The following is a 55,350-nucleotide window of genomic DNA, read 5'->3' as shown; positions in this document are numbered from 1 at the left end:
ACACGGCCCGCTGAACGACCTGATGGAGGTCAAGGCGGCGATGAGCCGGCCGACCATGCCGGCCCTGATGGACGTGCCCTGGCTGCCGCTCTACGTCATCGGCATCTATCTGATCCACCCGCTGCTGGCCGCCATTCTCGCCGGCTCCATGCTGCTGATCACCCTGCTCGGCTATCTCGGCCACGCCCTGGTCAACCATTTCGTCGAGGACGCCAAGCAGCCGGCCGGCCGCGCCCAGCGCCTGCTGGACGGGCTGATGTCCAAGTCGGAGACCGTGCGCGGCCTGCGCATGGGTTCCAACGCGCTGGACACCGTGACGGTGGACGCCCTGACCTCGACCGCCCTGCAGGGCCGCGCCTACGAGCGCCAGGCAGCCGTCGGTTCCTTCACCAAGTGGGTGCGCATGCTCCTCCAGGTGGCCGTGACCGGTGTCAGCGCCTGGCTGGTGATCGAGCAGCACCTGTCCTTCGGCGGCATGATCGCCACCTCGATGCTGGTCGGCCGCGCCATGGCGCCGATCGACCAGGCCGCCGGCTCCTGGGGTCCGCTGGTCAAGTCCTGGCAGGCCTGGCGCCGCCTCTCGCCGCTGCTGAAGCGCCTGTCGCGTGAGCCGGCCCGCCCCGTCGTACCGGTCGAGGCCGAGCGCCTGACGGTCGAGAACCTTCTCTTCGTGTCGCCGCGTGACCAGAAGCCGGTCCTGCGGGCCGTCACCCTGACCATCGAGCCGGGCGAGACGGTCTGCATCGCCGGTCCCAACCGGTCGGGCAAGTCGATCCTGGCCCGCCTGCTGGCCGGTGTGGCCCATCCCTCGGCCGGCACGGTGCGTCTGGGCGGTCTCGCCGCCGCCGCGCTGAACCCGGACGCGCCGCAGAACGGCATCGGCTTCCTGCCGCAGACCCCCGACCTGCTGCCGGGCACCATCGCCGAGAACATCGCCCGCTTCACCCCGACCAGCCTCGCCGAGGTCGAAGAGGCCGCCAAGCGCGCCGGCATCCACGAGTGGATCGAGTCGCTGCCGAACGGCTATGAGACCGAGGCCGCCGACCCGATGATGCCGATCACCGGCGCCTCGGCCCGCCTGATCGCCCTGGCCCGCGCCGGCTTCGGCAACCCCCGCCTGATGGTCCTGGACGAGCCGGCCGCCGGACTGGACGAGCTGGGCTACAAGGCGGTCCGCGACTTCATCGGCGAAGCCAAGAGCCGCAACGTCACCGTGGTCGTGCTGACCCATTCCCCCGCCTTCGTCGATCTGTCCGACAAGACCTTCCTGCTGAAGAACGGGATGGCCGTGGAGCTGCCGCGCAAGGAGCAGGCGCAGGCTCCGAACTGGGGCCGCATCCGCAACATCGGCCCGGCGCCGGCTCAGACGGCCGCCGGCTGACCGGAGCCCCGGGGCTCCGACCGACCTGCGCGGTCCCCGGCCACAGGGCTGGGGCGCCGCGAACCGGATGCGATAAGGCAAAAAGGATTTTACCGATGATGACGACCACCGCTTCTCTCAAGACCAAGACCATGACGTCGCTGGCCGCGCTGCGCGCGCTGGCTCCGGACACGCGGGTGAGCGGCCTGCTGACGGGGGGCTTCCTGGTCCTGGCGGTGGGGTTCGGCGGGATGACCGCCTGGGCCGGCCTGGCTCCGCTGCACAGCGCCGTCTCGGCGTCGGGCATGCTGGCGCCGGAAACCGGCCGCAAGATCGTCAAGCATTCCGACGGCGGCCAGATCCAGCAGATCCTGGCCCGCGAGGGCGACCGGGTGAAGGCCGGCCAGATCCTGATGCGTCTGGACGCCACCGAGGCCGCCACGCGGCTGGAGGTGCTGACCGCCTCCTGGCTCGACGCCATGGCCCTTGAGGCCCGCCTGTCGGCCGAGCTGTTCGAGCGCCCGGCCATCGAATGGCCGGAAGAACTGGTGAAGCGCCGCAGCGCCAGCCTCGCCGTGCGCAAGCTGATGGACAACCAGGAGACCCTCTTCCAGGTGCGCCGCGCGCAGCTGAAGACCGAGGCGACCCTGATCGAGGAGCGCATCGCGACGCTGGGCGAGCAGACCAAGAGCCTGCAGGGCCAGCGCGAGTTCCTCGCCCGCGAGATCGCGCTGATCGAGGACGACCTGCGCATCACCAAGCAACTCCTCGAGCGCGGCAACGCCACCCGCACCAAGCTGGTCGAGCAGCAGAAGGAAGAGGCCAGCCAGAAGGGCCGCGACCGCGAGCTGGAGGCCAAGATCGGCCAGACCAAGCAGGCCCTGGTCGATGCCAAGGGCGAGCTGGTGCAGCGTCAGGCCGATTTCCGCGAGAAGGTGCTGATCGACCTGGAGAAGGCCCGCGGCGAGGTGCCGAAGCTGGCCGAGCAGATCCGCGACGCCGCCAACCGACTCGCAAACCGCGACATCAAGGCGCCGGACGACGGCACCGTCGTGATGCACGGCCACCCGGCCGTCGGCGGCACCATCACCCCGAACGAGCCGGTCCTCGACATCGTCCCGGACGAGCGTGCCCTGCTGGCCGAGGTCCGCGTGCAGCCGAAGGACATCAAGTCGCTGACGCTCGACCTGCCGGTGAAGGTGGAACTGACCGCCTACGACACCCGCGTCGTCGGCTCGCTGGACGGCAAGGTCGTCTATGTCTCCGCCGACCGCGTCCAGGACCCGAACACCCGCCAGGACTATTACCTGGCCCGCATCCGCCTGGAGGGCGCCGATCCGCACCAGGTCCACAACCTGAAGATCAAGCCCGGCATGCCGGTCGAGGCGCGCATCCTGCTGTCGGCGCGCACCCCGCTCGACTATCTGGTCCAGCCGCTGAAGACCTCCTACGTGAAGGCCTTCATCCAGGAGTAAGGGGCCGGTGGATGCCTCTGCGGCATCCTGGCGCCGCGAATACGAAAAGGGCCGCTTCCCGGTGGGGAAGCGGCCCTTTCGCCGTTCGGGCTTGGCTTCGTCCGAGGCGTTCGGAGTTTCAGCCGCGCGTCGCGCGCAGGCGCCGCGCCGCAAGCTCGACGGCGACCTTCAGCTGCGCGGTCGAGAAGGGCTTGTGGACCACGCCCAGCGGGTAGGTCTCGGTAATGCGGGCCATGACGCCGTGGTTGGCGTAGCCGGACAGGAAGATCGACCGGATTCCGTAATTCGCGTTGAGCCGCCGCGCCGCTTCGATGCCATCGCCGCCGGCGAGCCGGACATCCATCAGCACCGCGTCGGGGCGCTCGCGTCCGGCCAGCTCGACCGCCTCGGCCTCGGTGCGGGCGGTGCCGCAGACGACATGGCCAAGATCGGTCAGGGCGAGCCCGACCGCCTGCGCGGTCAGCGCTTCGTCCTCCACGATCATCAGGCGGAGCGAGGGCGGAACGCCCGCGGCCGTCGGCCTGCGGCTGTCCGCCGGGCGGGATTTCAGGTCGGCGTCGTCCTGCAACACGGCTACCCCTGCGCCTCTGTGTCATTTTGGTAAAAAATCATTTACCAATTCAGAAAGGGGTAGTGCCGCACGCGCGAAAGATCAACCGGAAACGCAACGCAGCCCAGGAGGGCACCCGGATTCGCGGCGCCGTGGCATTCCCGTCACGTGCCCTGGAGCATCAGCTCCGCGCCGGGCCGAGCCAGTCCACGCCCTTGCCGGGGGCCGAGGGAGAGGCGCCGCGCGGCGCCGGGCCACGCTCCGGCGGCGCCTTGGCCGAGTTCAGCCAGGACATGGACGGCGCGGGTGCCGCGGCGGGCGGTGCTGCCGGCCGGGGGGCGGTCGGCAAGGAAGCCGGCGCGGAGGGTGTCCAGGCCGCCGGCGGCGCGAGGGAGGCGGGCGCCGGAGGCGGCGTCAGGGACGGGTTCGGCGCGGGCGGCTTGAGGAAGGAGGGTGCCGCCGGGACGGGCGCCGTGCGTGCGGGCGCGCTCCAGGAAGGGCGCTCGTCGTCCGGCACCGCGCCGTTGCTGGTGTTCAGGGCGCGTGCCTGTTCCCGGATCTCCAGCAGCGAGGCGACGGCGAATTCGAGAAGGGGCGCCATCTTTGTCGAGTCGGCCAGCTCCTCGGCCGTGAGCGCGGCAAAGCGGTTGCGGACCTCGTCCACCGCTTCCTCGATCCCGTCGCGCAGCGACTCCGTGCCGCGGACGATGCGTTCCAGGTCCTCGCGCAGGGCAGAAATCTCGCAGGCCTGCCGCAGCTCGTGGAACCCGATGGAGCGCGGGGCCGCGTCGGGCCGAGCGCCCGGCCATGCGTCGGTGGACTGGTTCGCGGATCGGTAATCGTGGGTCATCTTCCCCAAACCCCGGGCCTTGCCTCTGGCCACAACCACTGGCACCTGATCGACTTGCTCACGGACACGCCGCCGCGTGTCACAAGTTTGTTTCGTGTCACATGTTTAATGCAGTTGAGCACGGTTGGAAACCGTTTGCGCCACAAGGCTGCTTGTACTATTTTTCGGCGGTCAGGGGTATGTTTCCTTTGGCCTACGAAGGTTCCGTTAACCTTTTTCAACGCCTTTATTGCCGGAATGTCACGGTGTCGATTGATCGCGTGGAACTCGAGCGTCTCCTAGCCGATCGCCCTGCCGGCAACCGCAGCGCCATGCAGGCGGTGCGCGACAGCTACGCCGACATCAGCCTGATGCGGGAACGCGGCCTGTCCTGGGCCGAGATCTCCGACCTGCTGGCGAAGCTCGGCGTGACGGCGCGCGACAACCAGCCCATCTCCCCGGTCACGCTTCGCTCGGCCTTCTTCCTGGTCGGAAACGAAGGCGGGCCTACCGAGGGGAATGGCGGGCAGGGCGCCGCCTCCGATGGGGAGACGACCGGCACGGCATCGGACGAGACGCTCGACGCGATCCACCGCGCGGCACTCCAGGCCGGGCTTCCCCGGACCGAGGGCGAGAAGACGACGGCGGAGGCCAATGCCGCGCCTGTGGCGGAGACCGGCACCGCCTCCGCACCCGATGCCGCGGCAGCAGCCGTTTCCGATCCGGAAGTGACTGCCGCGGAGGTTCCGGCCACCGGCATCGAGGCTCGTCAGGCTCAAGCTGACGAGAACCAGGCCGAGGCCGTCACGGAAAGCGATGCCGGAACCCTGCCGGAGGTGGCTCCGCATGCCGCCTCCGAAGGTGGCGAGCCGGCATCCGAACCCGTGGCCGTCGCGGTGCCGTCCCCCATGGCCGAAGCCGCTCCGGAACCCGCTGTGGCACCGGCCGCGGCGGAGCCCGCGGGGAAGGCCGTTACGATTGCGTCCGAACCAAGACCCGTTCCGTCACCCACCATCTCGTCGATCAGCGACGACACAACGAACAGAACTTTGAAAGGCGATCGCATGCTGGGCACGATCTTCGTCCTCAATGACCGCGGCGGTGTCGGCAAGACGCTGCTGTCCCATCACCTGATGGCGACCGCCATGATCGAGGGCCTTCAGCTCAAGGTCGTCGAATATGAGGTGAACGAGCGCCTGGCCCGCCTGTTCGGCACGGAGATGGTGGAGCACCGCCGCATCACCCAGGACTTCATGAACATGATGGGGTCGGGCGACGGCTTCTACGAGTTCTGGGACATGATCGGCCCGGAACTTCAGCGCGGCGGCCGTCTGTTCGACTTCGGCGGCAACATCTCCCAGTGGTTCTTCAACTGGGCCGAGGTGTCGGGCTTCGACTATTACGTCGGCGAAGGCGAGCGGCTGACCTTCATGGTGCCGGTCACCGTGGACCTCGCTTCGCTCTCCACCGGCATGACGACGCTGGAGCGCATCGCGACCATCGCTCCGAAGGCCAAGCGCGTCCTGGTCGAGAACGGCAACGCCGGCCCCTTCAGCCAGCTCGAGGACAGCCAGTACGCCAAGCGCAAGGCCGAGATGATGGAGAAGGAAGGCCTTCAGGTCATCTCCATGCCGCCCTGCTCGGCCCCGGCCTGGGCGCGCCTGACCGGCCACCGGCTGGACCAGGTGGCCGCCATGACCCGCGAGGATCTGGTGAAGCTCGGCATGACGCCGCCGGTCGCCTCGCGTTCGCTGATCGTCATCCACGAGTGGCTGCGCGGCATGCGCCAGTCGCTGTCGCCCTACCTGCACGACGCGCTGCGCCAGACGCCGGGTACGTCCGGCGCCAAGTCGGGTGCCCGCCAGGGTGCGATCTGACGCGTCGGCTCCCGTCCGGAGCCGTCCCGCACAGGAGAACGGGGGCCTTTCGGCCCCCGTTTTTCTTTTGGATCAGATGAAGTCTTCCACGAGCCGCGCGAACTCCTCGGGCTTTTCGGCGTGCAGCCAGTGGCCCGCACCCTCCACCATCCGCACAGCCGCCTTCGGGAAATGGCGCAGGATCGCCGGCTCGGCGTCCGGCGTGATGTAGTCGGACCGGCTGCCGCCGACGAAGAGCGACGGCCCCTCGTAGCGGGCCTCGCCGAACTCCGGGAAACCGATCAGCCAGTCCATGTTGCCGGCCAGCGCGTCGAGGTTCAGGCGCCATTGGAAGCGCCCATCCTCCATCACGAGATTCTGCAGGAGGAAGGCGCGCAGGCCGGCGTCGGGCACGCTCCCGGTGAGCTGCGACTCCACCTCCGCCCGGCGGGTGCGGCCCTCCAGGTCGGCGCGCTTCATCGCCGCGACGTAGGGCGCGTGGGTGTGGGTGTAATGGACCGGCGCGATGTCCAGCACGAAGAGCCGTTCCACCCGGTCCGGATGGTTGAGAGCGAAGGTCATCGCCGCCTTGCCGCCCATGGAATGGCCGAGGATCGCCGCCCGCGCGTAGCCACGGTCGTCCAGGAAGCGCAGCAGGTCCTCCGCCATGGACGGGTAGTCCATCTCGTCCGACCAGGGCGAGCCGCCATGGTTGCGCAGGTCGAGCGCGTAGACGTGGCGCCGCTCGCCGAAGCGCTTGGCGAGCGTCTGCCAGTTGCGCGCCGAGCCGAACAGGCCGTGCAGCACCAGGAGCGGCGTGCCGCCGACGGCCTCGCCGGCTTCCAGATAGGTGAGGGGAAGGCCCTGGGGCATGACGTTGATCCAATGGTTGCGGTGAGGGGGGCAGTGAGGGAGGTGCGGTACGGGGGTAGCGGAAAGGGACGGCCGCGATCCTAGCAAAGGGCGGATGAGCCGGGCAAACGGCGCTCCGGCATTGGTGTCAGCAATTTTCAACAGCCCCGGCTCCGTGTAGCGCGTGACGCGGGGGCGGAAATCGCTAGGATGGCGCCGCTTTTCCATCCGCCTTTCCGCTCCTTCTGGCCCCTTTTTCCGGACGCGCCCCTTGCTTCGCAAAATCCTGTCGGTCGGCGGGCTGACGCTCGTCAGCCGGGTTCTCGGCTTCCTGCGCGACATCCTGACAGCCGCCCTGCTGGGCGCGGGGCCAGTCGCCGACGCCTTCTTCGTCGCCTTCCGGCTGCCGAACCACTTCCGCTCGCTCTTCGCCGAGGGGGCCTTCAACGCCGCCTTCGTGCCGCTCTTCTCGGGCAAGCTGGTGCAGGAGGGGAAGGAGGCAGCGAAGGGCTTCGCCGAGCGGGTCATGGGGCTGCTGCTGGGAACGCAGACGCTGCTGCTGGTGGCGGTGCTGGCCTTCATGCCCGCCTTCATGACGGTGTTCGCCCCGGGCTTCGCCGATGAGCCGGCGAAGTTCGAGCTGGCCGTGCTGTTCACCAGCATCACCTTTCCCTACCTGCTCTTCATCTCGCTGGTGTCGCTGCTGGGCGGGGTGCTGAACAGCATGGACCGCTTCGCGGCGGCGGCCGCCGCACCCATCCTGCTGAATCTCTGTCTCATCGGGGCGCTGGTGGTCGCCGCGCCACTGATGCCCACGGCGGGCCACGCCCTGTCCTGGGGCGTGCTGGCGGCGGGCATCGCGCAGTACCTGTATCTCGCCCGCGACGCGCGACGCGCCGGCATGGGGCTTCTGCCGCGCCTGCCGCGGCTGGACGCGGACATGAAGCGCTTCCTGGTGGTGCTCGGCCCGGCGATCCTCGGCTCCGGCCTCACCCAGATCAGCCTGTTCGCCGACACGCTCATCGCGTCGGCCCTGCCGACCGGGGCGGTTTCATACCTCTACTACGCCGACCGGCTGAACCAGCTTCCGCTGGGGGTGATCGGCATCGCGGTGGGGACGGTGCTGCTGCCGGAGATGGCGCGGCGCATCAAGGGCGGCGACGAGACCGGGGCGGTCGAGAGCCAGAACCGGGCCGTCGAGCTGTCGCTGGTCCTGACCCTGCCGGCGGCGGTGGCCTTCCTGGTGTCGGGCCTGCCGATCCTGTCGGTGCTGTTCCAGCACGGCGCCTTCGGGCGGAGCGACGCGCTGGCCTCGGCTGCCACGCTCCAGGCCTACGCGCTGGGGCTGCCCGCCTTCGTGGTGATCCGCAGCCTCGTGAACGGCTTCTACGCCCGGCACGACACCCGCACGCCGGTGCGGATCGCCGTCGTCGCCGTGGCGGTGAACGTCGCGCTGAAATTCGCGCTGATGGGGCCGCTGGCCCAGGTGGGGCTGGCGGTCGCGACGTCGGTCTCGGCCTGGGTGAACGCCGGGCTGCTGGCCTTCCTGCTGACGAGGCGCGGCCTCTTCACGCCCGACGCCCGCCTGTTCCGCAACCTGCCGCGCATGGCTGTGGCCGCCGCCGGCATGGGGGCGGTGCTGTGGCTCGCCCAGACGCAACTGGCGCCCTGGCTGACCGCCAACGGCCTGTTCGAGCGCGTCGTGGCGCTGGCGCTCCTGGTCGCGGCCGGGGGCCTCGCCTACGGCCTCCTCGCCATTGGGCTGGGCCTGCTCCGCCGCGCCGACCTCGCCCGGCTGCGCCGGCGGCCGACCCGCTCTTAGGCCCCCTCGCCGTTCTTCAGCGGGCGCGACGGGTCGGCGGTCCATTCGGTCATGGAGCCGTCGTAGAGCCGCACGCCGGGGATGCCGGCCAGTTCGCTCATGGCGAACCAGGCGACGGAGGCGAGGTGGCCGGTGTTGCAGAAGGCGATGGGGGCGTCCTGCGTCGCGCCCGCCTGGCTGGCCAGGGTACGGACAGTCTCAGGCGTGACGAAGCGCTTGTCCGCGGCGGAATAGAAGCTCGCGTTGTCGATGTGGACGGCGCCGGGCAGGGTGCCGGCGGCGCGGGCGGTGGGGCTCTTCGCCTTGCCGGCGAACTGCTCGGCGGAGCGGGAGTCGACGAGCGGCACCGTGCCGGCGGCGACCGCCTTCTCCACCTCCGCCAGCGTGGCGCGCAGCTCCGGGCGGGGTGAAGCCTTGAAGAGCTTGGGCGGGAGGGTCGCCGGCTCCAGCCCCACGGGGTTGGACGGATCGGCCGTCCAGGCGGCCATGCCGCCGTCCAGCACCGACACGGCGTCATGGCCCAGTGCCTTGAAGGTCCAGTAGACCCGTGTGGCGTTGCCCATGTCCGCCGCGTTGGCACCGGAGGACACGACCACCACATGGTCAGGGTTGCCGATGCCGAGCCCGCCGATCAGCGCCTCCAGAACCGGCACCTCCGGCAGGAAGCCGGGCATCCCGTTGACCGTCGCGCGCCAGCCGGCCTTGGCATAATCGGCGTGGACCGCCTCCGGAATGGTCGGACCGTCCGCCGGGGACCGCACGTCCAGCACCACGAGGCCGGTCCGGCCGAGCGCCGTCCGCAGCCAAGCGGCATCGACCAGGGGAGGGGCGAGCGGCGGGGTGGTCATGGCGGATTTCCTGTCGCATGTGTCGGTTCGCCGGGCAGACTAACAGCAGTGGACAAGGCCGTCACACCCGTCAAAGGGGGCTGCCGCCCAACCTTGTCGCAGGGCCGGCACGCGGCTCCGTTTGCCGGAGTACTCCTGCGGGGGTATAAAGGGCGGAAACTCTGCGGAAGCCCGCCGAGCCCCAGCCCGCGTCCGAAGGAAGCCGCCATGACGAACATCGACGATCTGCTCGGCAGCGCCTCCTCCAAGGATGGGGACACCGACGCCTTCGCCATCGGTGACGCGCCGGTGGAGATCAAGGTGGTGATCGGCACGGCGATGCTGCGCGTGCGCGACCTGCTGAAGCTCGGCCGCGGCGCCGTGGTGGAACTGGACCGGCACCTGAAGGACCCGACCGACGTCTATGTCGAGGGCGTGCTGGTCGCGCGCGGCGAGGTCGCCATCATCGACGACAAGATCGGCGTCACCCTGACCGATTTCGTGAAGTCCAACCGCGAGTGGCGGCGCTGAGCGCCCGCGGCTAGGGCGTCGCGTTTTCCGTCTCGGAATGGGAGGTCTCGGCGACTTCCTCCTCGAAAGCGAGTTCCCCGGCCGGCATCTCGACGCGGACCTCGGCGACGCCCTGTTCGATGATCCCCAGCTCGCGGGCCGCACCCCGCGACAGGTCGATGACCCGGCCGTCGATGAAGGGTCCCCGGTCGTTGATCAGCACCTCGACCGACTTTCCGGTCTCCACGTCCGTCACCGTGACACGGCTGCCGAGCGGCAGCTCCTTGTGCGCCGCCGTCATGGCGTTCTGGTTGAAGACCTCGCCGCTCGCCGTCTTGCGGCCGTGAAAACCCGGCCCGTACCAAGAGGCGATGCCATCCTCCGCGAAGGCCGGTTCATCCTCCTGCGCCAGGGCGGGCGCGGAGATGGCGGTCAGGGCGGCGAGGCTCAGTCCCATCCATAAGGAGCGTCGGTGCGGCGTTTCGGGCATGCGGCACTCTCCTTCGAGGCAAATCCTTTTTGCCAACAAGGACCGCACGGATCGGTTCCGGCCTCCGGCGGGCGGGAGCGGCAGTGGAAATCCGGCGGCCGAGCGTGTATCCAGACCGCCTCCCTTTCGCTTCGCGCATCCTGCTGGGGCCGCCATGACCGACCGTATCAACCCGCTCCTGCTCTCCGTCGAGGCTCCGCCCATCGCCGAGGCTTGGCGCTGGGTGCAGGGGCGCGAGTTCCCGGCGGACAAGCCGCTGATCGACCTGTGCCAGGCGGTCCCCGGCTACCCGCCGGCGGAAGAGCTGTCGGCCCATCTGGCGGAGCAGGTGCACCGGCCGGACACCGCCCGCTACACCGGCATCAATGGCATCCCGCCCCTGCGGGAAGCGCTGGCCGCGAAGATGAGCGCGCTTTACGGCGCGCCCGTTCCGGCGGAGCGGACGCTGGTGACATCGGGCTGCAACCAGGCCTTCGTCGTCGCCGTCATGACCTTGGCGCGGGCGGGCGAGAACGTGATCCTGCCGGCACCCTGGTACTTCAACCACAAGATGACGCTGGACATGCTGGGGATCGAGGCGCGCCCGCTGCCCTGCCGGGAGGAGGACGGGATGCTCCCCGACCCCACGGCGGCGGAAGCGCTGATCGACGCGAACACGCGGGCGGTCGTCCTCATCACCCCCAACAACCCGACCGGGGCCATCGCCCCGCCGGCCCTGATCGACCGCTTCTACGAGCTGTGCGAGCGGCGCGGCATCCGGCTGCTGCTCGACGAGACCTACCGCGACTTCCCCGACTGGCAGGGTGCCGCGCCGCACGGCCTGTTCGCCCGGCCGGACTGGGGCCGGACACTGATCCATCTCTACAGCTTCTCGAAGGTCTACAGCCTCGCCGGCTACCGGGCCGGCGCCGTGGTCGGCGATCCGGCCCTGCTGGAGCAGGCCGGCAAGGTCATGGATTGCCTGTCCATCTGCGCGCCGCACGTCGCCCAGAAGGCGGCCCTGTTCGGGCTGGAGAATCTGGACGGCTGGGTGGCGGAGAAGCGGGCGGACATCGCCGGGCGCGTCGCCGCCTTCCGGAACGCGATGGAGGCGTCCGGCACCCGTTACCGCATCGCCAGCATCGGCGCCTATTTCGCCTATGTCCGCCACCCCTTCGAGGGGCGGCCGGCAATGGAGGTGGGGCAGGAATTGGCCACCCGTCATAACATCCTCTGCCTGCCCGGCCCGATGTTCGGACCAGGGCAGGACGCCTTCCTGCGCTTCGCCTTCGCCAACCTCGACGCGTCGGTCATGCCGGAGGTCGCGCGCCGGCTGGTGGAGAGCGAGCGGGGGTGAGGGGCGCCGGTAAGGGCCTCAGAGCCCTTCCGTGTTGATGTGGACGACGGTGCCGCAGTGTTTGCAGTGGACGGCGTCGGGGTCGTGGCGGGACAGGCCGCAGACCTGGCATTCCACATGGACCTTGTTCGGCCGGAAGATGGCCTGGGCGAGTTTCACGAACAGCGAGATTCCGATCACCATGATGACGACGGACAGCAGCCGCCCGCTGTTGCCGACCAGCGTGATGTCGCCGAAGCCGGTCGTCGTCAGGGTCGTGACGGTGAAGTAGACAGCGTCGACGATGTTGGTGATGTCGGGATTGCGGCCGACCTGGAGTTCGTAGACCACGGCGCTGGTCACGAAGATGAACAGGATCAGGTTGAAGGCGCTGGCGATCAGCTCCCCATGGCGGAGGAAGAAGCCGCCCCGCGCGCGCATCTCCCTCAGCACCCGCAGGCCGCGCACGATGCGCACCGCGCGCAGCAGCCGCAGGAAGACGAAATTGCCGGTCAGGGTCGGGATCAGCAGCGTGACGACGATCAGGACGTCCATGACCGTGCCGAGCCGCAGCACATAGGCCCGCTTGCTCCGCGCGATGTAGAAGCGCAGCACCAGCTCCATCAGGAGGAGCACGCCGAGGATGGCGTCGATGGTGATGGTCCAGGGCGAGGTCGGGAAGAAGGTCAGCGCCATGAAGATGAAGACCGTCGCCGCGTCGAAGATCAGCAGCCCGAGCCGGAACCGTTCGGAGTTGTTGAAGAGGCGGCGCAGGGCCTCCTGAAGGCTCTCGCCCTCGCGGCCTTCCCCGCGTGGTTCCGGCTTGCGCTGTTCGGCATCGACGGGTTTGTCGGTCATGGAACGGAAACACTCCGGAAGGCCCGTGGTTCACGGCCCGCTTGCGGCGCGGGACGCGTCGCGGGGCCGCCGGGCGGTCCTTCGGCATTCCATGTCCGGATGGCCGGGTCAAGCCTGCTTGGTTCAGGCTCGGTTCGGCGATGCTCCGGCCGGAGAGTTCAGCGGATCAGGTCGGTGACGATGTTGGCCCGGGTCGCGGCGAGGCTGTCGGCGCGCTCGCGGTAATCGATGTTGCCGGAAAAGCCGCCGGCGGCCTTGACCTTCTCGATCCAGCCGCGCGCGGCGCCGAGATCCACCAGCCGCTTCACCATCGTGCGGGTCGAGCGCAAGGTCATGGTGCCGGACTGGGCGCCGCGCGGGGCATGCACCATGAACTCGGCCGAGGGGGCGGCGTAGCGCGGATAGCCGGACAGGTAGAGGCCCACGCACATGCTCTCGCAGGCCTCGCCCGCCTTCACGCGGGTCGCCACCGGCCGGCCGGCCTGGCGCTCCGCCAGGATCGCGTCGATCATCCGGTAGCCCGCCGCCGTGTAGCCGCCGGGGCTTGCGAGTTCGAGCACCATGGGCTGGTCCGGCGGGAGGGCGCGCAGCGCGTCGATGAAGCGTTTCTCCACGGCGGGCGTGACGATGCCGTCGAGCCGCATGGTGACGCCATCGCGCTGGCGCGTCAGTGTCAGGCTGGCGTCCGGGAATGAGGCTGCCGGCGCCACGACCACGCGTCCGGCCGGGCCGGCCTGGACGGCGACCGAATCGGCCTGTGCCGCGCCGCCGCCGGCGACCGCCAACAGGGTGCCGAGGACCGCCGCCTTCAGAACATTCTTCCGCGCCGCCGCACCGACCAGCATGCCACCCTCCACTAAGCCGCCGTGAAGGTTGGCGCTAAAATCTTTAACGCAGGTTAACAAGCCGCCTACCCAGAAGTGTAACACACGCCTCTGGCTGCTGTTTCCCAGAGGAGGATCGGAAGGAACGATAGCGCAGTATGGAAAAACTGTTCGTTTTCTTGCTTTGCCTTGTCGCATTCTTGCCCAGCGCGGCGGCTAAGGCGAGTGGAATCGTTAACGACGGAGGGCGGCTCTCCGCCGGCTGCGCAGGCCCGGAAGGCCCGGCTCCGCCATCCTCCGTCACTGTCGGCGGGCGCGTCCGGGAGATGATCGTGGCGCTACCCGAGGGCTACGACCCGCGCCGGCCGCACCCGCTGGTCATCGCCTTCCACGGGCGGACCAACGGCAATGTGGAGGTCCGCCGCTATTTCCGGCTGGAGGAGGGGGCGGAAGAGCCGACCGTCTTCGTCTATCCGGCCGGGCTGCGCGACGCGTCGGGCCGCTACACCTGGTCCGACCCCGGCGACCCCGCCGAATCCCCGCGCGACGCTATGCTGTTCGACGCGCTGCTGGCGAGCGTGGAGCGGAGCCTCTGCATCGACCGTGGCCGCGTGTTCCTGGTTGGCCATTCGCTCGGCGCCTCCTTCGCCAACACCCTCGCCTGCCTGCGTGGGAACAAGGTCCGGGGCGTCTTCACGGTCGGAGGCGGGATCACGCGCCCGAAGGACTGCGCGGCGCCCGTCGCCGCGATGCTGCTGCACAACCCCCGCGACGAGCAGGTTGCCATGCGGGAGGCCCTGCGCGTCCGCAACGCGCTGCTGGCCCAAAACGGGCTCGAGCCGGGCAGCGCGCCGGACGAGCCCCGCCGCTTCAACTGCCGCCGTTACGGGCCGGACGATGCCGAGAATCCGCTGCTCTGGTGCCCGCACGCGCAGGACCGGACGGCGCGCGGGCGCTTCTACCCGCACCAGTGGCCTGACGGGGCCGGGGATGCCGCGATGGAGTTCTTGGCCGGTTTGGAGTGACCGTCAGGCGGCCTGCGCCAGGAGCCGGGCCGCCAGCCAACCGTCGATGTGCCGGGCCACTTCCTCCCAGCCGGTTTCCAGCATCATGGCGTGGCCCAAGGCGGGGAAAAAGACCGGCTCCGTCCCGAGCATCCGCGCCGTGGCCGCCACCTCGGCGGCGGGGAAGAGCAGGTCCTTCTCCGCGCCCAGCACCAGGACCGGGGTGCCGCGCGGGGGCAGGACGGGGAAGGGAATCCAGCCGCCGATCTCCATCAGGATGCGGCGCGATTCCTCCTGCAGGCGACGGTCGTAGCGCGCGGCCTCCTCCTCCGGCATGGCGCCGGAGAACATGGCGCGCCGCAGCGTGCGCGGGTCCGTGCAGCGGGAGCCGAAGGCCATCAGCATCGACATCTGCTGGAACACCGCCGGGTCTCGCCAAGCCAGCCCCATCGTGGACTGCCAGAGCCCGTAGGGTGGGGCCGAGGCCATCAGCACCCCCGCCGGCCCCGCGCGCCGCGCCAGCGCCCGCTGCACCACGATCCCGCCCATGGAATGGCCGATCAGGACCGGCGGGGCGGGCAGCCGCCCCATCGTCTCCAGCACGTCCTCCACGAAATCCGAAAGGCCGAAACCGTCCAGCCGATCGCGCCCCTCGCTGCCGCCATGGCCGCGCAGGCTGACGGCATGGGCCTCCCAGCCCCGCTCCGCGAACCAGGGCAGGAACTTCTCCTCCCAGATCCAGGCGCCGGAAAAGGCGCCATGAACGAACAGCAGCGGCACCGGCCGCGCCGGGCCGGACGGGTGGCGGCTCAGGATTTCCAGATTGGGCATGCGGTCCGTTCGCAAGAGATCATTAGGAAATGAAAGGACGCCACGACGTGGCCGTGGAGATTATCCGACGCTTGACCGCACGGGCGGCCATGCAATTCTCCGTCATCCCCGCGAAAGCGGGGATCCAGGACTGACCGTAACTGCAATCTACTGCAAAGGCTGGACCCCCGCTTGCGCGGGGGTGACGGATAGGTTGATTTCGCTCGAAAGGATAGTGGCACGTTCAGGCAAGCGAGGCCGCCAATCATGATGTACCGATCCTCTCCCCTCAGGCGTCCACCTTCAACAGGTGGGTGGCGAACCAGGAGCGGGCCGAGTCGGTGACGGTGTCGAGCTTGCCCGGCTCCTCGAAGAGGCGGCCGGCGCCGGGGATCACCTCCAGCGCCTTGGCGCAGTGGAGCTGCTCGAAGGCGCGGGTGTTGATGGCGATCGCCGGGCCATCGCGCCCGCCGGCGATCAGCAGGGTCGGGGCGGCGACGCCCTCCAGCCATTCCTCGGCGAGGTCGGGGCGCCCGCCGCGGCAGACCACCGCCTCCACCCCGTCATGCTCGGCCGCGCGCGCCGCCGCCATCAGTGCGGTCGCGGCGCCGGAAGAGGCGCCGTACAGCCCGACGGGCATCCGCTCGACCGGCGTCTCCGCGCGCAGGTAGCGGATCGCCTGAAGCAGCCGGTCGGACTGGCGGTGAACGTCGAAGACGTTGGCGGGGTCCTGCATCTCCTCCTCGGTCAGGAGGTCGATCAGCAGTGTTGCGAAGCCTGCGCGCCGCAGGCCGGCGGCGACATGCCGGTTGCGCGGGCTGAGGCGGCTGCTGCCGCATCCGTGCGCGAACAGGACGGCCGCGCGGAAGCCTTCCGGAAGGGTCAGCGTTCCCGGCAGACCCAGGGGCGGAATGTGGACCTCTGTCTCCATCGGCACCGGTTCCCTCTGGCTTTGCGTACGGAATGCTTCAACAGCCGGCGGCGGCATCCGTGCCGGACGCCGCGCGGCGGACGGTGCGGTTGACGGGTTCCGGCGGCTCGACCAGACTCGGGCGGCACGATCCGCGCCAAGGGAGAAGCCGATGCCGTCCGATGAGATTCCGTCCAACCCAGCCGAAGCTGGACCCGTCGCGCTGGACGCTCATGCCCTGGAAGCGGAGAAGGGCGCCACCGGCTATCCGGAGCCCTTCCGGCACCGGGTGTCCGGGCGGGCGCGGGTCCGGCTGGGCGACCGGTTCGGGCTGACCAATTTCGGGGTGAACATCACGCGCCTGGATCCCGGCGCGGCCTCGGCACTGCGCCACTGGCACACGCGCCAGGACGAGTTCGTCTACGTCGTCGAGGGTGAATTGACGCTGGTCACCGACGCGGGCGAGCAGGTCCTGACGCCGGGCATGTGCGCGGGGTTCCTCGCCGGGCGGCCGGACGGGCACCAGCTCGTCAACCGGAGCGGCGCGCCCGCCGCCTATCTGGAGATCGGAGACCGCACCTCCGGCGACGAGTGCTTCTATCCCGACGACGACCTCGTCTGCCGGAACGAGGACGAGTTCTTCCATCGCGACGGCACGCCCTGGTAAGGCCGCAGACAGGGCCGCGCCGCCGCGGTGACGGATCATTCCGCTGCGGGCCGCAGCGCCTCCTGGCCGAGCAGCGCGTCGAAGTAGGCGATGGTCTTGCCGAGCCCCTCCTCCAGCCGGATCGACGGCTCCCAGCCGAGCAGGCTCTTGGCGCGGGTGATGTCCGGCTTGCGCTGCTTGGGATCGTCGGTCGGCAGGGGGCGGCGTTCGATCCGCGACTTGGAGCCGGTGAGGCGGATGACCGTCTCGGCGAGCTGAAGGATCGTGAACTCGCCGGGGTTGCCGATGTTGATCGGGCCGGTGATGTCGTCGGGGCTGTCCATCAGCCGGACGAACCCTTCGATCAGGTCGTCCACGTAGCAGAAGGAACGGGTCTGGCTGCCGTCGCCGTAGATGGTGATCGGTTCGCCCTTCAGCGCCTGGACGATGAAGTTGGACACCACGCGCCCGTCGTTGGGGTGCATGCGCGGCCCGTAGGTGTTGAAGATGCGCGCGACCTTGATCGACAGCCCGTGCTGCCGGTGATAGTCGAAAAACAGCGTCTCGGCGCAGCGCTTGCCCTCGTCGTAGCAGGCACGCGGGCCGATCGGGTTGACGTTGCCCCGGTATTCCTCAGGCTGCGGGTGCACCTCCGGATCGCCGTAGACCTCCGAGGTGGAAGCCTGGAAGATGCGTGCGCCGAGCCGCTTGGCGAGGCCAAGCATGTTGATGGCGCCGTGCACGCTGGTCTTAGTGGTCTGCACCGGGTCGTGCTGGTAGTGCACCGGCGAGGCCGGGCAGGCCAGGTTGAAGATCCGGTCCACCTCCACATAGAGCGGGATGGTGATGTCGTGGCGCATCAGCTCGAAGCGCGGATGCTTCAGCAGATGGACGACGTTGTCGCGCGAACCGGTGAAGTAATTGTCCACGCACAGGACGTCGCAGCCCTCGGCCAGCAACCGCTCGCACAGGTGCGATCCCAGAAAGCCGGCGCCGCCAGTCACCAGCACGCGTTTTGAGGCATAACTCTTCACGGTGTTCCCTCGTTCGTCGCGGCGTCCGTTTCGATGCGTCCTGCCTGAGGCATGACGATCCGGTCGCTCCGTGTTGGATCTATGTCGGATTCCCTCCGGCTTCTACATTGAACCCGCAACCACAGCCTTTGTTGGTCAAGCATTTGGGAATACCCCGCTTGAGTGGATCAAAAGGGTGCCGGCCTCTGCCTCTTCCGGTGCGATGGCGCTTTGCAGGCGGGCCGCTTTTCGGCTAACCATCCCCGCTCCACCGATCCGAGAGCGCATTTGCGAGGGGGAGCAGCCATGGCGGCCGAGGTCACATTCGTCCTGGGCGGCGCCCGGTCGGGCAAGAGCCGTTTCGCCGAGGGGCTGGTGACGGCGACTCCGGACCGCCGGGTCTACATCGCCACCGGCCAAGCCTGGGATTCGGAGATGGCCGAGCGCATCGCCCGCCACCGGGAGGAGCGCGGCCAGGGCTGGACCACGGTGGAGGAGCCGCTGGACCTCTCCGGAGCGCTGCGGCGGCACGCCGTCGCGGGAACCTCCGTGCTGGTCGATTGCCTGACGCTGTGGCTGTCGAACCTGATGTCGGAGGAGCGCGAGGCCGCGGCGGAGGCTCGCGGCCTGCTCGCCGCGCTGGCCGACGGCGAAGGGCGGGTGGTGATCGTCTCCAACGAGGTCGGGCTCGGCATCGTGCCCGACAACGCGCTCGCCCGCCGCTTCCGCGACGAGGCGGGGCGGCTGCACCAGGCGGTGGCGGCGGCGGCGGACCGGGTGGTCTTCGTCGCGGCCGGACTGCCGCTGTACATGAAGGGAGAGCCGGCATGAGCCCGGATGACGCGACCGAGTCCCAGGCGGAAGCCAACCTCCGCCACGCGGAGAAGATGAAGAAGCGCCAGGCGCTCCAGGAGCGCCGGCTGGCTTCCCGGACGGAGGAGAAGGGTCTCCTCATGGTCCACACCGGCAACGGCAAGGGCAAGTCCACCGCCGCCTTCGGGCTGGCGATGCGCGCCGTCGGCCACGGCATGCGGGTGGGCATCGTGCAGTTCGTGAAGGGCAACTGGTCCACAGGCGAGCAGGTCGCCCTGGAGCGGTTCGAGGATCTGGTGGACCTGCACACGATGGGCGAGGGCTTCACCTGGACCACCCAGGACCGCGAGCGGGACATCGCCGCAGCGAAGGCGGCCTGGGCCAAGTCGCTGGAGCTGATGGCCGACCCGCGCTACGGGATGGTCATCCTGGACGAGCTGAACATCGTGCTGCGCACGGGCTACCTGCCGCTGGAGGAGGTCGTCGCCGCGCTGGCGGGGCGACGGCCGGAGCTGCATGTCTGCGTCACCGGCCGCAACGCCAAGCCGGAGCTGATCGCCGCCGCCGACCTCGTCACCGAGATGACGCTGGTCAAGCACCCCTTCGAGGCCGGCATCAAGGCCCAGGCCGGGGTGGAGTTCTGACCGTGGCCCGCGCCCTCATGCTCCAGGGCACCGGCTCCGACGTCGGCAAGTCGCTGCTGGTCGCCGGGCTGTGCCGGGCCTTCGCGCGGCGCGGCCTGGCGGTGCGGCCCTTCAAGCCGCAGAACATGTCCAACAACGCCGCCGTCACGGCCGACGGCGGGGAGATCGGCCGCGCCCAGGCGCTCCAGGCGCGGGCCTGCGGCGTAGCGCCCACCGTCCACATGAACCCGGTCCTGCTGAAGCCGCAGTCCGACCTGGGGTCCCAGGTGGTGGTGCGGGGGAAGGTCGAGGGCACGTTAAAGGCCGCCGACTTCCAGGCGCGCAAGGGCCGGCTGCTCGGGGTCGTGCTCGACAGCTTCGAGCGGTTGAAGGCCGAAGCCGACCTTGTCCTGGTGGAGGGGGCCGGCAGCCCGGCGGAGGTCAACCTGCGGGCCGGCGACATCGCCAACATGGGCTTCGCTACGGCGGCGGGCGTGCCGGTGGTGCTGGTCGGCGACATCGATCGGGGCGGCGTGATCGCCAGTCTCGTCGGCACCCACGCGCTGCTCCCGCCCGACGAGCGGGCCCTGGTGAAGGGGTTCCTCATCAACAAGTTCCGGGGCGACGTGCGGCTGTTCGACGGCGGCCTGTCCGTCATCGAGCAACGCACGGGCTGGCGCGGCTTCGGGGTGGCGCCCTGGCTGCGCGAGGCGGCCATGCTGCCGGCGGAGGACGCGGTGGCGCTCGATAACTGGACGGCGCGGGCGGGCGGCCGGATCCGGATCGCCGTGCCGATGCTGTCGCGCATCGCCAATTTCGACGATTTCGACCCGCTGGCCCAGGAGCCGGACGTGGCCCTGACCATGGTCCCGCCGGGCCGCCCGCTGCCCGGCGACGCCGATCTGATCGTGCTGCCCGGTAGCAAAACGACGTTGGCCGACCTCGCCTTCCTGCGCGCCCAGGGCTGGGACATCGACCTGATGGCCCATTGGCGGCGTGGCGGCCGGGTGCTGGGCATCTGCGGCGGCTACCAGATGCTGGGCCGCCGGATCGCCGACCCCGAGGGCATCGAGGGGCCGCCGGGCGAGGCGGCCGGCCTGGGTCTGCTCGACGTGGAGACGGTGCTGCTGGGGCCGAAGGTGCTGACCGAGGCGGCGGGCAGCGAACGCACGACCGGTGCCGCCGTCGCCGGCTACGAGATGCACATGGGCCGCACGGATGGCCCCGACCGCGCCCGCCCGATGCTGGCGCTGGAGGATGGTCGTCGGGACGGCGCGGTGTCGGAGGACGGGCGCGTGCTGGGTTGCTACCTGCACGGCCTGTTCGGCGCCGACGGCTTCCGGGCGGCCTTCCTCCACGCGCTGGGTGGAGAAGCCTCGGGCCGCTCCTACGCCGCCACGGTCGAACGCGCGCTCGATGCCCTGGCCGAGCGGCTGGAGGAGCATCTGGACGTGGACGGGCTGCTGGCGGCGGCGGGCTGAAAGCCCGGCTACCAAACCACGGCCAGCAGCGCGGCCCCGGCGAGCAGGGCCATGCAGGCACGGCGGTAGACCGACAGGGCGTCGCGGATGTCGTCGGGCGTGGCGGCGGTGCGGCCGGGGCCGAGCCAGGCGTCCTCGATGCGGGTGGCGCCGTAGGTGCGGGGGCCGCCGAGACGCAGGTTCAGGGCGCCGGCCATCGCCGCTTCCGGCCAGCCGGCGTTGGGCGAGCGGTGGCGGCGCGCGTCGCGGCGCGTCGAGCGCCAGGCCTCCCCGGCCGAGGCGCCAGGGGTGAAGCGCGCGCCGGCGGCGATGGCCAGCGCCGCGAGACGGGAGCCCGGCAGGTTCACGAGGTCATCGAACCGCGCCGCCGCCCAGCCGAAGGCCTCGTGCCGTGGGGTGCGGTGGCCGATCATGCTGTCGGCCGTGTTGACGGCCTTGTAGAGCGCGATGCCCGGCAGCCCGCCGACCAGAAGCCAGAAGGCCGGCGCCACGATGCCGTCGGAGAAGTTTTCCGCCAGGCTCTCGATGGCGGCGCGGCAGACCGCCGGCTCGTCCAGGGTCGCCGGGTTGCGGCCGACGATCCGCGACACGGCGTCGCGCCCGCCCTCGAGCCCACCCCGGCGGAAGCCGTCGGCCACGGCGGCCACATGATCATGCAGGCTGCGCTGGGCGAGCAGGGTGGAGGCGAGCAGCGCTTCCCACAATCCGCCCAGCGGCAGCATGCGGCACAGCTCCGCGATGGCCGAGGCGGCACCGCCGGTGACCAGCAGCAGGACCAGCAGCGCCAAGACGCCCGCGGCCTTGCGCGTTCCGAAGGAATCGCCGTCACGGTTGAGCGCGCGGTCAAGCTGCGCGATAAGCGCACCGATCCACACCACCGGGTGGCGGATACGGGCATAGAGAGCGTCCGGATAGCCGGCCAGGGCCTCGATCACGAGGGCGGCGGCCAGGACGGACGGGTGAAACTCCAAGGGGCGGCTTCCTGATGACGACGGGAAAGGGCGGGATCATGGCGAAATCGGCGCCGCTAACCAAGACCCCGCTGCACGGGATCCTGCATGGCGGCGATCTGGACGGCGCGCGGGCGGCCTTCGCGGGCGCGCCGGAGCCCTGGATCGACCTGTCCACCGGGATCAATCCCTGGCCCTATCCGGTGCCCACCTTGTCCGCCGACGCCTGGACCCGCCTGCCGTCGAGCGCCGCGGAGGAAGGGTTGCGCGCCGCGGCGGCGGCCCGTTACGGGGCGCCCTCGGCTGGGCATGTGGCGGCGGCGTCCGGATCGCAGGCGCTGATCCAGCTCCTGCCGCGGCTGCGGGCGCCGGGAACGGTCGCGGTGCTGGGCCCGACCTACGCCGAGCACGCCGCCTGCTGGGCCGCCGCCGGGCACCGGGTCATGGAATCCGCCTCGCCGGACGAGCTGGAGGGCGACGTGCTGGTGGTCGTCAATCCGAACAACCCCGACGGCCGGGTCCTGCCGGCGGACGCCCTGCTGGCGCTGGCCGCGCGCCAGTCCGCGCGTGGCGGCTGGCTGGTGGTGGACGAGGCCTTCGCCGACCCCGATCCCGAGGCCAGCGTCGCCGCCGCCGTCGGGACCGCGCCGGGGATGGAGGGGCTTCTGGTGCTGCGCTCCTTCGGGAAGTTCTTCGGGCTGGCGGGGCTGCGGCTTGGCGTCGCGCTGGCCGCACCGGGCATGGCGGAGGCACTGCGCGCGGCGGTCGGCCCCTGGGCGGTGTCCGGCCCGGCCCTGGAGGTCGCCAGGGGCGCCCTGTCCGATGAGGAGTGGATATCGGCGACCCGCGCGCGGCTGGCCCGCGAGGCGGACGCGCTCGATCGGCTGCTGTCCGAGTCGGGCCTGACCGTCCTCGGCGGGACCCCGCTCTTCTGTCTGGCCGCCAGCGCCCGCGCACCGGATCTCTATGGCGCGCTCGGCCGCGCCGGCATCCTGGTCCGCCGGTTCGAGCGCCGGAACGACTGGCTCCGCTTCGGTCTTCCGCCCAACGCCGCAGCCGCCGCGCGGCTACGCGCCGTCCTGCAGGAAGCGGCGGTTGAGGAAAAGAGCGGTTCTTAGTCGAAAATAAATTGTTAGCTGCGTCAATAATCTGGCAATCATGACCGCCGCGCGTCCGGAACCGTACCGGAGGCGGCAAAAGGACAAGCCTTCGGCACCATGCTCAATCCCATCGACGGAAGGGTGGAGTCGGCGGGAAGCCGGGAGCGGGAGATGGAATCCTGGCGGAGCGTCTTCGACGCGTCGCCGGCCGGCGTGTGCATCGCAGCACCCGGCGGGACCATCCTCTACGCCAACCCGGCCCTGCACGACCTTCTCGGCTATCCCGCGCAGGGCCTGCGCGGGCTGGCGATGGGGCTGCTCGCGCCCGGAACTGGCGGAGAGGCCGGGCAGGGCGAGGGGGTGGGGCGTCCTGGTGAGCGCCCGCTCCTGCACCGGGACGGCGGCGTCGTCTGGCTGTCCGAAGCGGTGAGCCCGCTGCCCGCCAGGGGCGAGGTCCTCACGCTGCGGATCCTCACCGACGTCAGCGGGTACCGGCGCACGGCGGCCGAGCAGCGCGACCAGTTCCGGATCAAGGAAGTCCTGTTCGAGACGCTGCCGGTCCCCGTTTTCATCAAGAACGGGGACGGGCTGTTCATCGACTGCAACCCCGCCTTCGAGCGCTACACGGGCCTGACGCGCGACGCCATCGTCCGGAAATCGTCGCTGGCCGTGATGGGACCGGACCTCGCCAGCCCGCATGTGGAGCGCGACCGCGCGCTGGCCGCGGACTGGGACCTGCACAGCTATGAGGAGGAGGTGCCCTTCGGCGACGGCTCGACCCGCCGGACGAGCATCACCAAAGCCGCCTTCGCCGACGAATCGGGGCGGCTCGCCGGGATCGTGGGCGTCATCAACGACCTGTCGGAAGGCATACCGACCGAGGCGCGGCTGCAGACCATTCTGGAGCAGAGCCCCATCGGCGTCTCGGTGTCCCGGCGCAGCGACGGGCGCATCCTTTTCGCCAACACCCGCTTCGCGGAACTGATCGGCCTGCCGCGCGAGCGCATCGTCGGCAGCCTGGCGCGTGACTATTACCGCGACGCCGACCAGCGGGGCCGCGTGGTCGAGCGGCTGAAGGCCGGGGGCTCCGTCGTGAACATGGAGGTGGAGTTCCAGCGCGCCGACGGCTCGCCCTTCTGGGCCCTGTTCACCGTGAACCAGGCGGTGGTGCTGGGCACGCCGGTCAATCTCGCCTGGATCTACGATTACACGGAACGGCGCTCCATGGAGGAGACGCTGCGCGACATGGCCTCGCGCGATCCGCTGACCGGCATCCACAACCGCCGCGCCTTCATGGACCTCGCGCGCCAGCAGGTGCTGCGCGCGCAACGGCTGGACAAGCCCGTCTCGGTCTTCGTGCTGGATCTCGACCATTTCAAGTCGATCAACGACACCCACGGCCATGTGGCGGGCGACGAGGCGCTGCGCATGGTGGCGGGCTGCTGCCAGCTCCTCCTGCGCGGCTACGACCTGCTGGGACGCATGGGCGGGGAGGAGTTCGTCGTGCTGCTTCCCGGCGCCCCGGCCGAGGTGGCGCTGAGGGTGGCGGAGCGGGTGCGGCAGCAGTTGGAACGCACGCCGGTCCTCGGCCCGGAGGGGCCGTTCCAGCTCACCGCCAGCATCGGCGTGGCCTGCATGCAGGGGCCGGAGGACACGCTGGACCGGGTGATCCACCGCGCCGACCAAGCCCTGTACCGGGCCAAGAACGGGGGCCGCAACCGCGTGGCGGCGGACGGGCCGGCCCTCGCCGAGCCGGTCCGTCCGCTTTGACCGGGCTTTCCCCTTCCAGGCGCCCGCGCCGCCCCCGCTACAGCGCCCGCACGGCCAGCCCGCCGGCGCGGACCTCGGCGACGTAGCCTTCCAGTTCGGCCGCGCGGCGCAGGCCGGTGTGGGAGGCGAGCACGCGGCGGCGGGCGGCGCGGCCGAGGCGGCGAGCCTCGTCGCCCGGCGTGTCGCGCAGCCAGCGGACCACCTGTTCGGTGTCGTTGGTGATCAGGATCTCCTCGCCGGGCTTGAACAGCGTCTCCAGCCCGTCCCAGGGATCGCTGATGATCGGGGTGCCGCAGGCCGCCGCCTCGAACAGCCGGACCGACGGCGACCAGCCCGCCGCCACCATGTCGGCGCGGGTCACGTTCAGGGTGAAGCGCTGGGAGTTGTAGAAGCGCCGGTGCTCGGCCGGCGGCAGATGGTCCAGCCGCTCAACGTTGCCGGGCCACTGGATGGTGGCCGGGTATTGTGGCCCGGCGACGATGAAGGAGCCGCGCTCCCAGGCGCGGGCCGGCTCGGTCAGGAGACGGTCGAGCGTCGGCTGGCGGTCGTCGCTGTAGGTGCCGAGATAGCCCATGTCCCAGCGCACCGGTCCCAGCTCCGGGTAATAGCCGTCGGGATCGACCGAGCAGTAGAGGACGCGGGCCCGCTGGGCGCCGAACTCCCGCTCCAGACGGTCGAGCATCGGGCCGCCGGTGAAGGACAGGTAGAGGTCGAAGCCGGGCAGCACCTCGGTCGAGATGTACTCCGTGTCGCCGCGCTCCAGCCGGGCGACGGTGACCGGCGTGTCGATGTCGTAGAAGGCGGTGACGCCCTCGGCCGTGTCCTGGACCCAGCGGGACACCGCCACCCCTTCCGGCACGTAGGAGCCGACGATCACGAGGTCGGCCTCGCGCACCGCCTGGGCGTGGCGGCCGTCCAGCTCGTCCAGGCTGTCATAGAGGGCGACCTGGCAGAAGTCCGGCCGGGGCATGTCGCGGTTCGAGGCGTACCAGGGCTTGTCGCGTTCCAGGAACAGCACGCGGTGCCCGCGCGCCGCCATGCCCTTCAGCAGGGAGCGGAAGGTGGTCGCGTGCCCGTTCCCCCAGGAGGAGGTGATGGACAGGCCCAGCACGACGACGTTCAACGTGCGCATCTTCACACGCCCTCCTTCACGCTCGCGTCGGCGCCGGTCAGAAGCTTTTCCACGAGCACGGCGCGGCTGTCGTAGGTGTGGTCTGCCAGCACGCGCTTCAGCGCCGCCTGCCCGATGTCCCGTGCGCGTTCCTTCGTCAGGGAGGCGACATGCTCGGCCACCTCGGCACCGTCGCGGGCGACCAGCACCTCGACGTCGGGCTCCAGGAACATTTCGATGCCGACCCAATGGTCGGTGATGAGGCAGGCGCCGGCCCCGGCCGCCTCGAAGACGCGGGTGGCCGGCGAATAGCCCATCCGCGCCATGCTCTCGCGGCTGATGTTCAGCACGGCAAGGCCGGAGCAGTTCAAGGCGTTGTGGTCGGCCGTGTAGACGTGGCCGATGGTTCGGACGTTCGCCGGAACCCCGGCCTTGTCGTGCCAGCCGTTGCCGGCCAGCAGGAAGCGGCGGTCGGGCAGGCGGGATGCGGCGTCCAGGAAGAACTGCTCGACCCGCTCCTCGCGGTCGGGCAGCCGGTTGCCGAGGAAGGTCAGGTCGGTGTCGAACCGCTCGTCGTAGGGCACGGGATGGTGGGTGTCCGGGTCGAGCGCGTTGTAGACCGGCACGCACATCCGGGCGCCCAGCGCCGTGAAGGCGTCGACCACGGGCGGGCCGCCGCCGTAGGTCAGCACCATGTCATAGTCCGGGATCACGCGGCGCAGCACGGCGGACGGGTTGGCGTCCAGCTCGGCCAGCGTCGCCGGCGCGTCCACGTCCCAGTAGATGGCGAGCCCGCCGGGCCGCCGTATCGACAGGACACCCTCGGCCAGCTCGTCGTCGAAGACGCCGACGCCGCTCGCCTTCACCACCACGTCGGAGCCGCGCCCCATCTCCAGCGCGCGGTTCAGCCCCTCCTGCGTCGCCGGATAGACGACGACCTTGGCCCAGGGCGGATCGGCGATGTCGCGGTGCTTCTGCCGCTCGTAGGCGTCCGGCTCGTAAAAGGTGACCCGGTGGCCGCGCGCGGCCAACGCGCGGATGATCCCCCGGTAATAGGTCGCCGCCCCGTTCCAGTAGGCGGACACGAGGCTTGATCCGTAAAAGGCGATGTCGAGGCCGGCCATCAGACGATGCCCTCCTTCAATGCGGTTGCGGGCATGGCGGATTCGCGAGCGGGCGCGACCAGCGTGCGGCAGATCGCCAGCAGTTCCTCCACCCGGTGGGCGCAGCCGTGGCGGTTCTGGATGGTTTCCAGCCCGTTGCGGGCGAGGCCGGCGGCGAGGTCGCGGTCGGACAGGACGGCGCGCAGATGCTCCGTCATCTCCTTGCCGTCGCGGGCGACGAGATAGTCGGTGCCGGGGCGGAACAGCCCCTCCGCGTCGTCCCAGGGCGCGCAGACCAGCGGTATGCCGCAGGCCAGCGCCTCGAACACCCGGATGGTCGGGATGCCGGGCAGGGCCTGCACGTAGGGGCGGCGGGGAACATGCACCGTCACCCGGTGGCGGGCGAAGAGGTTCGGCGCCTCGTGGTTGGGCAGCCAGCCGCCATACTGGATTCGGGCGTCGCGCAGGGCCTCCAGCGCGTCCGCCGGGTAGCGCACGCCGTGGACCCGCGCCTTGAGCCCGAGCCTCTTGACCGGGTCCAGCAGGAACTCGTGAAGCTCCGCCGTGCGCTCGTCGTCGCCCCAATTGCCGACCCAGACAAGCTGGCCTTCCAGCGGCTCGCCGGGGATGGGGCGGAACAGCACGGTGTCCGCCGCCTCGTGCCAGGTCCAGGCGCGGCCGGCCCAGCCCAGATCCAGGTAGCGCTGGCGCAGCACCTCGCCGAAGGCCAGCACGCCGTCGTAGGCGGACAGGTCCAGCGCCGCCATCTCCTCCGGCTTGGAGACGATGCGGTGGTGGGTGTCATGGAACAGCAGGCGGAAGCGCCCGCCGGCCGCGCGCTTGCGCCCGATCGCCGCGACCAGAGCCGGGTCGGTCCATTCATGCACCAGGACGACGTCGGCGCCGTCCAGCGCCTCGTCCAAGTCGAGCGAGTCGAAGTCGTAGGTCTCGGACCTCAGGCTCGGGAACACCGCATGGAACCGGGCCACCGCCGCCTCGCCGGCCTCGGCCAGCATGTTCTCGCGGCTCCAGCCGCCGGCAGGCTCCAACACCCGGACCGCGTGGCTGCGGGCCTGAAGTTCCCGGACGACTCCGCGCAGGAAGTGGGCGTTGCCGTGGTTCCAGTCGGAGACCAGGGAATGGCAGAAGATGACGAAGCGCATCGGCTCCCACTTGGTCTGTGAAGGGGGCATGTCGGAAGGAACGCGCCGGGGAGCGGCATGGTTGCCGGTCCCCGAGCTTCTTCTTCTACTTTCCTGCCTCGCGGTGCGGCTGCGAAGGCTGGGAAAAGCGGTAGTCTGGCGCGCCTAGCCGGGCATAGGCGGTTCAGGAGGAGGAGATCCGCTCCGCCTTTAGGCGAGGGTCTGGTCCCGGCGGGACTTGGCGATCAGTTCGGCGTAGACGTCGAGCGTGCCGCGCACCATCCGCGCCGCGCCGTAATCCAGCGCCCGGCGGCGCGCCAGTCCGGCCAGCGTCCTGACGCGTTCCGGCTGGTCGATCAGCGTCCCCAGCGTGCGGGCGAGCCCGGCGCCGTCATCGGGGCGGACGAAGAGGGCCGCACCGTCCCACAGCTCCCGCAGGCTCGGGATGTCGCCGAGCACGAGGGCGCAGCCCGACAGGGCCGCCTCCAGTGGTGCCAAGCCGAAGGGCTCGTAGCGGGCGGGATGGGCGAAGATCGAGGCGCGGCCGAACCAGCGCGCCATCTGGTCCGGCGGCAGCAGGCCGAGATGGCGGGCATGGACCGGCGGCTTCGGCTGGCCGTCCGGCCCACGGTCGTCCCCGGCGATGAAGACCGGCCAGCCGAGCCGTCCGGCGACCGAATCGAGGGTTTCGATGTTCTTGGCCTTGTCCCAGACCCGGCCGGCGGCCAGGATGAAGGGACGCTTCATCAGGGGATGGTAGAGCTGCGGGTCGCGCCCGTTGGGGACGACGCGCGCGCGGGGCAGGGGGCCGTAGTGCCGGGCCAGCGCGTCCAGCATGGCCTGGGTCGGTGCGGTCACCATGTCGGCGAGGCGCAGCCCGTCGGCGACGCGGGCGGCGTAGCCGTCCCAGGAGGGTGGCGCGTCTTCCCCCAGCACGGCGCGCCACCAGGACAGGACGCAGGAGTGGCCGACGCACAGCACCGGCGCGCGGAACGGCAGGGACGCGTCGGCGTATCCGTTCACATGCACGACGTCCGGGCGGATACGGCGTTCCAGCTCCAGCAGCCAGTCGCCGACCGCCTGACGGTCCTGCTCCGCCCCGTCCATCCATTCCAGCCGGAGGGGAGATTCGTCCAGCGTCAGGCCGGGGATCCGCGCCGCCACGGCGCGGCGGGCCTCGTCCGGCGCCGGCCCCATGACGGCCAGGGAGGTGGAGACGCCGAGCCGGGACAGCCCGCGCCCCAGTTCCATCGCATAGTCCCAGACGCCGCCGACCGCATCGACCGTCATCAGCACACGGGACGGCAGGGCGGACGGCGCGCCTCGGCTCATGGGGCTACTCCGCCGCCCGCAGGGGCAAGGGCTCCAGCCGTTCCAGCTCGTTCAGCGGCATGGGCGCCTGCTCCTGGAAGTCGCTGAAGCGGCCGTAGCTGGTCCGGTAGAAATCCACCGCCCGTTCCCACGCGTCGTCGTCGGGCAGGCCCCAGCGCATCCGGTAGTCCGGCGAGCCGGGATAGGGGAACAGCGGCACCGGATCGTTGGCCCAGACACCGTGGGCACGCATGTGGTCGCGCCAGGCGGCGATCTCCGCCGGGTCGTCCTCCTTGGACAGGATCAGATTGGCCTGGACGAAGGGCACGACCTGCTTGGCGAGGATCAGGCGCTGGGACAGCTCGTCCGTGCCCATGCGGCACTTCTTGTCGAGTGCGGCGCGGCCCTCGACCGTCAGGCTTTCCACCCCCGCCTCGATCGAGACGCAGCCGGCCTTGCCCAGCAGCTCGATCATCGGCGGCTTCCACAGGTCGAGCCGGGTCTGGATACCGAACTTGATCGGGCGCTCGGCGAGCGCTTCCAGCAGCGGCTGGTTGGGCAGGAAGATCTCGTCGATGAAGTAGATGTACTCGACACCCTGGGCGATCAGCCCGTCGATCTCCTCCAGGATCACCGGGACGGGCCGCTTGCGGTAGCCGTCGCGGAAATTCTCCTTGGCGCAGAAGGTGCAGTGATAGGGGCAGCCGCGCGACGCCTCGACCTCCGCGCCGGGGCCGGTGGGGGCGCCGTCGAAGCGGTGATGGTGGTGGTCGTGGCGCTTGATCCACTCGTCGGGCCAGTGCAGCGCCGGCAGGTCGGTGAAGACCGTGGCCGCCGGGCCACCGTTGACGATGATCTCCCCACCCTTCTCCGCCCAGGTGCAGACATGCTGGACGGCGCGCCAGTCGGACGTGTCGGCAAGGCGGACCAGCACCTCCTCGCACTCGCCCATCACCACCGCCTCGACGCCGAGCTTGCGCAGCGCGGTTCGCGGGGTGGTGGAGCCGTGCGGGCCGACGCCGACCATGCGGCCGCCGACGTCGCGGAGGGCGGCAACGGTCTGCATGGGCACCCGCAGCTCCGGCGGGGCGCAACGCCAGAACAGGTAGCTGGGCGCCGTCGTGACCACGGTCATGTCGGGGGCGAAGGCCCCGACACGGGTGCGGAGCTGGTCCATGTCCAGCCCGAAGAGCTGGGCGTCGATGATCTCGACCTCATGGCCGGCGCGCTCCAGCAGGGCCTTCGCGCAGCCGTATTCCAGCGGCAGGTGGGCGTCGCGGCAGCCGAAATAGATGCTGCCGTCGAAGCTCCAGGGCGGGTTGACGAGCGCGACTTTCATGCGGCCATCCTCCTCACGCGACGCGCTGGCGGTCGGCCGGAACGGCGCGGGCCTCGGTCAGCCAGCGGGAGAGCCGCATCAGCCCTTCCTCCACCCCCACCTGCGGGCGCCAGCCCGTGCGGGCGAAGAAGCCCGTGGTGTTGGAGACGTACCAGGGCTGGTCGCCCGGCCGCCATTCGTCGAAGCGGACGTCCGCCTTCCTGCCGATCAGGCTGGGGAAGCGCTCCAGAAGCTCGACGAGGCTGACCGAATTCTCGATGCCGCCGCCGATGTTGAAGGCCTCTCCCTGGATCGACCCCATCCGCTCCACGGCCAGCAGCAGCGCGTCGACCAGATCGTCCACGAAGAGGATGTCGCGGACCTGGTGGCCGTCGCCGTAGAGCGTGATCGCCTCGCCCGCCAGGGCGGCCTTCAGGAAATGGGCGACCCAGCCCTGATCCTCGGTCCCGAACTGGTGCGGGCCGTAGATGCAGCTCATCCGGAAGACGGCGGCCGGGATGCCGTAGGTGCGGGCGTAGTCCAGCACATACTGGTCGGCGGCACCCTTGGAGCAGCCATAGGGGCTGGCGAAGTCCAGCGGCTGGTTCTCGCCGACGCCGCGCCCGGCCATCAGCGCGTCGCGCGGGGCGTAGCGCTCGCCGACGCGGGTGAAGGTGACGCCCGGCAGCTTGCCGTAGACCTTGTTGGTCGAGGTGAAGACCAACGCCGGCGGGGTCTTCTGCGCCCGGATGGCTTCGAGCAGGGTCAGGGTGCCGCCGGCGTTGACGGTGAAATCGTGCACCGGATCGACCAGGCTGGTCGTCACCGCGACCTGGGCCGCGAGGTGGAAGACCGCGCGGGCGCGGGAGACGGCGGCCTCGACGGTCGCCTTGTCGCGGATGTCGCCGATGACGGCCTCGATCCGGTCACCATGGGTGGCCTGGAGCCAGGCGAGGTTCTGCTCGACCCCGGCGCGCGACAGGTTGTCGAGGATGATCACGCGGCGGCCCTCGGAGGCCAGCCGGTGGGCGAGATTGCAACCGATGAAACCGGCGCCGCCGGTGATCAGAACGCTGTCGGCGGTGATCCTGCCGCTGGAGGTCCGTGCGAGATCGCTCATGCCGACAGCCCCCGGCGGGCCAGTTCGGTGCGCATCTGATCGACGCGGTCCACCGCCACCTGGCGGCTCAGCCATTCGGCGAGTTCGGCGAGGCCGACCTCCAGCGGGACCTTGGGCTCGAAGCCCAGCGTCTCGCGGGCCAGCGTGATGTCGGCGAAGCAGTGGCGGATGTCGCCGATGCGGCAGGTGCCGGTCACTTCCGGCTCGATGTCGGGGCGGCCGACGGAGACGGCGAGCTTCTGCGCCACGTCGCGCACGGTGCGGCTGACGCCGCTCGACACGTTGAAGACCTTGCCCGGCGCGTTCGCGTGGGTGAGGCCGAGGCGGCAGGCCTGCACCACATCGTCCACATGGACGAAGTCGCGCCGCTGCATGCCGTCCTCGAAGATCATCGGGGCCTTGCCGTTGAGCAGGCGCGACGCGAAAATCGCCAGCACGCCCGTGTAGGGGTTGGACAGCGCCTGCCGCGTGCCGAAGCAGTTGAAGAAGCGCATCGCGACGGTCGGGATGTTGTAGGCCTCGCCGATGATCAGGCAGAGGCGCTCCTGCACATACTTGTTCAGGGCGTAGACCGAGGCGAGGCCGGGGCGGTGCGTCTCGGGCGTGGGGACCGGGGTCAGCGGGCCGCCGGTCGGCGACACCGGCTCCCACAGGCCGGCCTTCTGCTGCTCGACGGAGCGGCTGCTCACGTCCACGGCGCGGCCCTGCTCGTCGAGATACAGGCCCTCGCCGTAGATGCTCATGCTGGAGGCGACGAGCAGGCGCTCGACCGGGCGCTCGATCAGCGCCTGCAGCAGCACGGCCGTGCCGTGGTCGTTCACGCCGGTGTAGTCGCCGACCTGGTACATGCTCTGGCCGACGCCGACGCGCGCCGCCAGGTGGACCACCTCGTCCACGCCTTCCAGCGCGCGCGCGACGGCATCGGGATCGCGCACGTCGCCGACCTGAAGCTCGATGTCGGGGGCGAGATAGTCGGGGCGGCGGCCCTTTTCCCCATGGACCTGCTCTTCCAGGGAATCCAACACCCGAACGCGGTGCCCGAGGGCCAGCAATTCATCAGCTAGATGGGAGCCGATAAAGCCGGCGCCGCCGGTGATCAGCACTCTGCGCGTCATAGGGGTTCCTCCACCGCGTCTTAGTCAGTCGCGTGAACGTACTTAGGAATCCCCGAGTTCCTTGAAAAGTCTTCCTAATTTTGATTCTTAAGTCTTAGGACTGGTGTCTTGGCCTTTCGATTGGGATGATTCATGCCTTTAGTTCAGGCGATTAAATCTCGACTTGGGTACCCAATTCGACGACACGGCCGGGCGGGATGCAGAAGAATTCCGTGGCCGACAGCGCTGTCTTGTTCAGCAGGATGAACAGGGGTTCGCGCCAGCGCGGCATGCCGTCGCGGCGCGACGGGATCAGCGTCTCGCGGCCCAGGAAGAAGGAGGTCTCCATCATATCGATGTGCAGGCCGTAGCGGCGGCACTGCTCCAGGCTGCGCGGGATGTTCGGCTGTTCCAGATAGCCGAAATGCAGGATCACCTGGAAGAAGCCCTTGCCCAGCTTCTCCACCGACATGGCGCGGTCGGGGCCGACCCGCGGCACGTCGTCGATGGTCACGTTCAGGATGACCACCCGCTCGTGCAGGACCTTGTTGTGCTTGATGTTGTGCAGCAGCGGATGCGGCACGACGTTGGGGTTGCCGGTCATGAAGACGGCGGTGCCGGCGACGCGCTGCGGCGACTGCGGCGACAGGCGCGACAGGAACATGTCCAGCGGCAGCGCGTCGGCGTAGAGCCGGCGGGAGAGCAGCCGGCGGCCCTGCCGCCAGGTGCTCATCAGGAAGAACACGGCCAGAGCCACGACCAGCGGGAACCAGCCGCCCTGCGGCACCTTCAGCATCGTGGCCGAGAAGAGCGCCAGGTCGATGATCAGGAAGGCCGTGAAGGCGCCGGCGATCACCAGCGGGTTCCATTTCCACAGCCGCCAGGCGACCACGGCGAGCAGGATGGCGTCGATCACCATGGCGCCGGTCACCGACACGCCGTAGGCGGCGGCGAGGTTGCTGGAGGAGCCGAAGCCGACGACCAGGATCAGCACGCCCGCGAGCAGCAGCCAGTTGTTGCGGGGGATGTAGACCTGGCCGATCTCGTGCTCCGAGGTGTGGCGGATCTCGCGGCGGGGCAGATAGCCGAGCTGCACCGCCTGGCGGGTCAGCGAGAAGGCGCCGGAGATCACGGCCTGGCTGGCGATCACCGTCGCGGCCGTGGCCAGCACCACGAGCGGCAGCAGCGCCCAGCTCGGGGCCAGGTGGTAGAAGGGATTCTCCAGGGCACCCGGCTCGTGCAGCAGCAGGGCGCCCTGGCCGAAATAGTTCAGCAGCAGGGCCGGCAGCACGAGATAGAGCCAGGCGACGCGGATGGGGCCGCGGCCGAAATGGCCCATGTCGGCGTAGAGCGCCTCGGCGCCGGTGACAGCCAGCACGACGGCGCCGAGCGCCATGAAGGCCACGAAGCCGTGCGAGCCGAACAGCAGCATCGCGTAGTAGGGGTTGAGCGCGCGCAGCACGTCCGGCCAATGGAAGACCTGGATGAGGCCGAGAATGCCCAGCGTGCTGAACCACAGCAGCATGACCGGACCGAAGAAGGCGCCGACCCGTCCGGTCCCGTGGCGCTGGACCGCGAAGAGAAGGACGATCACCACGATGGTGATCGGGATGACGAAGGGCTCGAACACGGGTGTGACGACCTTCAGCCCCTCCACCGCGCTCAGCACCGAGATGGCGGGGGTGACGAGGCAGTCGCCGTAGAAGAGCGCCATGCCCAGGATGGCCAGCGCCACGATGGAGCGTTCCCGCCAGCCCGGCCGCACGCCGCGGCTGGCGAGCGCGCCCATCGCGAGCACGCCGCCCTCGCCGCGGTTGTCCGCGCGCATGATCAGCATGACGTATTTGATCGTCACGACCAGGATCAGGGCCCAGAAGACCAGCGACAGGATGCCCAGCACCGTCGGCTCGTCGAGTGGAAGGCCGGTTTCCGCGAAGGCTTCCCTGAGGGTGTAGAGCGGGCTGGTCCCGATGTCGCCATAGACGACGCCGAGCGCGCCCAGGATCAGCGCGGGCCGATGACCGGAGCCGGCCTGATGTTCGGCCGGCTGACTCGCGGCTTCCATGAACGGTCTTCCTCTAAATCCGCAGGCATCCACTTGCCCGGTCGCCCCGGGCGAAGATCGGTCCGGAGCATCAACGGCGAAGTCGCACTTATATCACTCCGCCGCGGCGGCACCACTCCGTTTGCACGGCTGGCGGAGGTCCGCCCAAGGGGGCGGGCGTGGGCCGGGCAGGGGGAGCGTGCGGCGGGAAAGCGACCAGCAGGAAAGCGCGGCAGGCACGGGTAGAAACCGTGAACAAAAAGGAACGGAGCGTAAACTTTGCCGTTGCCGTTCTCTCTTCGTTCTGTTACCTCTTCCGGCACGGTCCTCGACGGGAACCCGGCTTCGGTCGAGAAGCCGGCGCCGGGCGGGGAGGCGGACGAAAACCTTCCCCGCACGTCACGGGGGCAACACTCGGAAGAGAGGCGATCATGTCGATGCTGGCTTTCCTGCGTGAGGTGGTCTCCCTGTCGGTTCTGATCGGCGTGATCTACGGATGGACCCTGGTCGGTCACCTGCTGGTCGTCTGACGCCAGATCCGGCGGCAATCCGGGCCGCAGCACCGGTCCACTGAATTGCCGGTACCCTTCGCCGAAAGGAGTCGCCGTTCGGGAACTCCCACGAGGGGATGATATCCGAAATCCCAAGCGCCCCGGCGGCGTGAAGCCCTTACATCCGGATGGTGCGTTGGGAGCGATCCGCCAAGGCGCGGATGCGCGACACGCCCCTCGATCAAGCGCATCGGCCGGACCGGCCGGTGCGGCAACGCGGACTGCTCAAGGCACGGGACGGATGCGAAACTTCTTTCGGAAGAGGCGGGCCACCGCCGTGGCGGACGAACGGTTTGTGGCGGAGGGCGGTGGGATCACCGGCCCGGGTGGCGGCGCGCCGCCCATGAAGCCGCCCCAGGCTCCACATCTGCGCCCCGTCGGGCCCGCGGACGCCATGCGCGGCCCGGACCCCGGCCGGGGCGGGATGGCCGACGACCACCGGGCACGGCCCTTGTCGGCCGGGCCGGCGGCGGGGCGGCTTGCCTCGGCGGACACCGACATGGAGATGCCGCGCTTCACCATGTCCGTGAACGGCGGCCTGCGCGGCCCCGGCGCCATGGCGCCGGCGATGCTGAAGGGCATGACGCCCGAGCTGAACGGCCTGCTGCGCGAGGCCTTCACGCCGACACGCCCCAAGCAGGCGCTGAACTCGCTGTTCATCGGCCGGACGGACACCATCCGACGCGTCATCTCCGCCATCGAGGAGGAGCGGGCGCATGTCATCCTCTTCGGCGACCGCGGCCGCGGCAAGACCTCCGTCGCCAACGCCATCGAGAAGATCGCCGGCGAGGCGGGCTACCTGTCGCTGAAGCTGACCTGCAGCGCGGAGCTGACCTTCGAAGACATCTTCCGGCACTTCCTGAAGAAGATCCCCTCGACCTACTACCGGTCCGGCCTCGACAACCCCTACGCCTCGCGGCGCAGCTTCACGAGCTTCAACGAACTGCTGCCCGAGGGCACCTTCAGCGTGACCGAGCTGAACGAGGTGCTGTCCGGCATCCACGCGACGCATGTCCTGCTCATCCTCGACGAGTATGACCGCGTCACCGACGAGGATTTCCGCAACAAGCTGGCCGAGCTGTTCAAGAACCTGACGGACAGCTCGATCCCCGTGACCCTGCTCGTCGTCGGCGTGGCCGAGAACCTGGACCAGCTGCTGGGCAAGCACCCGTCCATCCAGCGCTCCCTGGTACCCGTCCACCTGCCGCTGATGACCGACCAGGAGATCGGGCGTCTGCTGCAGGCCGGTGCGGACAACGCGGGCATTTCCTTCGCGCCGGATGTCGTGCAGCGGATCTGCGAATTCGTGCGCGGTCTGCCCTATTACGCCCAGCTTCTCGGCCTGCACGCGGCGCGCAGCGCCGTCAGCCGCGGCGGGCGGGTGGTCGAGCGGGAGGATCTCGCCTACGCGGTCGCCCGCTGCCTGCAGGAGGCGGAGCGCGGCATCGTCGACTCTTACGCCCGCGCCCTGGCGGCCGAGCGGCGCGCCGAGCTGGAGGACCTGCTGCTGGCGGCGGCGCTCTGCCCGGCGGACGCCTACGGCACCTTCAACCCGACGGACCTCGCGGGCAGCGTCGGCGAGCCTTCCTCCGAGGTGTTCGGGATATTGGAGCGGCTGACACGCGAGGATCACGGCGGCGTTCTGGAGGCGGTGGTCGAGCCGGGACGGACCCGCTACCGCTTCCGCAACCAGATGATGCGCCAGTATGTGCTGATGCGTCAGGCGCAGGAACGCGGCCAGATCTGAGGCCGCGCAAGCGGGAGCCGGCGCCCGGACCATCGGCGCCGCGTCAGGACAGAGCCCTTCCCCACCGGCCGGCGGGGAAGGGCTCTGTCTTTTCCGTTCAGTTTTGCCCGTTCATGAATCCAGCGCGGCGGCGACCGCCACGGCACCGGCCACCAGGGCGACAAGGCCGGCGACGATCAGCAGGCTGCGCAGGAACTGCCGCATCTCGCCCTGCTTCCAGGCGCTGCGCGCCAGCAGGCCGAGATAGCCCGCCACCACCAGTCCGATCGTCTGCCACGCCGTCATGCCGGTCACCATGCCCTTCGCTCCGGTGGAAAGCGACAGGTTCGGAGCGCCGCCTTCCATGGGAGCCTTTGGCGGGAGCCTCAGCCTTCCGGCCGATGAACGCAAGGGGCGAATTCGCACGTCCGTGCTCGTCTACCCCGCGTTGGTTGGCAACAACCCATTTTCAAAGGTTTGAACGATGCCGCTAATCGCAAGCGGAGGAAGGTTACCTTTGTCCAATGATTGTAACAGTACCACCTAATCGAAGACGAAATGGCGTTGTTTTGCTGCTTACGTGTTTATGTATTACCCAAAATTGAAAGAACCTTTGCGCATATGTCTAATGCATGTTCCCTTTAACTCCCGGAGGAGGTGACATTTATTACAGCGCGTGAGTATGATCCCCCAAAATATCGGTGCAACGGGGCCAAGCAAGGGCGGGGTTGGGAAGCCGAAGGTGTCGGAATGTCGGAAAGATTTCGCCACGAGTCTTGAAGCCCTTTCCAAAATACCGCGGGAGCTGACCATGGAACCAGTGCGCGCCTTTTTGATCGACTCCAACAAACTTTTCAGAGAAGGCTTGAAGCGTCTCCTGGGCGAATCCTCCTTTTACATCTCCGCCGAGGCCGGCAACCTTCGGGAGGCGCTCGGCGCGGTGGAGAACGGCCTCAGCCCGCAACTCATTCTGCTTGACCTGTCCAGCGGCGGCGACGAGGAGGCGGAGGGCATGCGCCGTCTGCGCGCGCAGCTTCCCGACACGCGCATCGTCGTGCTGACGAGCGAGTTGTGCACCCGCCGCCTCACGAACGCGCTCGAGGCCGGCGCCGACGGCTATCTCATGAAGGATCTGTCCTCGGACGCCCTGGCGCAGTCGCTGAAGCTGGTGATGATCGGCGAGAAGGTGTTCCCGACCCATCTGGCGGCGCTGCTGATCAGCGGGCGGGTGAACGGCAACAGCGCGGAGATGCCGATTTCCCGCAAGGGCTTGTCGCAGCGCGAGGTGCAGATCCTGCGCTGCCTGCTCAACGGCGATTCGAACAAAATGATCGCCAACCATCTCAGCATCACCGAGGCCACCGTCAAGGTCCACCTCAAGAGCCTGCTGCGCAAGATCAACGCGTCGAACCGCACCCAGGCCGCGATCTGGGCTCTGAACAACGGGGTCGGCGGCGACATGGCCGGAGTGCCGGCCATGGCCGCGCAGTAGCCTTCCGGCGGGCCTCGCTCCGCCGCAAGTCCTGCGGCGGAGGCTGAAAGCGAACGCTGTCAAACATCAATTGGCAAGCATTATGGCGAAGAACGGTGGCCCCCGCTCGGGATGCGAGCGGGGGCCACCGTCATGCCTATGCCATGCCGGATGGAGCCGCGTCCTTGAGGCCGGACCGGCTGAGGGCCTTGCGGGCCAGGCGTTGCGAACCGTCAGGGATGCCGGGATGGTATGGGGCCTGGCCGCATGGGGAGCCCCGGCCGGAAAGGTCCGGCCGGTTGGCGGTGTCAGGCGTTCGGCCGATGGCCGGCCGCTACATGCATCTGCGGCGGCGTGATGCCGCTGCGGGCGGAGAGTAGCGCGCCCTGCTGGCGCGCCGCGAACACGCCGGCCTCGGTGCGGTTGCGGAAGTGCAGCTTCGACAGGACGCTGCGGACCATCGACTTGATCACCGCCTCGGACAGGTCGAGCTGGTTGGCGATCGTCCGGTTGTTCAGCCCCTGGCCCAGCAGGCGCAGGGTTTCGAACTCCGGTTCCGACAGCCTCGGCAACAAGGTCAGACGGATCTCGTCGACGCCGAGGCGCGACAGGAACTGCTTCGGCATGAGGCAGTGCCCCTCGAGCCCGAGGTCCAGCAGCTCGTTGATCCGGTCGACGTTCAGATCCTCGAACACCCAAGCGTCGGCGAAGGCGAGGATATGCGCCGCGTCCAGCAGTTCGCGCGACGACAGGACGACGACGATGCGGGAGCGCCGCGACAGCCGCAGATAGACCATCGGTTCGTTCTCGCGAAGCGCGGTGAACTGCTGAAGCCCGATCAGGATCGCGTCGGGGGTCAGCGTGCTCTGCGTCAGCTCGGACAGGTCGTGAAGCACCGTCAGGCGGTGGCGGCCCGCGCGTTCGAGCTGCTGAACGACGGTGTCGGTCAGCGCGCTATTGTCGAGAATCAGGCAGACGTGCATTGCTGTCACCGCGTTGCGGGTCGGGTGGGATGCTTTCTCATGGGCGTACTCATGGGTCATGTGCATGGGTCAGCTCTTGTTGGAGGCATCTTGGCCCGCCCCGTGAGGGCGCTGTCGCCGCGTGCGTTGGTTGTCCGCGCCTTGACCGGCGGTGGTGGTTGAGCGATTCATCAAAAGTCCCCGGCATCTCGTCAAAATTGCAAAGTAACTTGACAGGTCGATAATCATCTTATTATTTGCCGGCCCCTAGGTAAATCAAACGATGGACTATCATTCAACATCTCCAAGAGCATCTGTTCGGAGACAGGGGAGCTCTGAACGATAACACTTATGCAGTGCTGCCTATGTGAAGGTAAGTACATCCCACCGCTTCCGGGTAGCTGACCTATACCGAAGTGGTGGCGGAATGGGGGGCTTCGATGACGCCGCGGGGGCGGGTTCGGCGATGGCCTGTATTTTGATAAAAATAGGCGCGATTTTCCGGGATGGAATCGGTTGGTCCGATGACTTTTTGCACCTATGACCTTCGTCCGAAGGACTCGCGTTCGATCGCAAATCGCTTGTCGAAGGTGGAGTTTTCCGGCGGCAAAGGACCTATGGCGCTTGTCCGTATACGGGATCAATAACCAATGTGGTACCTGTCTAATACGTTTTCGGGGCTGAACAATACCCGGATGCGGAAGGCGCCAAGCCGAGAGACGAAGCAAAGGTCCGGCAGGGCCGGCATAACGAAGGTGGACAGGAAACATGAAGATCCTGATCGGTGACGACCATCTGCTGTTCCGGGAAGGCCTGCGGCGTTTGCTCGAGCAGCTGCACGCCGACGCGGTTTTTGTCGAGGCGGGCACGTTCGGCGAGGTCGTCGAGCAGTGCCGCAGCGGCACCGGCTTTGACGTCGTGCTGATGGACCTCCACATGCCGGGCTGGCCCGGTTTCGAAGGGCTGCGCGAGGTCCAGAGCCTGCAGCCCGGCGTTCCAGTGGTGGTGATCTCGGCTTCCGAGGCGCTGAGCGACATCCGCGGCGCCCTGGACCACGGCGCCACCGGCTACATTCCGAAATCCAGCAGCGTCAAGGTGATGATGGGGGCGCTGAACCTCGTCTTCTCCGGCGGCATCTATCTTCCGCCCGGCGCCCTCAGCTTCGGCACCGCCGCCGATGCCGCACCGCGCCGCCGCGCGATGGAGCTGACCGAGCGCAACGGCGGCAGCTACGGCCTGACGCAACGCCAGCGCGAAGTGCTGGAGTGCCTGCGCGCCGGCAAGTCCAACAAGCAGATCGCTTATGAGCTGGGCCTGTCCGAAGGCACGGTGAAGATCCACGTCACGGCGATCTTCAAGTCGCTCGGCGTGAAGAACCGGACCCAGGCCGTCATCGCCGCCGCCGCGATGGCTTCCTGATCGCGACGGAGCCACCCCAGGCTCGCACCTTACTTGGTGACCGACGAGGCCGCGAACGCACCGATCCCCCGGTGCGTTCGCGGCCTCGGCCGTTTCCGGCCCCGGCCGGATTATCGCCGAGCGCGAGTCCTGCTCTTTGAGCCGCGCAGGGAGGCGGCTCGCGAGCTCCGGCACGCGATTCGTCCCGCCACGCCGCAAGGCGCGGGAGTCGGGCGGAACCCGCCGGCCGCATCCCCGCCCTGGGCCGCTCCATGGAATGGCGCGCCAGCACCCCGCCGAACCGGCCCATTCGGGCCTCGTGCCGCCGATCGAAAGCGTTGCGCCTTGACCGCGAGCGGTAGCCTCTGCTATCCGGCCCTTTGATTCTTCCGCAAGGTCCCGGGCGAGCCGGCGGCCCTGCATCGGTTCGTCCTGTACGGCCCCTCTCAACGGGACCGGAAAGGGCTGCCGCAACCGGATGCCAGATCGAGGCCATGAGCGACATTTTCCGCGAAGTCGACGAGGATATCCGCCGCGACCGGATGGAGCGCCTGTTCAAGCGCTATGGCGGCGTCATGATCGGCGTGCTCGTCCTGGCCGTCGCCGCGACCGCCGGCTACAAGGTCTGGGAAAGCCGCGACCTGGCCCAGCGCCAGGAATCGACTGCCGCCCTCGTTTCCGCCATTTCCAAGTCGGCGCAGGGGCCGGCCCAGGGCGTGGAAGCGCTGACGGGCTATGCGGGCACGGCGGCTCCGGACATGGCGGCTCTCGCCCGGTTCAACGCCGCGGCGCTGCTGGCCCGCGACGGCAAGGCGGCCGAGGCCGCCGCCGCCTACGACCAGATCGCCGGGGACGCCGCGGTGGACATCGCCTACCGCAACGCGGCCACGCTCCTGTCGGTGATGCACCAGCTCGAGACCGGCGATCCGGCCCAGCTCCAGTCGCGCCTCCAGCCGCTGGCGGAGGAGGGCAGCCCTTGGCGCTTCTCGGCGCGGGAGCTGACCGGCCTGCTCGCCGCGCGGGCCGGGGACACGGCGCGCGCCGGCACTCTCTTCCAGCAACTGGCGGACGACACGCAGGCCCCGGCCGGCGTGCGCTCGCGCGCGGCCGACCTCGCCGCCCTTTACGGCAAGACCTGATGACCCGCACTTCCCCCGTCCGCAGCGCCCTGTTGTACGCCCCCCTGCTTGCCCTGACGCTCGGCGGGTGCGACACCGTCGATGGCTGGTTCGGCAACGCGCCGGAGCCGCCGCTTCCCGGCCAGCGCGTGTCCGTCCTGAGCGGACGCGGCGAGCTGCAGGCCGACCCGCGGATCGCCGACGTCGCGGTGACCGTGCCGCCGGCGGAGACCAACGCCGAATGGGCGCAGGCCGGCGGGAATCCGGAACACTCGCTGCAGCACCCGCAGCTCGGTGCCAGCCCCCGTGAGGCATGGCGCAGCGACGTGGGCACCGGCTCCAGCAGCGCGCGCATGCTGATCTCCCTGCCCGTCGTGGCGGAGGGGCGCGTCTATGCGATGGACGCGGAGTCCCACGTCGCCGCGCTCGACGCTGCCGGCGGCCGCTCCCTGTGGCGCATCGACACCCGGCCGGACGGCGAGCGCGGCCGGGCGACCGGCGGCGGTGTCGCCTTCGCCGGCGGCAGGATCTTCGCCTCGACCGGCTATGGCGAGGTGCTGGCCCTGTCGCCCGCCGACGGCCGCGTGATCTGGCGCAAGCGCGTGGCCGGGCCGGTGCGCGGCGCACCGACGGTGATGGACGGGCGCGTCTATGTCGTGACGCTCGACAACCAGCTCGTCGCCCTGTCGGTCGATGACGGCACCGAGATCTGGACGCACCAGGGCATCCTGGAGGCCGCCGGCATCCTCGGCACCTCCAGCCCGGCCGTGACGGGCACGCTGGTCGTGGCCGCCTATTCCTCGGGCGAGCTGTACGGGCTGCGGCCGGAGAACGGCCGCGTCGCCTGGCAGGAAAACCTCGCCTCGGTCCGGCGCGGTGGTGCCCTCAGCAACCTCGCGGACATCCGCGGGCTGCCCGTGATCGACCGGGGCCGCGTCTTCGCCATCAGCCACGGCGACCGCATGATCGCGGTGGACGAGCGGATCGGCGCCCGTATCTGGGAGGCCGACATCGGCGGCACGCAGACTCCCTGGTCGGCCGGTGATTTCTTGTTCGTCCTGACCAACAACGCCGAGGTGGTGGCGCTGACCCGCGAGGCCGGACGCGTGCGCTGGATCGCGGCGCTCGACCGCTTCGAGGATCCGGAGGACCGGGACGGCCCGATCGTCTGGTCCGGGCCGGTGCTGGCGGGCGGACGCCTCTGGGTGACGGGGTCGCACGGGCAGATGCTCGCCCTGTCGCCGGCCAACGGCTCGGTCGCCGGGCGTTATCCGCTTCCGTCGGGGACCTACTTGCCTCCCATTGTCGCGAACAACACCCTATATGTATTGAGCGACAGCGGAACGCTTGTCGCCTTCCGCTGATTCACGGGAGGCCTCTGGCCCCATGTCGTCTGATTCCGGTACTTTCACAGTCGTTCTCGTCGGCCGCCCCAACGTGGGCAAGTCGACCCTGTTCAACCGTCTCGCCGGCAAGAAGCTGGCCATCGTCGACGACACGCCCGGCGTGACGCGCGACTGGCGCAGCGCGCCCGGCCATGTCGGCGGCCTGTCCTTCACGGTGGTGGACACCGCCGGCCTGGAGGACGTGACCGACGACAGCCTGGAGGCGCGCATGCGCCGCCAGACTCAGCGCGCGCTGGAGCGCGCCGACGTCGCCCTGTTCATCGTGGACGCGCGCGCCGGCATCACCCCGCTCGACCGCCATTTCGCGGCGATGCTGCGCAAGGGCAAGACCCCTGTCATCCTCGTCGCCAACAAGGCGGAGGGGAAGGCCGGCATGCCAGGCCTCTACGAGGCCTTCGAGCTTGGGCTGGGCGAGCCCATCGCCCTGTCCGCCGAGCATGGCGAGGGCATGGCCGACCTCGTGCAGGCGCTGATGCCCTATGCTCCCGCGGAAGGCGACGGCGGTGCCGACGCGGCCGAGGAGCTGCCGCCCGAGATCGCGGCGCTGCCCATCGGCGACCAGCCGGAACCGGAATCCGAGCGCGCCAAGCCCATCCAGATCGCGATCGTCGGCCGTCCGAACGCCGGCAAGTCCACCCTGCTCAACAGCCTCGTGGGCGAGGAGCGCGTGCTGACCGGCCCGGAGGCCGGCATGACGCGCGACGCCATCGCCGTGGACTGGACCTGGCGCGACCGCAAGTTCCGCCTCGTGGACACCGCCGGCATGCGCCGCCGCGCCCGCGTGGACGACAAGGTGGAGAAGCTGGCGGTCGCCGACGGCCTGCGTGTCATCCGCCTGGCGAACGTCGTCGTGCTGGTGGTCGATGCCGAGCAGATCCTCGACAAGCAGGACCTGACCATCGCCCGCATGGTGGTGGACGAGGGCCGCTCGCTGGTGATCGCCGTGAACAAGTGGGACGCGGTGGACGACCGCGCCATGGCGCTCAAGCAGATCGAGGACAAGCTCGAGTCGCAGCTCGCGCAGGTCAAGGGCGTCAGCGTCGTGACCATCTCCGCCCTCAAGGGGCAGAAGCTCGACACGCTGCTCGACGCCATCCTCAAGACCTACGCGCAGTGGAACCGGCGCATCCCGACCTCCCAGCTCAACCGCTGGATCGAGGGCGTGCTGGACCACCATCCGCCGCCCCTGGTCGAGGGCCGCCGCGTCAAGATCCGCTACATGACCCAGGTGAAGACGCGCCCGCCGACCTTCGCCCTGTTCGTCAACAAGCCTCTGGACCTGCCGGAAAGCTATCAGCGCTACCTGATCGCCAACATGCGCGACGCCTTCGACCTGCCGGGCGTGCCGGTGCGGCTGCTGCTCCGCAAGGGCAAGAACCCCTACGCCGACGATTGATGGGGGCGGGAACCGGCTGTTTTCCGTTCGACAGCCGGTTTCCCCAGCATGTCTTGATCAGTCCGCGGCGTCGCGTTCAGCGTCTTCCCTGATGGCCGGCAATCGCGACAGCAGATCGGGCAAGCCGTCCTTCACGGTGTCCCAGACGACATCGAGGTTGATCTCGAAGTAGCCGTGCGCGATGCGGTTGCGCATTCCCTTCATACCGCGCCATGGAACCGCAGGATGGCGGTTCAAGAAATCCTCATGCAACTTCAGCAGCTTTGTCGCTGCCTCGCCGATGATGACCAAGTTGAAGATGACCGCCTGTTGCGTGCGCTTGTCGGCAAGAAAGTCGTCCCGGCTCATGCCCTCGACGTAGCGGCAGGCATCGGCGGCCGCTTGCTGGAGATGATCCAAATAGTCGGTCAGCCGGGTGCCCATCACAACGGGCGTGCTTCCGCCAACACTTGATCACGGAACCGCGTGGGCAGGTCACCGGGCGTCAGGAGATCGACCGGAACACCCAGCAACTCCTCCAGCTCGACCTGAAGCTCTCCCAGATCGAACAGGGTCGCTCCGGGCAGCGGATCGACCAGCAAATCGAGGTCGCCGCCCTCGTGATCGGTGCCATGCGCCACGGAGCCGAAGACCCGCGGGTTTACCGCACGAGACCGGCCAACCGCGTCGAGCACGGCTTGGCGTTTATGCTCCAAAGCGGTCGATGGCTTCATTCGGACCTTCCCCACCGTCCGCTCCATCAGAACGGTTTCCTTGCCGCGGATTCGCGACGTGACGCATCGGAATGACCGATTGCACCACAACCCGCGTCTTTGAGAAAGAGGCCCAAACGCACCAAACCGTCTCGCGGCCCCGCGTGCTGACATGGATGCGCCGGACCTTCGCTGCGGCCTTCGTCGGCCTCGGCGCCAAGCTGGCACTGTCCGAACGTTGAGGTCCGCAAGGCCATCCGCGGCTGCGGCTGGAACTCCGCGAGACCGTCATCTTCAGCCGAAGCCTGATCCTGAACGGGATGCGGCGGCCAAGCGGGGGCGGGCTGCTTCCGCCAAGCGCGTCAGCCGGTGAGTTCCAGATCGGCGGGGGTGGGAAGGGACACGTTTGCCGCGGCCCAGGAGCCGTCTTCCAACGTTGCGACGAACAGGCGATCCCCTGGGGCGGCCAAAGCCTCAAGCGTATCGCGCACTTCAGCGGTCCCCTGAGTAACGGCAATAGTCCACGCCCTGTCGCACACCTGAACACCAACAGTGTTCAGTGTATCGAAAAGATACTGGTAATCGTAATCATGAGAAAGCAGATCGTATGCAACAAGGTAATGCGCCATGGGTCCGTTCCTCTTTGCTGTTTGTTCGAGGAGCATCCTAACCGAGTCGCAGCCGAGTCTGGCAGGGGTCAAACTTGTGTTAAAGCGCACCGCGCGCCGTCTCCATGCTTTTGCGCCCTTGCGGCCTATCCGGATGGACAGGGAAGGGATGGAAAGAACGGCAGGGGGGTGCGGGCAGTCCATCGACGCGGCGCCCTCACAATCAAAATGAAGCCGTTCAGGCAGTTGTGCACAGCAACATGAGGCCGCTCAAGAAACCCTAAGCTGTTGCTGTTTCGTCTCACCCGTTCGGGTGATGGGTGAAAGATGCAAGCGTTCTGCGGGTTTCGGCGTTCCAAGCACGCCTAGAAAACAGGCAATTGCAGGCCAACCGTTGGCACGCCTCTCTGCTTCCCGGCATGTGTTCCGAGTCTCCCACAGAGTTACCCACAGACTCTGGGGATATCCTCGCGAGTAAAACAGCGCTTGGGCATGGCCGAACCGTCACACCACGCCCGATGAGGTATGGCTGAAGGGTTCGGCTCCAGGCGGAGCCAAGGGAAAAAGGCACGATGCCATACCTCTTTCCGCTGCCCTGAAACCTCGTTTATCACGCTGGAAACCCGCAACAGGCAGGCCCTCGCCCCGCTCACCACTCATGAGGCGGAGAGGGCCGGGGCGATGCCGCCCGACGCGGATCAGGCCTTCACGATCTCGCCGTGGCGGGTGCAGGAAACCTCGGCCAGTTCGACGAAGCGGTCGGTGACGGCGTCAGGGGCGGGCAGGGTGGCCGGATCCTCGCCGGGATAGGCCTGGGTGCGCATCTTGGTGCGGACGCGGCCGGGGTCGAGCAGGTTGACGCGCAGGTTCGATTTGGCGATCTCCAGCGCGTAGCTCTGCACGAACATTTCCAGAGCCGCCTTGCTGGCGCCGTAGGGACCCCAGTAGGCGCGGGGACCGCGCGCAGCACCGGAGGTCACGAAGATGGCCCGGCCGGCGTCGGACGCGCGCAGCAGCCGGTCGGTGGAGCGGATCAGCCGGTAGTTGGCCGTGACGTTCACGTCCATGATCCGCTGCCAGGTCTGCGGGTCGAACTGCCCCATCGGCCCCAGCACCTCCAGCACGCCGGCGTTGCCGACGAGGATATCCAGCCGCTTGAACCGCTCGTAGATCGAATAGACGACCTGGTCGATCTTGTCGAAGTCCCGGAGGTCGAGCGGCACGAGCGTCGCTCGCTGGCCGGTCGCGGCGTGGATGGCGTCGTCCACCTCCTCCAGCCCGCCGACGGTGCGGGCGGTCAGGATGACGTGGGCGCCCTCGGCGGCGTAACGCTTGGCGACGGCGGCGCCGATGCCGCGCGACGCGCCGGTGATGAGGGCGATGCGGCCGGAAAGTCGGGACATGGACGGAGGCTCGGCTCTGGGGGTGGAAAGCGGGGGCATTATACGGAACGGGCCGGCCGCGGGAAGCGGCCGGCCACGCCGGAACTGCGATGAATGGTCGCTAGCGGGCGGCCGTCACGCGCGGATACGGGCCTTGGCGTCCACCGGCGGATTGTCCAGCGTGTCCGTCAGGGCGATCGGGTAATCGCCGGTGAAGCAGGCGTCGCAGAAGCGGATGTTGTTGGGGTCGCGCTTTTCCTCGCCCATGGCGCGGTACAGCCCGTCCAGCGAGATGAAGGCGAGGCTGTCGGCCTGGATGAAGTCGCGCATCTCCTCCACCGTCATCCGGTGGGCGAGCAGCTTGTCCTGTTCCGGCGTGTCGATGCCGTAGAAGCAGGGGTGCGAGGTCGGCGGGCTGGAGATGCGCATGTGCACCTCCTTGGCGCCGGCGGACCGCACCATCTCCACGATCTTCTTCGAGGTCGTGCCGCGAACGATGGAATCGTCCACCAGGATGACCCGCTTGCCCTCGATCATGGCGCGGTTGGCGTTGTGCTTCAGCTTCACGCCGAGATGGCGGATCTGGTCCGTCGGCTCGATGAAGGTGCGGCCGACATAATGGTTGCGGATGATGCCCAGGTCGAAGGGGATGCCGCTCTGCGTCGCGTAGCCGAGTGCGGCCGGAACGCCGCTGTCGGGCACCGGCACGACGATGTCGGCGTCCACACCGGACTCGCGGGCCAGCTCCGCGCCGATGCGCTGGCGCGCCTGGTAGACGGAAGCACCCTCCATCACGCTGTCGGGGCGCGCGAAGTAGATGTACTCGAAGATGCAGAAGCGGCGGCCCTGCGGCTGGAACGGCCGCAGGCTGTGCACGCCCGAGGAGTCGAGCACGACCATCTCGCCCGGCTCGATGTCGCGGACATAATCGGCGCCGACGATGTCGAGCGCGCAGGTCTCGCTGGCGAGGATGTGGGTATCGCCCAGCTTTCCGAGGACCAGCGGGCGCACGCCCAGCGGGTCGCGCACGCCGATGACGGCGTCCGAGGTCAGCGCCACGAGCGAGAAGGCGCCCTCCACCTGGCGCACCGCCTCCACCAGCCGGTCCACGGGGGAGCCGTTGCGGGAGATCGCCATGAGGTGGACGATCACCTCGGTGTCGGTGGTGGACTGGAACAGGCAGCCCCGGCGGACCAGCTGGCGGCGCAGGGTCTGCGCGTTGGTCAGGTTGCCGTTGTGGGCCAGCGCGAAGCCGCCGAACTCGAAGTCGGCGTAGAGCGGCTGGACGTTGCGGATCGTCGTGTCGCCCGTGGTGGCATAGCGCACGTGCCCGATGGCCGACGGGCCCTTCAGCTTCGAGATCACCGCCTCGGAGCTGAAATGGTCGCCAACGAGGCCCATGGTGTGCTCGGGGTGGAACCGGTCGCCGTCGAAGCTGACGATGCCCGCCGCCTCCTGGCCCCGGTGCTGCAGCGCGTGCAGCCCAAGCGCCGTGATCGCAGCGGCCTGGTTATGGTTCTGGATCCCGAACACGCCGCACTCCTCGCGCAGCTTGTCGTCGTCGAACGGATGCGTCGTCAGCATCGGGGTATCCTTATAGTCCACGGACATCGTCGGCCAGCGCGGTCAGCGCGCGTTCTGTATCAGGCGCTCGAGGTCGTCGCGGTCCCGTTCCTTATAGCCGGAATCGGGTTGCGACGCACCACCGGTCTTCGGGGCTCCCGGGACCGGGGTGGAGAGGCGGTCGAGCGCCTCTTTCGCTTCAATGGCTTGGCGAGCACGCTCGCGCGCCATGTCGATCGGGCCGAGCCCTTCGGCGCGCAGGCTCTCCGGCACCATGCCGAGGACCATCTCCGCGCCAGTGCCGAGCATCGGCCGTGTCTTGGCGGCCTGCAGCCACTGCGGATGCTCCGCCGGGTTGGGAACCAGCCAAAGGAAGAAGAGATAGGCCACGGAGACCAGAATCCCACCCTTGACCAGCCCGAACATGAAGCCGAGCGTCCGGTCCAAGGCCGAAAGGCCGGAATTCTGCACGCCGCGCGAGACGGTCCGCCCCAGCACCGTCAGCACGACGAGGCTGACGATGAAGACGCCCGCCGCCGCGGCCGCGTAGGCGGCCATCTCGATCTGGATGTAGTTGCGCGCGATGGGCAGCGCATAGGGCAGCGCCTGGAGGGTGATGAAGGCGGCGCCGATCCAGGCGGCCACCGACAGCACCTCGGCCACCATGCCGCGCGTGAAGGCCAGCAGGGCCGACAGCAGCAGCACGACGATGACGGCGAGATCCGCCGGGTTGATCGGTAGGCTGTCCATCGGGCTAGTCCTGGTCACGTTTGCGCGGGCGCGCGGGGCGGTCGCCGGCCTGGAACAGCGGAAGCAGTTCGCCCAGATGCTGGAGCTCGACCGTCCGCAGCCCGTCGCCACCGCGCGCGCCGCCTCGTCTAGCCGGAAAGATCGCCGTTGAGAACCCCAGCTTTTCGGCTTCCTTGAGCCTGGTCCCACTTTGTCCCACCGCGCGGACCTCGCCGGACAGGCCGATCTCGCCGAACACCACGGCGTCGGCAGGCACCGGCTCCCCGGTGAGGGAGGAGACGAGCGCCGCCGCCACGGCGAGGTCGGCCGCCGGCTCGGTGATGCGCAGGCCGCCGGCCACGTTCAGGTACACGTCGTTGGCGCCGATCTGCACGCCGCAGCGCGCCTCCAGCACGGCCAGCACCATGGCGAGGCGGCCCGTGTCCCAGCCGACCACGGCGCGCCGGGGCGTGCCGAGCGGGGAGGGGGCGACCAGCGCCTGCACCTCGACCAGGACGGGGCGGGTGCCTTCCATGCCGGCGAAGACGGCCGCACCCGACACGTCGCCGCGCCGTTCCGCCAGGAACAGGGCCGAGGGGTTGACCACCTCGCCGAGGCCGCTGTCGGTCATCTCGAACACGCCGATCTCGTCGGTCGGGCCGAAGCGGTTCTTGACGGCGCGCAGGATGCGGAACTGGTGGCCGCGCTCGCCTTCGAAATAGAGGACCGTGTCCACCATGTGCTCCAGCACGCGCGGGCCGGCGATGGTGCCTTCCTTGGTCACGTGGCCGACGATCAGCAGCACGACGCCGCGCCGCTTGGCGACGCGGATCAGCTCCTGCGCCGAGGCGCGGACCTGGGCGACCGTGCCGGGCGCGCTGTCCAGCGTGTCCACATACATGGTCTGGATGGAATCGATGACGATGATGTCCGGCGCGTCGGCCGCGTCGAGCGAGGCCGCGATGTCGCGGACGCTGGTGGCCGAGGCGAGCTGCACCGGAGCCGCCGCGACGCCGAGCCGCAAGGCGCGCAGCCGCACCTGGTCAACCGCCTCCTCGCCCGACACGTAGGCGACGCGGTTCTCCTGTGCCAGCCGCGCCGTGGCCTGGAGCAGCAGGGTCGATTTTCCGATGCCGGGATCGCCGCCGATGAGGATGGCCGAGCCGGGCACAAGGCCGCCGCCGCACACCCGGTCGAACTCGCCGATGTGGGTCAGGCGGCGCGGGGGCGCCTCGCTGACGCCGCCCAGCCCGACGAAGTCGAGCCTGCGGCCGCGCGTGGCGCCGAGCCCCTTGGGTGCCGTCTCCGGGGCCGCTTCCTCGACCAGGGTGTTCCATTCGCCGCAGGCATCGCAGCGCCCCGCCCATTTGGGAAAGGACGCGCCGCACGACTGGCAGACAAAGCGCGTGGTCGGTTTTGCCAATGGACTTTTCGGGTGGGGGTTTCGACGCTGGTCATATAGCAAGCCCCCTCCTTAATTCCTATGCCCGTAGGGTGGAAAATGCCGGGCGCGCGGAGATGGGCGCGTTGCGCGGAACGCAGCCCCGTTCCCCTGGTTGCGGCTAAAGGCTTTTCAAGGCGGGACGGGCTGCATAGGTTGGCCCTATCTGGAATTCTTGCGACGGTTGGGAGCGATGAACGTGGTGGACAGGGCGGGGCGGCGCGTGCCGCTGCACGGGCCGGAGGAGTTCGAGGCATTGCACAAGGCCGGCCGGCTGGCGGCGGCGACGCTGGACCACATCACTCCCCATGTGCGTCCCGGCGTCAGCACCGGCCATCTCGACAAGCTGATCGAGGCCTACATGCGCGATCACGGCGCCATCCCGGCGACGATCGGCTACAACGGTTACCCGGCGGCGAGCTGCATTTCCCCCAACCATGTCGTCAACCACGGCATCCCCAGCGACGACAAGCGCCTGGCCGAGGGCGACATCGTGAACATCGACGTCACGGTGATCCTCGACGGCTGGTACGGCGACACCAGCCGCATGTATTTCGTCGGCGAGAAGATCGGGGTGAAGGCCCGCAACCTCGTGGACCTGACCTACCGGGCGATGATGGCCGGCATCGCCGCGGCGAAGCCCGGCAATACGCTGGGCGACATCGGCTTCGCCATTCAGAGCCTCGTGGAGGCGAACCGCTGCTCGGTGGTGCGCGATTTCGGCGGGCACGGCATCGGCCGGGTCTTCCACGACGCGCCACACATCGACCATTTCGGCAAGCGCGGGCAGGGGCTGAAGCTCGTCCCCGGCATGGTCTTCACCATCGAGCCGATGGTGAACGCCGGCAAGGCGGACGTGAAGATCCTGTCGGACGGCTGGACCACGGTGACGCGCGACCGGTCGCTTTCCGCCCAGTTCGAGCACCAGGTCGGCATCACCGAGGACGGCTGCGAGATCTTCACCCTGTCGCCGGCCGGCCTGACGCAGCCGCCCTACGCGCTCCCGCAGGAGGCCCTGGCGCAGGGCGAAGCGCTGTCGTGAGCGCCGAGCTGAAGCCGTGGCGGGTGCTGGCGAGCCGGGACCTGCTGGACGCCAGCCCCTACCTGAAGGTGCGGGCCGAGACGGTCGAGCTGCCCGATGGCCGGCGCGTGGAGAGCTTCTATCAGGTCGAGCAATCGGACTTCGCCCTGATCTTCGCCGAGACCGAGGACGGGCGGGTGGTGCTGCTGCGCAGCTACAAGCATGGGCCACGCCGCGTCAGCCTGACCTTTCCGGCCGGCATGATCGACCCCGGCGAGTCGTCGCTGGAGGCCGCGAAGCGCGAGCTGCTGGAGGAGACCGGCTATGAGGCCGCGGAGTGGACTTCGCTCGGCAGCCACGTCATGCAGGGCAACCACCGCGGCTGCGCCGGGCACATGTTCCTGGCCCGTGGCGCGCGCCGGGTCGCGGAGCCGGACTCCGGCGACATGGAGGAGATGCGCATCGAACTGCTCAGCCGGGCGGAGCTGGTCGAGGCGGCGGGCCGGAACGAGTTCGCCATCTCCTCCATGCTCGCCCTGCTGGGCGCCGCGCTCAACCCGGAGCTTTCGGCGGCCCTGGCCAGGGCCGCGCGGTCCTGACGTCCGGAACGGGGGTTCAACATGGGCGACAGCGCCGTTCCCGACTTCTTCCAGCGCTTCCCGATGCGCCGGGTCGCCAGCGCCGAACTGGACGGCGTCCTTGCCGAGGAATCGCCCGAGCGGCTGAGCATCCTGTTCCTCTGGGGCCGCGACTGCCCGAACTGCGACATCGCCAAGCGCGCCATCCTGGCCGGCGCGGACCGTTTCCGATGGCCGGAGGTCCGCTGGCTGCACGACAACGTCTACGACGATTTCCCCATGGCCGAGCGCTTCGGCCTGCACGGGATTCCCGCCTTCTTCGTCTTCGCGGGAAAGCGCAAGCTTGGCCGCATCACGAGCTGGCCCGGCACCGAGGCCTTCGTCGAGGCCATCGGCCGGCAGATCGCCCAGACGGACTTGTGATACGGCCTGCAGAGGTCCGGGTTCAGAGATTCCGGACCTGCATCTGGATCGGTCCCTCGGCGCGGCCATGGACGAACTGGTCCACATAGGCGTTGCCGGAGCGGTCAATCTCGGTCGCGGGGCCGTTCCAGATGATGCGGCCCTGGTAGATCATGGCGATGTGGTCGGCGATCTTGCGGGCGGACGCCATGTCGTGGGTGATGGTCACGGCGGTGGCGCCGAGGTCCTTCACGCATTTCACGATCAGGTCGTTGATGACGTCGGCCATGATCGGGTCGAGGCCGGTGGTCGGCTCGTCGAAGAAGATGACCTCGGGCTCGGCGGCGATGGCGCGGGCGAGGCCGACGCGTTTCTGCATTCCGCCGGACAGTTCCGACGGCGACAGCTCCGCCACGTCCGGGCCGAGCCCGACGGCGCCGAGCTTGGCGAGCGCGATCTCCTTGGCCTCGCCGCGCGCCATGCCCTGGCCCTGCATCAGGCCGAAGGCGACGTTCTCCCAGACGGTCAGGCTGTCGAAGAGGGCGGCACCCTGGAACAGCATGCCGAACTTGCGCATGGTCCGCTCGCGCTCGCGCGTGCCCAGCCGCGTCGTTTCCCGGCCGTCCACGGTGATGGAGCCGGAGTCCGGCTGCAGGAGGCCGAGAATGCATTTCAGCATCACCGACTTGCCGGTGCCCGACCCGCCGATGATGACCAGCGATTCGCCGCGCCCCACCTCCAGGTCGACGCCGTTCAGCACGGTCTTCGGGCCGAAGCTCTTCCGGACGTCCCTCAACGCGATCTTCGGGGTGGCGATCTTCGGCAGGGCGGTGGGCGGGGTCTGCATCGTCATGCCCTTACTTCGTCGAGAAGAAGATGCCGGTGATCAGGTAGTTCAGCACCAGGATCAGGATGGAGGCGGAGACCACGGCGTTGGTGGTGGCCGCACCGACACCCTGCGCGCCGCCGCGCGAATGATAGCCGTGGTAGCAGCCCATGAGCGCGATGATGAAGCCGAAGGCCGCCGCCTTCACGAGGCCGGAGATGACGTCCACCGGTTCGAGGAACTGCCAGGTGTTGGCGATGTAGGCGGCCGGGCTGAAGCCCAGCCGGTAGACCGAGACCAGGAAGCCGCCGAAGACGCCGATGATGTCGGCGACCAGCACCAGCAGGGGCAGCATGGTGATGCCGGCGAGCAGCCGCGGTGCCACGAGGTACTTGAAGGGGTTCGTGGACAGGGTGGACAGGGCGTCCACCTGCTCGGTCACGCGCATGGTTCCGATCTCGGCGGCCATGGCGGCGCCGATGCGGCCCGCGACCATCAGCCCGGCGAGCACGGGGCCCAGTTCGCGGGTCACGGACAGGACGACGACGGTCGCGATGGCGCTTTCGGCCTGGAAGCGCGAGAAGCCGGAATAGCTCTGCAGCGCCAGCACCATGCCGGTGAACAGCGCGGTCAGCCCGACCACCGGCAGGGAGTAGTAGCCGATGTCGATCATCTGCCGCAGGATCTGGCGCGGGTAGAAGGGCGGGCGCACGCAGTGCGACAGGCCCGACGCCGTGAAGAGCGCCAGCCGGCCCGTGGCCGAGAGGAACAGCAGGAAGGCGCGTCCGGTGGCGGCGAGGAAGGCCATCAACGGTCTCCGCCGCGAACGTTCCTGTCGAGAAGGCCGGCTGTGTTCACGGTGAGCGAATCCATCAGGGAGCGGGGCCGTCGGGGGGCTGTGGAAGCCGGCGCCATGCACCGGCGGCTCATGGCCGCCCCCTTGCACCGTCCGGGGGAAGGGAGAAAACACGAACCGCCGCGAAGCGGCAGCTTTGCCGCGTCGCGGTGGTCGCGAACCCTAGCCAACGGTCCGGGGGCTGTCAACGACCGCCCCGAACGGTGTCGCTAACACGTGATGTGTCCGGAGTTTGTAGCAAGTGATCTGTCCGGCCTTAGGCTCTGCCGAACGAAGGGGGCGGGGATGGGGCG

The 55,350-nt window shown here is 69.1% G+C and carries 53 protein-coding genes (1 of these 53 only partly in view); 23 read left to right on the top strand and 30 right to left on the bottom strand.

The genetic code is table 11. The annotated features are described in order from the left end of the window. Window positions 1-1,381, top strand: partial view of an ATP-binding cassette domain-containing protein gene (locus JUB11_RS10460; RefSeq protein WP_207458473.1) — the 3' portion only. It extends 233 nt beyond the left edge of the window; the window shows 1,381 of its 1,614 coding nt (coding positions 234-1,614); the start codon falls outside the window, past its left edge; its stop codon occupies window positions 1,379-1,381. Window positions 1,382-1,476: 95 nt separating this feature from the next. Beyond that, complete coding sequence (locus JUB11_RS10455) at window positions 1,477-2,835, top strand: HlyD family type I secretion periplasmic adaptor subunit (RefSeq protein ID WP_207458472.1); 1,359 nt, start codon at window positions 1,477-1,479, stop codon at window positions 2,833-2,835. 118 nt (window positions 2,836-2,953) lie between these two features. Here the strand turns inward: JUB11_RS10455 and JUB11_RS10450 are convergent, their stop codons facing one another. Both JUB11_RS10450 and JUB11_RS10445 read right to left on the bottom strand, forming a co-directional pair. Continuing rightward, the gene (locus tag JUB11_RS10450) at window positions 2,954-3,406 is read right to left on the bottom strand and encodes a response regulator (protein WP_348771406.1); all 453 of its coding nucleotides are present in this window, start codon (window positions 3,404-3,406) and stop codon (window positions 2,954-2,956) included. Window positions 3,407-3,566: 160 nt separating this feature from the next. Further along, a complete protein-coding gene (locus tag JUB11_RS10445; protein WP_207458471.1) occupies window positions 3,567-4,235 on the bottom strand; it encodes a hypothetical protein in 669 nt (222 codons plus the stop codon). Window positions 4,236-4,480: 245 nt separating this feature from the next. On the opposite strand from JUB11_RS10445, the gene JUB11_RS10440 reads away from it, so the two are divergent. Continuing rightward, window positions 4,481-6,091, top strand: a complete 1,611-nt coding sequence (locus JUB11_RS10440; RefSeq protein ID WP_207458470.1) for a hypothetical protein — start codon at window positions 4,481-4,483, stop codon at window positions 6,089-6,091. A 72-nt stretch (window positions 6,092-6,163) separates the two neighbouring features. Here the strand turns inward: JUB11_RS10440 and JUB11_RS10435 are convergent, their stop codons facing one another. Beyond that, window positions 6,164-6,943 carry an alpha/beta fold hydrolase gene (locus JUB11_RS10435; RefSeq protein WP_207458469.1) on the bottom strand — a complete coding sequence of 260 codons (780 nt, stop codon included), beginning with the start codon at window positions 6,941-6,943 and terminating at the stop codon, window positions 6,164-6,166. Window positions 6,944-7,193: 250 nt separating this feature from the next. Here JUB11_RS10435 and murJ point away from each other — a divergent pair, with 250 nt between their 5' ends. Next, the gene (gene murJ, locus JUB11_RS10430) at window positions 7,194-8,744 is read left to right on the top strand and encodes a murein biosynthesis integral membrane protein MurJ (protein ID WP_207458468.1); all 1,551 of its coding nucleotides are present in this window, start codon (window positions 7,194-7,196) and stop codon (window positions 8,742-8,744) included. On the opposite strand, the gene JUB11_RS10425 is transcribed toward murJ, so the two are convergent. After that, complete coding sequence (locus JUB11_RS10425; protein ID WP_207458467.1) at window positions 8,741-9,592, bottom strand: rhodanese-like domain-containing protein; 852 nt, start codon at window positions 9,590-9,592, stop codon at window positions 8,741-8,743. The genes murJ and JUB11_RS10425 overlap by 4 nt on opposite strands. Window positions 9,593-9,799: 207 nt before the next feature. On the opposite strand from JUB11_RS10425, the gene fliN reads away from it, so the two are divergent. Next, window positions 9,800-10,102: a flagellar motor switch protein FliN gene (fliN, locus tag JUB11_RS10420; RefSeq protein WP_207458466.1), complete on the top strand. Its 303-nt coding sequence runs from the start codon at window positions 9,800-9,802 to the stop codon at window positions 10,100-10,102. 10 nt (window positions 10,103-10,112) lie between these two features. On the opposite strand, the gene JUB11_RS10415 is transcribed toward fliN, so the two are convergent. Further along, window positions 10,113-10,571 carry a septal ring lytic transglycosylase RlpA family protein gene (locus tag JUB11_RS10415; RefSeq protein ID WP_207458465.1) on the bottom strand — a complete coding sequence of 153 codons (459 nt, stop codon included), beginning with the start codon at window positions 10,569-10,571 and terminating at the stop codon, window positions 10,113-10,115. Window positions 10,572-10,725: 154 nt separating this feature from the next. On the opposite strand from JUB11_RS10415, the gene JUB11_RS10410 reads away from it, so the two are divergent. Beyond that, window positions 10,726-11,907 (top strand): aminotransferase, encoded by a 1,182-nt coding sequence (locus JUB11_RS10410; RefSeq protein WP_207458464.1) that lies wholly within the window; start codon window positions 10,726-10,728, stop codon window positions 11,905-11,907. Window positions 11,908-11,925: 18 nt separating this feature from the next. Here JUB11_RS10410 and JUB11_RS10405 read toward each other — a convergent pair whose 3' ends face one another. Then, window positions 11,926-12,744, bottom strand: coding sequence for an ion channel (locus JUB11_RS10405; protein ID WP_207458463.1), 819 nt, complete (start codon window positions 12,742-12,744; stop codon window positions 11,926-11,928). A gap of 158 nt (window positions 12,745-12,902) precedes the next feature. After that, complete coding sequence (locus tag JUB11_RS10400) at window positions 12,903-13,589, bottom strand: ATP-dependent Clp protease proteolytic subunit (protein WP_207458462.1); 687 nt, start codon at window positions 13,587-13,589, stop codon at window positions 12,903-12,905. Between the two features lie 311 nt (window positions 13,590-13,900). Between JUB11_RS10400 and JUB11_RS10395 the strand changes: the two genes are divergently transcribed. Further along, window positions 13,901-14,593, top strand: coding sequence for an alpha/beta fold hydrolase (locus JUB11_RS10395; RefSeq protein ID WP_207458461.1), 693 nt, complete (start codon window positions 13,901-13,903; stop codon window positions 14,591-14,593). A 3-nt stretch (window positions 14,594-14,596) separates the two neighbouring features. On the opposite strand, the gene JUB11_RS10390 is transcribed toward JUB11_RS10395, so the two are convergent. Both JUB11_RS10390 and JUB11_RS10385 read right to left on the bottom strand, forming a co-directional pair. Continuing rightward, window positions 14,597-15,403 carry an alpha/beta fold hydrolase gene (locus tag JUB11_RS10390; protein ID WP_207458460.1) on the bottom strand — a complete coding sequence of 269 codons (807 nt, stop codon included), beginning with the start codon at window positions 15,401-15,403 and terminating at the stop codon, window positions 14,597-14,599. A gap of 268 nt (window positions 15,404-15,671) precedes the next feature. Continuing rightward, window positions 15,672-16,313, bottom strand: coding sequence for a dienelactone hydrolase family protein (locus tag JUB11_RS10385; RefSeq protein WP_207458459.1), 642 nt, complete (start codon window positions 16,311-16,313; stop codon window positions 15,672-15,674). 151 nt (window positions 16,314-16,464) lie between these two features. On the opposite strand from JUB11_RS10385, the gene JUB11_RS10380 reads away from it, so the two are divergent. Beyond that, window positions 16,465-16,959, top strand: a complete 495-nt coding sequence (locus JUB11_RS10380) for a cupin domain-containing protein (protein WP_207458458.1) — start codon at window positions 16,465-16,467, stop codon at window positions 16,957-16,959. A 35-nt stretch (window positions 16,960-16,994) separates the two neighbouring features. Here the strand turns inward: JUB11_RS10380 and JUB11_RS10375 are convergent, their stop codons facing one another. Then, entirely contained in the window at window positions 16,995-17,972 is a 978-nt protein-coding gene (locus tag JUB11_RS10375) for an NAD-dependent epimerase/dehydratase family protein (RefSeq protein ID WP_207458457.1), read from the bottom strand. A gap of 285 nt (window positions 17,973-18,257) precedes the next feature. On the opposite strand from JUB11_RS10375, the gene cobU reads away from it, so the two are divergent. The 3 genes from cobU to JUB11_RS10360 are packed head-to-tail and all read left to right on the top strand — an operon-like array spanning window position 18,258 to window position 20,868. Further along, entirely contained in the window at window positions 18,258-18,782 is a 525-nt protein-coding gene (gene cobU, locus JUB11_RS10370; RefSeq protein WP_207458456.1) for a bifunctional adenosylcobinamide kinase/adenosylcobinamide-phosphate guanylyltransferase, read from the top strand. After that, window positions 18,779-19,408 carry a cob(I)yrinic acid a,c-diamide adenosyltransferase gene (gene cobO / locus JUB11_RS10365; RefSeq protein ID WP_207458455.1) on the top strand — a complete coding sequence of 210 codons (630 nt, stop codon included), beginning with the start codon at window positions 18,779-18,781 and terminating at the stop codon, window positions 19,406-19,408. Before cobU ends, cobO begins: the two co-directional genes overlap by 4 nt. Window positions 19,409-19,425: 17 nt before the next feature. Further along, window positions 19,426-20,868, top strand: coding sequence for a cobyric acid synthase (locus tag JUB11_RS10360; RefSeq protein WP_207458565.1), 1,443 nt, complete (start codon window positions 19,426-19,428; stop codon window positions 20,866-20,868). An 8-nt stretch (window positions 20,869-20,876) separates the two neighbouring features. On the opposite strand, the gene cbiB is transcribed toward JUB11_RS10360, so the two are convergent. After that, on the bottom strand, window positions 20,877-21,839 hold the full coding sequence (gene cbiB, locus JUB11_RS10355; protein ID WP_207458454.1) for an adenosylcobinamide-phosphate synthase CbiB: 963 nt from the start codon (window positions 21,837-21,839) through the stop codon (window positions 20,877-20,879). Window positions 21,840-21,853: 14 nt separating this feature from the next. Here cbiB and cobD point away from each other — a divergent pair, with 14 nt between their 5' ends. Further along, window positions 21,854-22,936 carry a threonine-phosphate decarboxylase CobD gene (gene cobD, locus JUB11_RS10350; protein WP_348771405.1) on the top strand — a complete coding sequence of 361 codons (1,083 nt, stop codon included), beginning with the start codon at window positions 21,854-21,856 and terminating at the stop codon, window positions 22,934-22,936. Between the two features lie 99 nt (window positions 22,937-23,035). Next, window positions 23,036-24,688, top strand: coding sequence for a diguanylate cyclase (locus tag JUB11_RS10345; RefSeq protein ID WP_207458453.1), 1,653 nt, complete (start codon window positions 23,036-23,038; stop codon window positions 24,686-24,688). A 37-nt stretch (window positions 24,689-24,725) separates the two neighbouring features. On the opposite strand, the gene JUB11_RS10340 is transcribed toward JUB11_RS10345, so the two are convergent. The 8 genes from JUB11_RS10340 to JUB11_RS10305 all read right to left on the bottom strand — a co-directional run bounded on the left by JUB11_RS10340 (window position 24,726) and on the right by JUB11_RS10305 (window position 34,952). Beyond that, on the bottom strand, window positions 24,726-25,820 hold the full coding sequence (locus JUB11_RS10340; protein WP_207458452.1) for a glycosyltransferase: 1,095 nt from the start codon (window positions 25,818-25,820) through the stop codon (window positions 24,726-24,728). 2 nt (window positions 25,821-25,822) lie between these two features. Then, complete coding sequence (locus JUB11_RS10335; protein ID WP_207458451.1) at window positions 25,823-26,923, bottom strand: glycosyltransferase; 1,101 nt, start codon at window positions 26,921-26,923, stop codon at window positions 25,823-25,825. Next, window positions 26,923-28,095 (bottom strand): glycosyltransferase, encoded by a 1,173-nt coding sequence (locus JUB11_RS10330; RefSeq protein WP_348771404.1) that lies wholly within the window; start codon window positions 28,093-28,095, stop codon window positions 26,923-26,925. The genes JUB11_RS10335 and JUB11_RS10330 overlap by 1 nt, the downstream gene beginning before the upstream one ends. Window positions 28,096-28,254: 159 nt before the next feature. Continuing rightward, window positions 28,255-29,376, bottom strand: a complete 1,122-nt coding sequence (locus JUB11_RS10325; protein ID WP_207458450.1) for a glycosyltransferase family 4 protein — start codon at window positions 29,374-29,376, stop codon at window positions 28,255-28,257. A gap of 4 nt (window positions 29,377-29,380) precedes the next feature. Further along, entirely contained in the window at window positions 29,381-30,694 is a 1,314-nt protein-coding gene (locus JUB11_RS10320) for a TIGR04295 family B12-binding domain-containing radical SAM protein (protein ID WP_207458449.1), read from the bottom strand. Between the two features lie 13 nt (window positions 30,695-30,707). Further along, window positions 30,708-31,793 carry an SDR family NAD(P)-dependent oxidoreductase gene (locus tag JUB11_RS10315; protein ID WP_207458448.1) on the bottom strand — a complete coding sequence of 362 codons (1,086 nt, stop codon included), beginning with the start codon at window positions 31,791-31,793 and terminating at the stop codon, window positions 30,708-30,710. Then, on the bottom strand, window positions 31,790-32,908 hold the full coding sequence (locus JUB11_RS10310) for an NAD-dependent epimerase/dehydratase family protein (RefSeq protein WP_207458447.1): 1,119 nt from the start codon (window positions 32,906-32,908) through the stop codon (window positions 31,790-31,792). The genes JUB11_RS10315 and JUB11_RS10310 overlap by 4 nt, the downstream gene beginning before the upstream one ends. Window positions 32,909-33,059: 151 nt before the next feature. Continuing rightward, a complete protein-coding gene (locus tag JUB11_RS10305) occupies window positions 33,060-34,952 on the bottom strand; it encodes a potassium transporter Kup (RefSeq protein WP_207458446.1) in 1,893 nt (630 codons plus the stop codon). An 873-nt stretch (window positions 34,953-35,825) separates the two neighbouring features. On the opposite strand from JUB11_RS10305, the gene JUB11_RS10300 reads away from it, so the two are divergent. Further along, complete coding sequence (locus tag JUB11_RS10300; RefSeq protein WP_247886974.1) at window positions 35,826-37,229, top strand: ATP-binding protein; 1,404 nt, start codon at window positions 35,826-35,828, stop codon at window positions 37,227-37,229. Between the two features lie 111 nt (window positions 37,230-37,340). Here the strand turns inward: JUB11_RS10300 and JUB11_RS10295 are convergent, their stop codons facing one another. Continuing rightward, on the bottom strand, window positions 37,341-37,574 hold the full coding sequence (locus JUB11_RS10295) for a hypothetical protein (RefSeq protein WP_207458570.1): 234 nt from the start codon (window positions 37,572-37,574) through the stop codon (window positions 37,341-37,343). A 445-nt stretch (window positions 37,575-38,019) separates the two neighbouring features. On the opposite strand from JUB11_RS10295, the gene JUB11_RS10290 reads away from it, so the two are divergent. Then, on the top strand, window positions 38,020-38,700 hold the full coding sequence (locus JUB11_RS10290) for a response regulator transcription factor (RefSeq protein ID WP_207458445.1): 681 nt from the start codon (window positions 38,020-38,022) through the stop codon (window positions 38,698-38,700). Between the two features lie 287 nt (window positions 38,701-38,987). On the opposite strand, the gene JUB11_RS10285 is transcribed toward JUB11_RS10290, so the two are convergent. Further along, window positions 38,988-39,728, bottom strand: coding sequence for a LuxR C-terminal-related transcriptional regulator (locus JUB11_RS10285; RefSeq protein ID WP_247886973.1), 741 nt, complete (start codon window positions 39,726-39,728; stop codon window positions 38,988-38,990). 681 nt (window positions 39,729-40,409) lie between these two features. Between JUB11_RS10285 and JUB11_RS10280 the strand changes: the two genes are divergently transcribed. From JUB11_RS10280 to der, 4 genes are all read left to right on the top strand, one after another. Further along, window positions 40,410-41,060: a response regulator transcription factor gene (locus JUB11_RS10280; protein WP_207458444.1), complete on the top strand. Its 651-nt coding sequence runs from the start codon at window positions 40,410-40,412 to the stop codon at window positions 41,058-41,060. Window positions 41,061-41,533: 473 nt separating this feature from the next. Next, window positions 41,534-42,178, top strand: coding sequence for a tetratricopeptide repeat protein (locus JUB11_RS10275; RefSeq protein WP_207458443.1), 645 nt, complete (start codon window positions 41,534-41,536; stop codon window positions 42,176-42,178). Continuing rightward, window positions 42,178-43,521, top strand: a complete 1,344-nt coding sequence (locus JUB11_RS10270; protein ID WP_207458442.1) for a PQQ-binding-like beta-propeller repeat protein — start codon at window positions 42,178-42,180, stop codon at window positions 43,519-43,521. Before JUB11_RS10275 ends, JUB11_RS10270 begins: the two co-directional genes overlap by 1 nt. A 22-nt stretch (window positions 43,522-43,543) precedes the next feature. Beyond that, window positions 43,544-44,959 carry a ribosome biogenesis GTPase Der gene (der, locus tag JUB11_RS10265; RefSeq protein ID WP_207458441.1) on the top strand — a complete coding sequence of 472 codons (1,416 nt, stop codon included), beginning with the start codon at window positions 43,544-43,546 and terminating at the stop codon, window positions 44,957-44,959. A 57-nt stretch (window positions 44,960-45,016) separates the two neighbouring features. Here the strand turns inward: der and JUB11_RS10260 are convergent, their stop codons facing one another. Together JUB11_RS10260 and JUB11_RS10255 are read right to left on the bottom strand one after the other, a co-directional pair. Then, window positions 45,017-45,382: a DUF86 domain-containing protein gene (locus JUB11_RS10260; protein ID WP_211112485.1), complete on the bottom strand. Its 366-nt coding sequence runs from the start codon at window positions 45,380-45,382 to the stop codon at window positions 45,017-45,019. Next, window positions 45,382-45,672: a nucleotidyltransferase domain-containing protein gene (locus JUB11_RS10255; RefSeq protein WP_207458439.1), complete on the bottom strand. Its 291-nt coding sequence runs from the start codon at window positions 45,670-45,672 to the stop codon at window positions 45,382-45,384. Before JUB11_RS10255 ends, JUB11_RS10260 begins: the two co-directional genes overlap by 1 nt. A gap of 71 nt (window positions 45,673-45,743) precedes the next feature. Between JUB11_RS10255 and JUB11_RS10250 the strand changes: the two genes are divergently transcribed. Beyond that, on the top strand, window positions 45,744-45,893 hold the full coding sequence (locus JUB11_RS10250) for a hypothetical protein (protein ID WP_207458438.1): 150 nt from the start codon (window positions 45,744-45,746) through the stop codon (window positions 45,891-45,893). A gap of 120 nt (window positions 45,894-46,013) precedes the next feature. On the opposite strand, the gene JUB11_RS10245 is transcribed toward JUB11_RS10250, so the two are convergent. The 5 genes from JUB11_RS10245 to radA form a co-directional block, all read right to left on the bottom strand. After that, entirely contained in the window at window positions 46,014-46,280 is a 267-nt protein-coding gene (locus tag JUB11_RS10245; RefSeq protein ID WP_207458437.1) for a hypothetical protein, read from the bottom strand. A 677-nt stretch (window positions 46,281-46,957) separates the two neighbouring features. Beyond that, window positions 46,958-47,662, bottom strand: coding sequence for an SDR family NAD(P)-dependent oxidoreductase (locus JUB11_RS10240; protein ID WP_207458436.1), 705 nt, complete (start codon window positions 47,660-47,662; stop codon window positions 46,958-46,960). Window positions 47,663-47,776: 114 nt separating this feature from the next. Beyond that, window positions 47,777-49,225 (bottom strand): amidophosphoribosyltransferase, encoded by a 1,449-nt coding sequence (gene purF, locus JUB11_RS10235; RefSeq protein ID WP_207458435.1) that lies wholly within the window; start codon window positions 49,223-49,225, stop codon window positions 47,777-47,779. A gap of 42 nt (window positions 49,226-49,267) precedes the next feature. Beyond that, window positions 49,268-49,954: a CvpA family protein gene (locus tag JUB11_RS10230; protein ID WP_207458434.1), complete on the bottom strand. Its 687-nt coding sequence runs from the start codon at window positions 49,952-49,954 to the stop codon at window positions 49,268-49,270. Window positions 49,955-49,958: 4 nt separating this feature from the next. Further along, window positions 49,959-51,356 (bottom strand): DNA repair protein RadA, encoded by a 1,398-nt coding sequence (gene radA / locus JUB11_RS10225; protein ID WP_207458433.1) that lies wholly within the window; start codon window positions 51,354-51,356, stop codon window positions 49,959-49,961. A 217-nt stretch (window positions 51,357-51,573) separates the two neighbouring features. On the opposite strand from radA, the gene map reads away from it, so the two are divergent. Genes map through JUB11_RS10210 form a run of 3 tightly spaced genes read left to right on the top strand, consistent with a single transcriptional unit; the run spans window position 51,574 to window position 53,396 of the window. After that, window positions 51,574-52,416 carry a type I methionyl aminopeptidase gene (gene map / locus JUB11_RS10220; protein ID WP_348771403.1) on the top strand — a complete coding sequence of 281 codons (843 nt, stop codon included), beginning with the start codon at window positions 51,574-51,576 and terminating at the stop codon, window positions 52,414-52,416. Further along, the gene (locus JUB11_RS10215) at window positions 52,413-52,994 is read left to right on the top strand and encodes an NUDIX domain-containing protein (RefSeq protein ID WP_207458431.1); all 582 of its coding nucleotides are present in this window, start codon (window positions 52,413-52,415) and stop codon (window positions 52,992-52,994) included. Before map ends, JUB11_RS10215 begins: the two co-directional genes overlap by 4 nt. A gap of 21 nt (window positions 52,995-53,015) precedes the next feature. Next, window positions 53,016-53,396 carry a thioredoxin gene (locus JUB11_RS10210; protein ID WP_207458430.1) on the top strand — a complete coding sequence of 127 codons (381 nt, stop codon included), beginning with the start codon at window positions 53,016-53,018 and terminating at the stop codon, window positions 53,394-53,396. A gap of 22 nt (window positions 53,397-53,418) precedes the next feature. Here JUB11_RS10210 and JUB11_RS10205 read toward each other — a convergent pair whose 3' ends face one another. Next, window positions 53,419-54,222: an ATP-binding cassette domain-containing protein gene (locus tag JUB11_RS10205; RefSeq protein ID WP_207458560.1), complete on the bottom strand. Its 804-nt coding sequence runs from the start codon at window positions 54,220-54,222 to the stop codon at window positions 53,419-53,421. A gap of 10 nt (window positions 54,223-54,232) precedes the next feature. Continuing rightward, entirely contained in the window at window positions 54,233-55,009 is a 777-nt protein-coding gene (locus tag JUB11_RS10200) for an ABC transporter permease (RefSeq protein WP_207458429.1), read from the bottom strand. Window positions 55,010-55,350: the final 341 nt, after the last annotated feature.

Origin of the sequence: Azospirillum sp. SYSU D00513, from assembly GCF_017356015.1 — a bacterium.
Lineage (GTDB): Bacteria > Pseudomonadota > Alphaproteobacteria > Azospirillales > Azospirillaceae > Azospirillum.
Note: the sequence above shows the minus strand (reverse complement) of the source record. Positions and strands in the feature narration are given on the sequence as shown.

Coding starts and splice junctions, on each gene's coding strand:
- JUB11_RS10310 (WP_207458447.1), bottom strand. CDS start 32,908: ATGACGCGCAGAGTGCTGATCACCGGCGGCGCCGGCTTTATCGGCTCC.
- JUB11_RS10210 (WP_207458430.1), top strand. CDS start 53,016: ATGGGCGACAGCGCCGTTCCCGACTTCTTCCAGCGCTTCCCGATGCGC.
- JUB11_RS10320 (WP_207458449.1), bottom strand. CDS start 30,694: ATGAAAGTCGCGCTCGTCAACCCGCCCTGGAGCTTCGACGGCAGCATC.
- JUB11_RS10445 (WP_207458471.1), bottom strand. CDS start 4,235: ATGACCCACGATTACCGATCCGCGAACCAGTCCACCGACGCATGGCCG.
- JUB11_RS10435 (WP_207458469.1), bottom strand. CDS start 6,943: ATGCCCCAGGGCCTTCCCCTCACCTATCTGGAAGCCGGCGAGGCCGTC.
- fliN (WP_207458466.1), top strand. CDS start 9,800: ATGACGAACATCGACGATCTGCTCGGCAGCGCCTCCTCCAAGGATGGG.
- JUB11_RS10385 (WP_207458459.1), bottom strand. CDS start 16,313: ATGGAGACAGAGGTCCACATTCCGCCCCTGGGTCTGCCGGGAACGCTG.
- JUB11_RS10280 (WP_207458444.1), top strand. CDS start 40,410: ATGAAGATCCTGATCGGTGACGACCATCTGCTGTTCCGGGAAGGCCTG.
- JUB11_RS10250 (WP_207458438.1), top strand. CDS start 45,744: ATGACCGATTGCACCACAACCCGCGTCTTTGAGAAAGAGGCCCAAACG.
- JUB11_RS10325 (WP_207458450.1), bottom strand. CDS start 29,376: ATGAGCCGAGGCGCGCCGTCCGCCCTGCCGTCCCGTGTGCTGATGACG.
- JUB11_RS10270 (WP_207458442.1), top strand. CDS start 42,178: ATGACCCGCACTTCCCCCGTCCGCAGCGCCCTGTTGTACGCCCCCCTG.
- JUB11_RS10260 (WP_211112485.1), bottom strand. CDS start 45,382: ATGGGCACCCGGCTGACCGACTATTTGGATCATCTCCAGCAAGCGGCC.
- cobD (WP_348771405.1), top strand. CDS start 21,854: ATGACGACGGGAAAGGGCGGGATCATGGCGAAATCGGCGCCGCTAACC.
- JUB11_RS10390 (WP_207458460.1), bottom strand. CDS start 15,403: ATGCCCAATCTGGAAATCCTGAGCCGCCACCCGTCCGGCCCGGCGCGG.
- cobU (WP_207458456.1), top strand. CDS start 18,258: ATGGCGGCCGAGGTCACATTCGTCCTGGGCGGCGCCCGGTCGGGCAAG.
- JUB11_RS10200 (WP_207458429.1), bottom strand. CDS start 55,009: ATGGCCTTCCTCGCCGCCACCGGACGCGCCTTCCTGCTGTTCCTCTCG.
- cobO (WP_207458455.1), top strand. CDS start 18,779: ATGAGCCCGGATGACGCGACCGAGTCCCAGGCGGAAGCCAACCTCCGC.
- JUB11_RS10345 (WP_207458453.1), top strand. CDS start 23,036: ATGCTCAATCCCATCGACGGAAGGGTGGAGTCGGCGGGAAGCCGGGAG.
- JUB11_RS10295 (WP_207458570.1), bottom strand. CDS start 37,574: ATGGAAGGCGGCGCTCCGAACCTGTCGCTTTCCACCGGAGCGAAGGGC.
- JUB11_RS10285 (WP_247886973.1), bottom strand. CDS start 39,728: ATGCACATGACCCATGAGTACGCCCATGAGAAAGCATCCCACCCGACC.
- JUB11_RS10230 (WP_207458434.1), bottom strand. CDS start 49,954: ATGGACAGCCTACCGATCAACCCGGCGGATCTCGCCGTCATCGTCGTG.
- JUB11_RS10455 (WP_207458472.1), top strand. CDS start 1,477: ATGATGACGACCACCGCTTCTCTCAAGACCAAGACCATGACGTCGCTG.
- JUB11_RS10330 (WP_348771404.1), bottom strand. CDS start 28,095: ATGCCCCCTTCACAGACCAAGTGGGAGCCGATGCGCTTCGTCATCTTC.
- JUB11_RS10360 (WP_207458565.1), top strand. CDS start 19,426: ATGCTCCAGGGCACCGGCTCCGACGTCGGCAAGTCGCTGCTGGTCGCC.
- JUB11_RS10255 (WP_207458439.1), bottom strand. CDS start 45,672: ATGAAGCCATCGACCGCTTTGGAGCATAAACGCCAAGCCGTGCTCGAC.
- JUB11_RS10305 (WP_207458446.1), bottom strand. CDS start 34,952: ATGGAAGCCGCGAGTCAGCCGGCCGAACATCAGGCCGGCTCCGGTCAT.
- JUB11_RS10300 (WP_247886974.1), top strand. CDS start 35,826: ATGAAGCCGCCCCAGGCTCCACATCTGCGCCCCGTCGGGCCCGCGGAC.
- JUB11_RS10290 (WP_207458445.1), top strand. CDS start 38,020: ATGGAACCAGTGCGCGCCTTTTTGATCGACTCCAACAAACTTTTCAGA.
- JUB11_RS10205 (WP_207458560.1), bottom strand. CDS start 54,222: ATGCAGACCCCGCCCACCGCCCTGCCGAAGATCGCCACCCCGAAGATC.
- JUB11_RS10400 (WP_207458462.1), bottom strand. CDS start 13,589: ATGCTGGTCGGTGCGGCGGCGCGGAAGAATGTTCTGAAGGCGGCGGTC.
- purF (WP_207458435.1), bottom strand. CDS start 49,225: ATGCTGACGACGCATCCGTTCGACGACGACAAGCTGCGCGAGGAGTGC.
- JUB11_RS10240 (WP_207458436.1), bottom strand. CDS start 47,662: ATGTCCCGACTTTCCGGCCGCATCGCCCTCATCACCGGCGCGTCGCGC.
- JUB11_RS10415 (WP_207458465.1), bottom strand. CDS start 10,571: ATGCCCGAAACGCCGCACCGACGCTCCTTATGGATGGGACTGAGCCTC.
- JUB11_RS10245 (WP_207458437.1), bottom strand. CDS start 46,280: ATGGCGCATTACCTTGTTGCATACGATCTGCTTTCTCATGATTACGAT.
- JUB11_RS10275 (WP_207458443.1), top strand. CDS start 41,534: ATGAGCGACATTTTCCGCGAAGTCGACGAGGATATCCGCCGCGACCGG.
- JUB11_RS10315 (WP_207458448.1), bottom strand. CDS start 31,793: ATGAGCGATCTCGCACGGACCTCCAGCGGCAGGATCACCGCCGACAGC.
- der (WP_207458441.1), top strand. CDS start 43,544: ATGTCGTCTGATTCCGGTACTTTCACAGTCGTTCTCGTCGGCCGCCCC.
- JUB11_RS10425 (WP_207458467.1), bottom strand. CDS start 9,592: ATGACCACCCCGCCGCTCGCCCCTCCCCTGGTCGATGCCGCTTGGCTG.
- JUB11_RS10340 (WP_207458452.1), bottom strand. CDS start 25,820: ATGCGCACGTTGAACGTCGTCGTGCTGGGCCTGTCCATCACCTCCTCC.
- JUB11_RS10405 (WP_207458463.1), bottom strand. CDS start 12,744: ATGACCGACAAACCCGTCGATGCCGAACAGCGCAAGCCGGAACCACGC.
- JUB11_RS10410 (WP_207458464.1), top strand. CDS start 10,726: ATGACCGACCGTATCAACCCGCTCCTGCTCTCCGTCGAGGCTCCGCCC.
- JUB11_RS10335 (WP_207458451.1), bottom strand. CDS start 26,923: ATGGCCGGCCTCGACATCGCCTTTTACGGATCAAGCCTCGTGTCCGCC.
- JUB11_RS10380 (WP_207458458.1), top strand. CDS start 16,465: ATGCCGTCCGATGAGATTCCGTCCAACCCAGCCGAAGCTGGACCCGTC.